The organism is Streptomyces tyrfis (assembly GCF_037034285.1).
In the GTDB taxonomy this organism is placed as follows: Bacteria; Actinomycetota; Actinomycetes; order Streptomycetales; family Streptomycetaceae; genus Streptomyces.
In genome coordinates, this window is record NZ_JBAGJZ010000026.1 from 1 (window position 1) to 56,954 (window position 56,954).

Here is a 56,954-nt window from a genome sequence, read left to right on the forward strand (position 1 = left end):
GCCGAAGGACACGGAAGCGCCCCGCCCCACACCTCACAGAACCCCGCGACGCCACTCCCGTACCAGCAGCAGACCGAGGTGCGCGCCCCCGACGGCCATCGTGTAGATGCCCACGGGCAGGTTGTCGAAGAGCGGCAGCTGCTGGGCGCACAGATCCGCGAGCACCAGCAGCAGCGTGCCGGTCAGCGCCGACAGCACCAGATGCGGGCCGGTGACCCTCGGCCCCGCCGGTTCCCGGCCGATGACCGCAGAGTCGGCGCCCTTGGTCTCCTTGAAGGTGTTCACCACCGGATCGACCTCGAGCCCCAGTGGGGAGACCGTCTTGACGCGCTGCTCGTCGGGCTTGAACACGCCGAGCGTGCCCGGGCCGGTGTTGTAGATGTACGAGAACGTGTGCCTCTTGTACTCGGGCCGGGTCGCCGCCGCGTCGGAGAGCTGCTTCTCGATCTTCGTGACGAGCCCCTCGGCGTCGGCCTCCTGCCCGGGGGCCTTGCCGATGATGTCGATCTGCTGGTCCCAGTCCGTGCTCCACGGCAGATCCGGATAGGCGACGGTGGGCGCGATGTCCTTGCGGTGCGCCCGGCCGTCCCCTCGTCGGAGTTCGTGGGTCCACCTCTGGTCCAGACCTCTTGACGAAAGGTCTGGACCAACCTACGTTGAGCGCACCGTGATGCGTGGAGCGTGCGGTCGACGTCCGTGCGTTGTCAGGATCATGACAGTCATCGTTCGATTCGTCCGGAAGGGAACGGAACATGATCGGTCGGACATCCCGCCTGCTGGGCCTCGGCCTGGCGGCGGCCACCGTCGTGCAGCTGCTGGTCGGGGCGACGCCCAGCGCCGCGCAGGAGGACACCTGCGCGGTGAAGCCCAAGCCCGCGGGCAAGGTGCTCCAGGGGTACTGGGAGAACTGGGACGGCGCGGCCAACGGCGTGCACCCGCCCCTCGGCTGGATTCCGCTCACCGACAGCCGCATCACGGCGCACGGCTACAACGTGGTCAACGCAGCCTTCCCCGTCATCCTCTCGGACGGCACCGCGCTGTGGGAGGACGGCATGGACTCGACGGTCAAGGTTCCGACCCCCGCCGAGATGTGCCGGGCGAAGGCGTCCGGGCTGACCACCCTGATGTCCATCGGCGGCGCGACCGCCGGCATCGACCTGAGCTCCAGCGCCGTGGCCGACCGGTTCGTCGACACGGTGGTGCCGATCCTGAAGAAGTACAACTTCGACGGCATCGACATCGACATCGAGACCGGCCTGTCGAGCGGCGGCAACATCAACACGCTGTCCCCGTCGCAGGCCAACCTCATCCGGATCATCGACGGCGTGCTCGACCGGATGCCCGCCGGCTTCGGCCTGACCATGGCGCCGGAGACCGCCTACGTCACCGGCGGGAGCATCGTCTACGGCTCGATCTGGGGCGCCTACCTGCCCGTCATCAAGAAGTACGCGGACAACGGCCGGCTGTGGTGGCTGAACATGCAGTACTACAACGGCAGCATGTACGGATGCTCGGGCGACTCGTACGGGGCGGGCACCGTCGAGGGGTTCACCGCCCAGACGGACTGTCTGAACAAGGGCCTCGTCGTCCAGGGCACCACCATCAAGGTCCCCTACGACAAGCAGGTGCCGGGACTCCCCGCCCAACCGGGCGCCGGGGGCGGCTACCTGTCCACCGGTCAGGTCTCGCAGGCCTGGAACCGCTACGGCAACGGCCTCAAGGGGCTGATGACCTGGTCGCTCAACTGGGACGGTTCGAAGGGGTGGACCTTCGGGGACAACGTCAAGGCGCTGCAGGGACGTTGATCCGGCGCGAGCCGCCCGGTTCCGCGCCGCGAGCCGGGCGGCTCCGCCGAGGCCAGCCGGGCCGCCCCCGCGCCGCCCCCGCGCCGGTCGGCGCCCACCGGCCGGTCGGCGCCCACCGGCCGGCCGGCGCGAGGGGGGCGTGCCGTCAGGGGCGGGGCTCGGAGACGTCCAGCATGACCTCCCGCTCCACCACCTTGATCCGCTCGCGCCCCTGCTCCGCGCCCAGCGCCTGCTCGTGCGCGTCCAGGCGGTGCCAGCCCTCGCGGGTCGTCCAGCGGACGCCGCGCTCCTCCAGGAAGGCGGTGACGGCCTCCGGCTCGGGCCGCGCCGGAGCGGGCAGCCGGCCCGCCGCGTGGTCCTCCAGCAGGCAGGCGACCGTCTCGTTGGCGTCGCCCTTGGTGTGGCCGATCAGGCCGACCGGGCCGCGCTTGACCCACCCCGTGACGTACACCGAGGTCATCGGGCCCCCGGCGTCGACGACGCGCCCCGCGACGTGCGGGACGGTGCCGGAGCCCACGTCGAACGGGAGCTTGGGCAGTTCCCGCGAGTAGTAGCCGACCGCGCGGTAGACGCTCTGCACGTCCCAGTCGGTGAAGCGGCCGGTGCCCCGGACGTTCCCGGTGCCGTCCAGCTCGGTCCGCTCGGTGCGCAGACCGACGACCCTGCCGTCCTCGCCGAGGATCTCCGCGGGGGACTCGAAGAAGTGCAGGAAGAGCTTGTGCGGGCGGTCGCCGACATCGCGGATGGCCCAGTTCTCCAGGGTGGAGGCCACCATGTCGGCCTGCTTGTTGCCGCGCCGGGTCGCGATCGACCCCTCGTCGTACTCGATGTCCTCGGGGTTGACGATGACCTCGATGTTCGGCGAGTGGTCCAGCTCCCGCAGCTCCATCGGGCTGAACTTGGCCTGCGCGGGTCCGCGCCGGCCGAAGACGTGCACCTCCAGCGCCTTGTTGGCCCCGAGGCCCTCGTGGACGTTCGCGGGTATCTCGGTGGGCAGCAGCTCGTCCGCCGTCTTGGCGAGGACGCGCGCCACGTCCAGCGCCACGTTCCCGACGCCGAGCACGGCGACCTTCTCCGCCGCCAGGGGCCAGGTGCGCGGCACGTCGGGGTGCCCGTCGTACCAGGAGACGAAGTCGGCCGCGCCGTGGGAGCCCTCCAGGGCGCTGCCCGGGATGTCGAGCGCGCGGTCCCGATCGGCGCCGGTGGAGAAGATCACCGCGTCGTAGAACGAGCGCAGCTCGTCCAGGCCGATGTCGGAGGGGTAGTCGACATTGCCGAACAGACGCAGCTGCGGCTTGTCGAGCACCCGGTGCAGCGCCTGCACGATGCCCTTGATCCGCGGGTGGTCGGGCGCCACTCCGTAGCGGATCAGCCCGAACGGGGCGGGCATCCGCTCGAAGAGGTCGATCGACACCCCCGGTTCCCCGGCGGCCTCGGATTTCAGCAGCGCGTCCGCCGCGTAGATCCCGGCGGGGCCGGCTCCGACTATGGCGACGCGGACGGGGGGGTCATGGAGTGCAGATCCTTAGAACGGCTGACGCGGGCAGTGCGGCGCAAGGTGGTAAGGCTGGGCTTACCGTGCTCCACGGAACACGGTAACCGCTTCTGACCTGCGGCCTTCGGTCGGGAGGCGCTCAGCCCGGCCCGGCGGTCCGTCAAACCGTGCCCGGCGGCGGTCCGGACGGCGTCCCGGCGGACGCGTGCCGGATTCACTCATGGGCGCGGGGATTCGCTCGAAGAATCAGACAAATGATGGCAGAGTGACCCACATGGATGATCGGGTCGCGGGTGCCCTGTCACTCCCGGAAGACTGGCCCGCCCACCCGGATCTCAGTCTCGCCCTGAACCGAATGGGCAGCTTCGACTGGGACCTCGACAGCGGCCTCATGCACATGGACCGGCCCGCGCTCGACGTGTTCGACCTGCGGGCCGAGGAGTACGACGGCCGGCCGGAGTCGCTCGGGGTGCGGGTGCCGACGGACGAGGGCGTGCGGCTGGACGCCATGGTCGCTCAGGCTCTCAAGAGCGGGCGGAGCACCTACGGCGCGTACTTCAGGATCGTGCGGCGCGACGGCGGGCTGCGCTGGACGCACACCCAGGGCTTCATCCGGCGCGACGGGACCGGCCGCCCGCGGCGGATCATCGGCATCGTCCGCGACGCGACCCAGGAACTGGCCGACTCCACCGCCCGCCAGGACATGGACCTGGGGCAGCGGAGACGCACCAGCCTGGTGGACGGCACCACGGCCGCCCTGGCCCACGCCCGTACGGTCCGCGACGTCATCGAGGTGCTGAAGAACTCGCAGGGGCTGGCGCATCTCGGGGCGACCAGTCTGGTCGTGGGGCTGATCGAGGCGGGGCGCATCCATCTGGTGGCGGACGGCCCGGAGGGCTCGTTCGTGCCCGGCACCCGCTACACCCGTACGGACGAGCCGTACCCGATGAGCGAGGTGGTGCGCACCCTCGCGCCCCGCTTCATCGAGTCCGCGGCGGACTTCGCCGTGTCCTACCCGATCCTGTGGCCCCACATCAGCCACCTCGGCATCACGTCCGCCGCCTATCTGCCGCTGATCGCCCAGGCCCGCCCCATCGGGGCGCTCGGGCTGCTCTACAGCGACAAGGACGGCTTCACCACCGACGAACGCAATCTGCTGGTCGCGCTCGGCAGCTCCATCGCCCAGAGCCTCCAGCGGGCCATGCTCTACGAGCAGGAGCACGACCTCGCCGAGGGGCTCCAGCAGGCCATGCTGCCGCGCCGGATCCCCGAGGTGCCGGGCGCGACGGTCGCCGTGCGCTACCGGTCGGCCCGGCTGGGTCGGGACATCGGGGGCGACTGGTACGACGTCATCCCGCTGCCCGGCGGCCGGGTCGGCGCCGTCATCGGGGACGTGCAGGGGCACGACACCCACGCCGCCGCCGTCATGGGACAGCTGCGGATCGTGCTGCGGGCCTACGCAGCCGAGGGTCACAGCCCGGCCACGGTGATGGCCCGCGCCTCCGTCTTCCTCCACGAGCTCGACACGGACCGCTTCGCGACCTGCACCTATGCCGAGGTGGACCTGACGACCGGGGTGGTGCAGCTGGTCCGGGCCGGCCATGTCGATCCGCTGGTGCGCGACAGCGACGGCGACTGCCGCAGGCTGCCCGCGGAGGGCGGGCTCCCGCTGGGGCTCTCCGCCGAGTTCGGGCGGCTCGAATACCCGGTCGGCACGGTGGAGCTGGACCCCGGGCAGACGCTGGTGCTCTTCACCGACGGCCTGGTGGAGCTGCCCGGCGCCGATCTCGACGAGGGCATGCAGCTGCTGACGTCCATGGTGCGCGACGGGCCGCGGGAGCTCCAGAAGCTGGCCGACCGGCTCTGCGAGGAGGTCGACGACCGGGGTGGCGAGGACGACGTGGCGGTCCTGCTGCTGGGCCGCAAGGCCGCGCACGCGCCCCAGCCGGGCGGCCGGCTCCAGCAGCACGTCGCCCAGGGGGACCCGGAGGCGCTGAGCGCCGCGCGGCACATGATCCGGGCCGCGGTGCGCGCCTGGGGCGCCGGGGCGCGGGCCGACGAGGTCGAGCTGGCCGCCGACGAGCTGATGACCAACGCCCTGATGCACACGGACGGCGGGGCGATCGTCACCATCCGGGTGCTGACGGGGCCCGAGCGGCGCCTGCGGATCGACGTCGAGGACCGCTCCAGCGCGCTGCCCCGGCGCCGGGACGCGGGGGAGACCGGGGTCTCCGGCCGGGGGCTGATGCTGGTGGACCGGCTCACCGATCTGTGGGGGGTGGAGTCGCGCGGCACCGGGAAGTGCGTGTGGTGCGAGTTCGTGATCCCGGAGCGCGACTGACGGGCGAGCGGCACTACCCGACAGCAACTGAACGTAATGAGTCGATGCTTGACCGTAACCGACTGAAAGGGGTTGGATTCGGTTTCATCGAGCTGCGCATCGCTCCCCGCGCGGAACGCGGCCGCTTCCTCCGCCTGCCCGTTCGTCCGCCCGGCCGTTTCCTCGTTCCGGCTCCGGCCCACCGGCCTGTTCGCCTGTCTGTCCTGTTCGCTTCGCCTTTCGATTCGATGACCTGGGGACGCGTTGGGTACTGAGCTGCTGGCACCTCTCGATCTGGCCTTCTGGCATCTCGAAACCGATGCCCATCCCATGCACCTCGGCGCGCTCGCCGTTTTCGATCCGCCGCCCGGCGGGCGACTCGCCGTCGACCCCGAGGGCGTCCAGGAGCTGCTGGGAGCCCGAGCCGAGGCGATCCCGCGACTGCGGATGCGGATCAGGGACGTGCTGCTGCCGGTCGGCGGCGCCGCCTGGTTCGTCGACAAGGACTTCGACGTACGCCGCCACGTCGAGCGGGCGTGCCCGGCCGGTCCCGGAACGGGGGGCGGGGACGACGGGTTCATGGCGGGCGCCACCCGGCTCGCCGGCGAGCTGATGGAGCGGCCGCTGGAACGCGGGCGGCCGCCGTGGCGGATGTATGTGATCGGGGGCGAGGACGGAGGCCCGTTCGCCGTCCTCGTCAAGCTGCACCACGCGCTCGCCGACGGCATGCGCGCGATCGCCATCGGCGCCGGGATCTTCGACGAGATCGCCCCCCTCGCCGGCCGTGCCCGGGGCGGCGCCTCGTCCGCCCGGTCGCGCCCGGTGCCGCCCCGGTCCTGGATGCCCGGCCCGCGCCAGGTGGCGGGTCTGGCGCTGGACCGGATCGAGGACCTCGGACGGGCGTTCGGGGTCGGCGCCTCGCTGGTGCGGGCCAGCCGCCTGGACCCGAGGGGCGCGCCCGCGCTCGTCGCCCGGTCCAGCGGCACCCGTCGGCTGGCCACCGCGGACCTGGACCTCGCCGCCATCCAGCGGATCCGCCGGGCCGCCGGGGGCACCGCCAACGACGTCCTGCTCGCGGTCGTCGCCGGGGCGCTCCGCCGCTGGATGCTGGAGCGCGGGGAGACGCTGCCCGCCGACGACCCCCGCGCGCTGGTGCCGGTGTCCCGCCGCAGGCCCGGCCAGCCCGCCGCGACCGGCAACAAGCTCTCCGCCTACCTGCTCGGGCTCCCCGTCCGCGAGCCCGACCCCTGGCAGCGGCTGCGCCGCGTCCGCGCGGACATGGACCGCAACAAGGCCGCGGGGCCGTTGCGCGGGGCCGGGGCGGTCGCCGTGCTCGCCGACCAACTGCCTTCGCTGGCCCATCGGTTCGGGGCGCCGATCGCCGGCGGCGCGGCCCGGATGCTCTTCGACGTCCTGGTCACCAGCGTCCCGCTGCCGCGCTCGGCCCTCTCGCTCGGCGGCTGCCCGCTGCGCGCCGTCTACCCGATGGCGCCGCTGGCCCGGGGCCAGGCCCTCGCCGTCGCGCTCTCCCCGTACGGCGGCCGGGTGCACGTCGGACTGGTGGCCGACGGCAAGGCGCTGCCCGACCTCGACCGGCTGGCGGGCTGCGCCGACGACGAGGTGGGGGAGCTGCTCGGCCTCCTGCGGGTCCCCTGACCCGCCGACCGCGCCCCCGCCCGCCGACAGGCGCCCCGGCGGAGTCTTCGGCAGTCTGGAACCATGCCCGAACTGCCGGAGGTCGAAGCACTGCGGATCTTCCTCGACGACCGTCTGGTCGGCCGGGAGATCGACCGCGTCCTGCCGCTCGCCGTCAGCGTCCTCAAGACGTACGACCCGCCCCTGACCGCGCTGCACGGCGCCGCGGTCACCGGCATCGCCCGGCACGGCAAGTTCCTGGACGTCGAGGCGGGACCGCTGCACCTGATCACCCACCTCGCCCGGGCCGGCCGGCTGCGATGGAAGGACCGCTTCCCCGCGACGCCGCCGCGCCCCGGCAAGGGATCGCCGGCGCTGCGCACCGTGCTCGTCGGCGGCGGCGGCTTCGACCTCACCGAGGCAGGCACGACCAAACGCCTCGCCGTCCACCTGGTGCGCGACCCGGCCCAGGTGCCCGGCATCGCCCGCCTCGGCCCCGACCCCCTCGACGACGCCTTCGACCGCGACACGTTCGCCGCGCTGATCACCCGGGAGAGCCGCCGGGTCAAGGGAGCTCTGCGCGACCAGTCGCTGATCGCCGGAATCGGCAACGCCTACAGCGACGAGATCCTGCACGCCGCGAAGACGTCCCCGTACAAGCTCACCACCGCCCTCACCGAGGACGAGATCACCCGCCTCCACACCACGCTGCGCACCACGCTCGGCGAAGCGGTCGCGCGCTCCCGCGGACTGGCGGCCGGAGCGCTCGGGGCCGCGAAGAAGAGCGGGCTGCGCGTCCACGGACGCACCGGCGAGGCCTGTCCCGTCTGCGGGGACACCATCCGTTCGGTGTCGTTCAGCGACTCCTCGCTCCAGTACTGCCCGACCTGCCAGACCGGCGGCAGGCTGCTCGCCGACCGCAGGCTCTCCCGGCTGCTCAAGTAGCCCGGGCCGTCTCTCCGAGGCGGGGCCCGCGTCCGCGCGCACGTTCTACACTCCGCCCATGCTGCGCGTACTCGCCGTCGACGACGAAGAACCCGCACTGGAGGAACTCCTCTACCTCCTGCGCGCCGATCCCCGCATCCGCAGCGCCGAAGGCGCCTCCGGGGCGACCGAGGCGCTGCGCCGCATCGGGAGCGCCGTCGACGCCGCCCCCGGCGACCCCGCCGCCCTCGACGTCGTCTTCCTCGACATCCACATGGCCGGCCTCACCGGTCTCGACGTCGCCCAGCTGCTGGGCGGGTTCGCCGCGCCCCCGCTCATCGTCTTCGTCACCGCCCACGAGGGCTTCGCCGTCCAGGCGTTCGACCTCAAGGCCGTCGACTACGTCCTCAAGCCCGTCCGGCGCGAACGCCTCGCCGAAGCCGTCCGCCGGGTGGCCGAACAGGCCGGCGGCCGTGCCGCGCCCGTGCTCGACACCGCGGGCGACCAGATCCCCGTGGAGCTCGGCGGAGTGATCCGGTTCGTCCCGATCGACGACATCGCCTACGCCGAGGCCCAGGGCGACTACGCCCGGCTGCACACCGCGACCGGCAGCCACCTCGTCCGCGTCCCCCTCACCACCCTGGAGGAACGCTGGCGCCCCCGCGGCTTCGTGCGCATCCACCGCCGCCATCTCGTGGCGCTCGGCCGGATCGACGAACTCCGCCTCGACGCGGGCAGCATGACCGTGCGCATCGGCGCCGCCGAACTCGCCGTCAGCCGCCGCCACAGCCGCGCCCTGCGCGACCTGCTGATGCGCCGGCCCGGCCGCTGACCAGGCCCGACCCGGCCGCGACCCCTTCCCACGGGCGTCCGGCGCTGCGTACACTCCGGGCCCATGTCCGCAGAGCCAACGCCCCGCCGCGAAGTGGTGACGGGGGAACCCCGGCGCGTGCGCCCGCTGCCGCGCTATCGCACCCAGTCGGAGATCGACGAGCAGACCGCGCTCGGCGCCGCGTACGTCCGCTCCCTGATGCGCGGTCAACTACGGGCCGGACTCGGCGTGTTCCTCGTCCTCGCCGTCGTCGTGGGGACGCTGCCGCTGGTCTTCGAGGCGCTGCGCGGGGACGCCGTGGTCTGGGGCGTGCTCGGATTCGCCGCCTACCCGCCGCTCACCCTGGCCGCCTGGTGGTACGTGCGCCGGGCCGAGCGCAACGAACGCGACTTCGCCCGGCTCGTGGAAGGCCGCCCCGCCCAGTGAGCCGCGCGTACGCGGTGACCGCCGTCGCCGTCGTCGTCGCCGCGACCGTGCTGGTCGGCGGCTTCGGGCTGCGCATCTCCCGCACCACCTCCGACTTCTACGTCGCCTCGCGCACCGTGCGGCCCCGGCTCAACGCCGCGGCGATCAGCGGCGAATACCTCTCCGCCGCCTCCTTCCTCGGCATCGCGGGCCTGGTGCTGGTGCACGGACCCGACATGCTCTGGTACCCGGTCGGCTACACCGCCGGCTATCTGGTCCTGCTCGTCTTCGTCGCCGCACCGCTGCGCCGCTCCGGCGCGTACACCCTGCCCGACTTCGCCGAGGGGCGGCTGGAGTCACGGCAGGTGCGCCGGCTGGTGAGCGTCTTCGTCGTCGCCGCGGGCTGGCTGTATCTGGTGCCGCAGCTCCAGGGCGCCGGCCTCACCCTCAAGATCCTCACCGGCGCGCCCGGCCGGCTCGGCGACGTGCTCGTGGCCGCGGTCGTCGTGATCGCCGTGGCCGCGGGCGGCATGCGGTCCATCACCTTCGTGCAGGTGTTCCAGTACTGGCTGAAGCTGACCGCGCTCCTCGTCCCCGCGATCTTCCTGGTCCTCGCCTGGCAGGGCGACGGCCGCCCCCGCGTCGACTTCGACGACCAGCTCTCCGTCCTCCGCGCCGACCACCCCCTGTACGCCACCTACGGGCTGATCGTCGCCACGTTCCTCGGCACCATGGGCCTGCCGCACGTCGTGGTCCGCTTCTACACCAGTCCCAACGGCCGGGACGCCCGCCGCACCACCGTCGCCGTCCTCGCGCTCATCGGCGCCTTCTACCTGCTGCCGCCGGTCTACGGGGCGCTCGGGAGGCTCTACGCCCCCGAACTCGTCCACGGCGGGGACGCCGACGCGGCCGTGCTGCTGCTGCCCGGGCGCCTCATCGGCGGGCTCGGCGGCGACCTGCTCGGGGCGCTCATCGCGGGCGGCGCCTTCGCCGCGTTCCTGTCGACCGCGTCCGGTCTCACCATGGCCGTCGCCGGGGTCATCACCCAGGACGTGCTCCCCTCCCGGGGCGTACGGTACTTCCGGCTGGCCACCGTCCTCGCCATGTGCGTGCCGCTCGCCGGATCGCTGCTGGTCAGCCGGGTGCCGGTGGCCGACTCGGTGGCCATGGCGTTCGCCGTCTCCGCGTCCTCCTTCTGCCCGCTGCTGGTCCTCGGCATCTGGTGGCGGCGGCTCACCCCGCCCGGCGCGATCGCCGGACTGCTGCTCGGCGGCGGCTCCGCCTTCCTGGCCGTCGCCATCACCGTCAGCGGCGCGGTGCGCCCGCCCGGCTGGCCGCACACCCTGCTCGCCTGGCCCGCCGTCTGGTCGGTGCCGGTCGGATTCCTCGCCATGGTCCTGGTGTCGCTGGCCACGCCCGGCCGGATTCCGCCCGGCACCAACGCCGCCATGACCCGCTTCCACCTGCCGGAGTCACTGACCTCGGGGAGACACCGATGACCGGCCCCGGGTACGCCGTCCTCGTCGTGCTCGCCCTCCTGCTGCCGGTCGCGGGATTCCTGCTCGGCCGCCGCGCGGCCCGCACCGTCCGTCCCAGCGACGTCGGGACGCCCGTCGAGCACGCCACCTTCGAGACCCTGCACACCGCCTCCCTCGCCGCGCCCCCGCTGCGCGGCGGCCTCACCGAGGAGAGCGCCCGCAAGGCCGCCCGCAGACTGCGCTCCCTGCTCGGCACCGAGGCGCTCTGCCTCACCGACCGCGACCGGGTGCTGGTCTGGGACGGCGACGGCGAGCACCACGGCCGGCACGTCATGGACCAGGTGCGGGGCCTGCTCGACAGCGGGCGCGGCACCGCCTTCCCCGTCCGGTGCGACGACCTCGACTGCCCGCTGCGCTGGGCCGTCGCCGTCCCCCTCACCGTCGACCACCGGGTCCTCGGCACCCTGGTCGCCTACGCCCCGCGCGAGTCCGCCGTGCTGGCGCGGGCGGCCGGCGAAGTGGCCCGCTGGATCTGCGTACAGCTCGAACTCGCCGAACTGGACCGCTCCCGCACCCGGCTCATCGAGGCCGAGATCAGGGCACTGCGCGCCCAGATCTCCCCGCATTTCATCTTCAACTCCCTCGCCGCCATCGCCTCGTTCGTCCGCACCGACCCCGAGAAGGCCCGCGAACTGCTCCTGGAGTTCGCGGACTTCACCCGCTACTCGTTCCGCAGCAACGGCGACTTCACCACCCTCGCCGACGAACTGCACTCCATCGACCAGTACCTCGCGCTGGTACGGGCCCGGTTCGGCGAACGGCTCTCGGTCACCCTCCAGGTCGCCCCCGAGGTGCTGCCGGTGGCGCTGCCGTTCCTCTGCCTCCAGCCCCTGGTCGAGAACGCCGTCAAGCACGGCCTCGAAGGAGCCCCGGCCCCCTCCCGGGCTCCCGGCCCCGGCCGGCCGGCAAAGGCCCCGACCCTCATCACCATCCGCGCGCTCGACGCCGGCTCCGAGGCCGAGGTCGTCATCGAGGACGACGGAGCCGGAATGGACCCGGAACGTCTGCGCCGCATCCTGCGCGGCGAGGGCGGCCGGTCCACGGGCATCGGGCTGCTGAACGTCGACGAACGGCTGCGCCAGGTGTACGGGGACGACTACGGCCTCGTCATCGAGACGGGCGTCGGCGCCGGGATGAAGATCACGGTGCGGCTGCCCAAGTACCGCGCGGGCGTGCACGGTTCCTGACCGCGGCGGACGGCGGCCCGGCCCCGGCCGGACGGCGACGGCCCTCGGACGGCTCCCGGACGGCCCCGGCGGCTCTCAGTGGAGGTGGATCGCCAGATGCCCCAGCGGCAGGCCCAGCCGCCAGGCGGGCGTCCACACCGGGGCCAGGTCCTCGTCGCCCTCCCCGGCGTCGGCCGGTTCGCGGGGGAGGGGGACGATCGCGTCCAGGTCGGCCGCGAGGAGCTCGGTCTCCTCCAGCCGGCGCCAGGCCGAGCGGGCGAGCGCCACGTCCGGATCCACGCCGCCGGAACCGGGACCCGGCGCCGCCTCCAGGGCGTCGAGCCGCTCCCGGACCCAGTCCCGCCAGGCCGCGGCGTGCGCCGTCAGCAACCGGAGCTCGTCCATCCGGTCGGCCGGGGCGGCGTCGTCCGCCCCGCCGTCGAAGAGGCGGACGTCGGGCCGGCCGACGCCGGAGAGGAAGACGGTGAGCGCGAGCGCGTCGCGGCCCGCCCGGTACTCCAGCGAGCCCGGCTCCGTCAGATCGCCGGTCCGCAGCAGCCCGCCGGCGACGCACTCGGCGTACAGCCAGGCCAGCGGGACCAGCAGCCCGCCCTCATCGGTTCCGTCCTGACGTTCCGGGCGCATCCCGTCTCGCCTCATTCCGTTCTCTGTACCGGGCTTCACGGAGCATTGAACCGGGGCGGCGCCGCCCGCGTGGGCAGAAGCACAGGATCCGTCACGAACAGACCCGGCCACGACGCGAGGACACGATGACCGCCGAACCCGACCCCCGCAGGAGTCCGCACGTGCGGCGGCTGCTCGGCGCCTACGTCCTCGGCGCGCTCACCGACGCCGAGACCGGGGCGGTCGCCCGTCACCTGTGGGCCTGCGGCTCCTGCGCCGCGCACCGCGCACGGCTCGCTCAGGCCGCCTCGCTGCTCTCGCTGCTGACCGAGGACGACCTGCTGGAGTAGCCCGGCAGGCTGCGGGAGAGCCGGCGCAGCGCGTAGTGCGACCGCGACTTGACCGTGCCCGGGGGGATGCCGAGGACCGCCGCGGTCTCGGCGACGCTCAGCCCGCGGAAGTACATCTGGACGAGGACCGCCCGGTGCTCCGGGCCGAGGGCGCGCACCGCCTCGCGCACGTCGAGCGCCGAGACCGCGGCCTCGGCCGTGTCCTCCTCACCCGCGGTCGCCACCAGCACCGCGTCGCTGACCTCGGCCGGGCGGGCCAGTCTCGACCGGCGCGCGTCGATCGCGAGTCGCCGGGCGACGGTGAAGAGCCAGGGACGCATCGACTCGTAGGGGGCGTCGAACGCTTCCGGATGCTGCCAGGCCCGCACCAGGGTCTCCTGCAGCAGGTCCTCGGCCCGCTGCCGGTCCCCGAGGGTCAGCCCGAGCAGAAAGCGGAACAGCGCGGGTCCGTGCTCCCGCTGGAGGTCCACGAGGTCCCGCTCGTCCGTCGTCATGGTGGTCATCGTGAACGTCCTTCCCCGCACCGGGCCCTGCCGCCTCGCTGCCGACGTGCCGTATCCGAACGCATCCGGACGCCCGGGACCAGGCGAGGAGCGGACTCGTGCGACGAGCGGTCGCACAGTGCGGCGAATGGTGCGGTGAGCGGTTCGGCGGTGCGCGGGACGGGCGACGGGCGGTCGCGGACGGACGGCCGTCGCCCGCGCGGGAGTGCGGCCGCCCGCCACGCGTCCCGCGAAGCGCTGTCCGGAGCCGGCCGGGCCGTGCCCGCCTCCGGCGCCCGGTCAGTCCGGCCGGCCCCCGCCCGGCTCCGGCGTCCGCGCCAGCTCCGACTTCCGGTACGAGTAGCCGAAATAGATCACCAGGCCCACCAGGAACCACACCACGAACCGCACCCAGGTCTGCCACTGGAGGAAGGTGATCAGCCAGACGGAGAAGACCACGCTGAGGGCGGGCACGAACGGCATGCCCGGGGTGCGGAACGTGCGCGGCAGCTCCGGCCGCTTGTAGCGCAGCGCGATCACCGCGACGCACACCACGACGAAGGCCAGCAGAATGCCGATGTTCGTCAGCTCGGCCGCCTCGCCGATCGGCAGGAACCCGGCGATCACGGCCGAGGCCGCGCCGACGATCCAGGTCACCCGGGTCGGCACGTGCCGGGTCGGGTGGGTCTTGGCGAACCACTTGGGCAGCAGCCCGTCGCGGCTCATCGAGAACCACACCCGGGTCACCCCGAGCATGAACGTGAACATCACCGTGAGGATGCCGATGATCGCGCCCACCGCGATCACGTCGGCCAGGCTGCTCAGCCCCACCGACTTGAACGCCGTGGAGAAGCCCGACTCCGGGTCGATGTCCTTGTAGCTCTGCATGCCCGTCAGCACCAGGCACGCCGCGACGTAGAGCACCATGGAGACGGCCAGCGAGTACAGGATCGCCTTCGGCATGTGCCGCTGGGCGTCCTTGGACTCCTCGGCGGCCGTCGACATGGCGTCGTAGCCGAACACGGCGAAGAAGACCGTGGCCGCCCCGGTGAAGACGCCGCTCACCCCGAACGGGAAGAACGGGTGGTAGTTCGCGGTGTCGACGTGGAAGACCCCGACGCCGATGACCAGCAGGACGACCAGGACCTTCAGGGCCACCACGACGGTCTCGAAGCGGGCCGCGTTCTTGATGCCCAGGGTCAGCAGATACGCCACGAGCAGGCAGAGCAGCGCGGCGAACAGGTCCACCCGGTGGCCGTCCCCGGTCCCCGGCGCGCCCAGCATCCACTTCGGCAGGTGGAGCCCCATCTCGCCGAGCAGGAAGCCGAAGTAGCCGGAGATGCCGATCGCGACCACCGAGACGATCGCCGTGTACTCCAGCAGCAGGTCCCAGCCGATGAACCAGCCGACCAGCTCACCGAGCACCGCGTAGCCGTAGGTGTAGGCGGATCCCGCCTTCGGGATCAGGCCCGCGAACTCCGCGTAGCTGAACGCCGCGGCGGCGCTCGCCACGCCGGCGATCAGGAAGGAGATCAGCACCGCGGGACCGGCGGTGCCGTTCGCGACCGTGCCGGCCAGGGTGAAGATGCCCGCGCCGATGATGCCGCCCACGCCGATCGCCGTGAGCTGCCACAGACCGAGCGTTCTGGTGAGCTGAGTGGTGACGTCCCCCGCCGGCTTCCGCTCGTCGATCTGCTCGATCGGCTTGCGGCGCAGTACGCCCTCGCCCATTCGAAGCCGGGCCATGAGTCACCTCTCCGCTGACGGATGTCGCTGACGGGCGCTCATGATGGCCCAGGCGCCGCCCGTCCGAAAGACGGCGTGCCGTCGCGGGGAAGTGAGGATTCCGCGACGGTCATGGGACCACTGTGACGGGCCAACGGCCCGCCTTCACCAGCCGGACCGCCACCGAGCCGATGAACCGGTGCCCGGCCGACTCCGAGGCGCCCACGACCACGGCGTCCGCCTTCAGTTCGTCCGCCGCCGTCACGAGGCCGTTGTACGGGTCACCGCGGAAGGTGTGGAACTCCCAGCGCACATCCCATATGTCCTTCATGCGCTCGGTCGCCTCCCGGATCTCGCTCACCAGGCCCTCGGCGACCTCCCCGGTCGTGTCGGCGACCGGAGCCCCCAGCGCGGCCCCGGCCGGGATCACCGGCTGCACGTAGACGAGGGCGAGCACGGCCCCCTGGCGGCGGGCCAGCCCCGCCGCGTACGCCGCGGCACGCATCGAGGAATCGGACCCGTCCAGCCCGGAAACGATCACCTTCGGTCCGTCTGTGCCACGTTCGAACGCATGGCGCTGCTGCTCTGTCACAGCAGTGAGGCTATCCGCTCACGCCGCCGGGACGAGGAGCGGGCGGGCCGCGGCGCGGAAGCGGTACCGGGCGGGGGAGGGGCGGGACGGGGAGGTGTGGCGAAGGAGTGTCGGACCGGGTGTGGATGTTCCCCCCATCAGGTGCAAAACATCCTGCGCCCGGTGTCGTTGACCGGCGCCGGAGTCCGGACGTGCGAGCAGTGGATCATGAAGAATGATCAGAGGCTGCCGGGACGCCGGGCCTTGCTGCGGCTGGCAGCCGGACTGGGCGCCGCCGGCGTCGTGCGCGTGATCGCCGCCGATCCGGCCGGATCGCCCGCCCGGGCGCCGATGCCGGTACGGGCGGCGGCCGGCCCCTCCTCCGCTCTCCGGGAGGCCCCCTCGGCCTACCGGCTGGAGCCCATGACCGCGGACGCCCCGCCACGCTTCCGCCCGGCGGCGCCCCCGGTCCGCACCCGGCCCTTCGAACGGGTGCCGGAGGTCGGTCACGCCGTGGTGCTCACCTTCGACGACGGCCCCGACCCGCACCACACCCCGCGCGTCCTCGCCACGCTCCGCGACCACGACGTCCGCGCGATGTTCTTCGTCTGCGGGGAGATGGCCACCGAGAACCGGGACCTGGTGCGGGCGATCGCCGACGACGGGCACACCGTCGGCAACCACTCCTGGACGCACCCCCTGGTCACCCGGCTGTCCCGGGCCGGGGTGCGCGGAGAACTCGGCCGTACCAGCGAGCTCATCGAGACGATCACCGGCGCCGCGCCGCTCTGGTACCGCGCGCCCTACGGGGCGTGGAACCGGGACTCCTTCGAGATCGGCGCCGAACTCGGCATGGAGCCGATGGCCTGGACCGTCGACACCCTGGACTGGACCCGGCCCGGCGCCGGGACCATCGTCCGCAGGGTCCGCGAGGGCGCGGCGCCGGGGGCCGTGGTGCTGTCGCACGACGCGGGCGGCGACCGCTCGCAGAGCGTGTCCGCGCTGCGCCGGTACCTGCCGGATCTGCTCGACGCGGGTTACCGGATCGCGGTGCCGCAACGCCGCTGACCGGCCCGGGCCCGGCGTTCGCCGCCGCCCCGGGTGCCGGTCGCGACGCCCGCCCGGGGCTGTCCCGTAACCCCTGGCGGGCACGGATCACGGGACAGCCCTCAGCCGCCCGCGGCCCGGGGGAACAGATCCAGGAACGGTTCCGCCGTGGCCGAGATGCCCCGGCCGAACGGCGTGTCGAAGTCCCAGATCAGAAAGAGCAGGAACGCGATCAGGATGCTGAAGAGACCGGCCAGCAGCAGTTCCCGGAAGGACCTGCGGATCTGCAGGGTGAAGATGAGCCCGACGGTCACCAGCGCACCGATGACCAGGCCGAACCAGACCACGCCCGGCATCGTCGCACCGGCGCTCTGACCGCGCGCGCTGCGCGCGTCGTCGGCCGCGGCGACCTGGTCGACCAGCGGCTGGTACGACTCGCCCTCGTGGTTGTCGCGCGGCCGGTAGTCGGTCACGTCGGCCCGCACCCGGGCGAGGAGCCGGGTCCCCTCGTCGTCGAGCGTCCCGTGCTCGGCCATCGTGCGCCACTCGTGGTGGACGACATGACGGACGTACGCGTCGACGTCGGACCGGATGCGCGTGCGGACCTCGGCGGGGTACACCGAGGAACGGGCGCTCACCTCGTGCAGCGCCTGGGCCTCCTGGCGTACGTACTCCTGGGCGGCGCTGCGGCCCTCCCAGACGCCGGCGATCGCCAGGCCCAGCACGATCGCGTAGACCACGCCGATCATCATCGTCATGTACTCGATGACGTCAGGGGTCTGGGACGGGTCGTCGTCCGCCTTGATCCGGCGGTTGTTGAGCATGGCGATGGTGAGCACCACGGCGCTGACCGCGACCATGGCGAGAGCGAGAACGAGCCATTCCGACATGGAAGTCTCCGGACGTCATCGGGAACGGGGGCGCAGCACGGCGACGGCGAACACCGCGGGCGCCGTGATGAGCAGGGTGAAGGTGACCGGGGAGAGGCTGCGCCGGGGCGCCTTGCGGGCCGGCGCGCGATAGTGCGGCAGTGCCACGGCCCGGGGCGGGGGCGGGGGCGGGGGCGGAGGCGGCGCCGGTCGCGCGGACGGCGCGGGTGGCGGCGGCGGTGGCGCCGGCTGGGCCGCGGGCCGCGGTGGCGCGGGCGACGGCGGTGGCGGCGACGGGGCGGCCGGTGGCACGGGCGCCGGGGGCACGAGGGGCGGCGGCGCGGGCGCCGGAGGCGAAGGGGACGGTGGCGGCGGCGTGGGCCGCGGAGTCGGCTCGGGCGGCGGGCTGGTGCGGCAGCGGCCGCCGCCCGCCACCGAGACCGCCGAACTCCCGCCGTCCTCCCCGATGGAGGCGTACGCGCAGCTGTCCGCCCCCGCGGGCGCCGGGGTGGACAACAGCCAGAGGAGTACGACGGCCGCGGTGAGCCGCGCTATGAGTGATCCGTACACGAGCCGCAGCATGTTCCGGCCGTTCGCATGACACGCCGCGGATGCCCCGGATTCCCCTGATGGTGGGACATGGGGGCAGAAGGCTTGCGGTGCGCGGGAATTCCCTGAACACGGTCGGATGCGCGATACTGGTCCGCCCCCTGCCGCCCGACGCCGGACACGGCCGGAGCCGCCCCCAACTGCCCCTCATAAAACGGTGGTTGGGATTCCCTCTGTGCCGGGACGCGGCCCCGGGGCCGCGTCGCGTTGCGATGGCGACCGAGTGAAGTGCGGGCCGGGGAATCCGGCGACGCCTTCCACGGACAGCGGTCCGCGCGCCCGTCCGCGCCGCCGGGCGGTCCGCGGCCGTGCGACGGGTCCGGCCCGCGGCCGGAGATCCGTTCGGCCCCGCGACCGCCGTACGGGGCTTTCCCGGGCGGCCCGAATCGCGAGGGCGCGTCGGCCGGGCGAGTGCGGCGTGACGGCTCATCGGATCGCGGAGATCGCCGTCCGCCGCCGCGGCCGTTCGGCATGCGGGCCCGACCGTGGTCGGTGAGTGCCCGTTGAGTAGTCTGGGATCGTCGCCCCGATGGCAATTGGGGAAGTGAAAGACCGCGGCGGTAAGGGATTTGCCGTCTTCATTCGTCCCGCCGGGAACGAACCGGAGTCCTACCCGCCGTTATTGGTCCGTACCTGTCCCCTGATGGCAGGTCTGTACCTTTTTCGACGATGTGAAGATGTAGTGATGCCGATGGGGCGAAGCCGGAAAGGGGGAAGTCGGTCGAGGGAGGCGTGGGACCCGTTCCCCGACGCGCCGTCGCCGGGCCAGGACCCGGCGAGGGGACGGGAGTTCGGAGGCGTGGAGGCGATCGGGAATGTCACCCGCAGCGACGGGCCGGTTGCACATGCCACTGGTGTGTGACCAATAACGGACGGCTAATTTCCGTTTCCGCTCGCTCTCTTGGCGGCCGATCAGTAGCCTCTGGTCCACACTGACCATGAACATGGCCGGATCGCCGTGGCGACTTGTTGGAGACATCGATGGAGCGTCCCGCCTGGGCACCGCAAGGCATAGACATTTCGGTGCCGAGCGTGTCCCGCATGTACGACTTCTATCTGGGCGGCTCGCACAATTTCGAAGTGGACCGGGAAGCGGCTCGCAAGGCCATGGAGTTCATGCCGGGGCTCCCCAAGATCACGCAGGCGAATCGCGCCTTTATGCGCAGGGCCGTGCGATACGCGGTGGGCGAGGGCGTCACCCAGTTCCTGGACATCGGTTCCGGAATACCGACTTTCGGCAATGTGCACGAAGTCGCCCAGGCCGTCGATCCCGAGGCCCGGGTGGCCTATGTCGATCACGATTCCGTTGCGGTTGCGCACGGCCGGACGGTGCTCGAGGGGAACGAACGCGCGGTGGCCGTCTCCGCCGACCTGCGCAGCCCGCGGGACATCGTGAAGCACCCGGACATCCGCCAACTGCTCGATCTGGAACGCCCGGTGGCCCTGCTGCTGGTCGCGGTGCTCCACTTCGTCGAGGACGCCGACGACCCGCGGGCCGCGGTCGCCGCACTGAGCGAGGCGCTCGCCCCGGGCAGCCTCCTCGTCCTCACCCACGCCTCCTACGAGGGGATCCCGCTCAGCCAGGAGAAGGCGGGCGGCGCCGTACGCGTCTACCAGGACATCCGCAGCCCCCTCGTCATGCGCTCCCGTGACGAGGTCGCCCGTTTCTTCGAGGGGTACGAGATGGTCGAGCCCGGACTCGTGTCGATGCCGCACTGGCGGCCCGACACCCCCACGGCGCCGGAGTCCGAGGATCCGTTCGCCTTCTCGGGCTTCGGCGGGGTGGGACGCAAGGCGTGAGCATCCCCGCCCAGTCGTCCGGGGCGTCCGAGGCGACGGCCGACGGCGCCGAGGACCGGCTCCGCAGATTCGCCACGATCTGGAGCCGGGCCATCTTCCCCTCGACGGCCACCTCCCTGACGCGCACGGAGTTCGAACAGCATCTGCTGCCGCTGGCCCGCAGGCTCAGCGACATCCTGCACGCGCGGCCCTTCGACGCCGCGCCCGCGAGCGGGGTCGGCGCGGCCCTCGTCGCCGCCCACTGCACGGAGCCGGACGCGCTCAGCGGCACGCTCGGCGTCATCGACGCGTATCTGGTGCTCTACTGCGGGGGCGCCGGCGGGGCCGTGCTGTCCACGGAGGACGGCCGCGCCCGCTGCGCCCGCATCCAGCACGCCGTCGCCGGCGGCTTCGCCCAGGCGCTGCGCGAGCGGACCCTGGCCGAGCAGGAGGCCATCGCCCGCTCGGCGCTCACCGCCCGCTCCCACGCCGAGCAGACCCTGCACGCCACCGAGGCGCGCTTCCGCGCCGTGTTCAAGGACGCCGCCGTCGGCATCGCGATCGCGGACCTGGACGGCAATCTGGTGGAGGTCAACGACACCCTCACCCGGATGTTCGGCGGACTCGAGCACCATGTGCGCAGCCGCCGCATCGACGAGTGGGTCCACCCGGAGGACTCGCCGCAGGTATGGAAGTACTACAACGAGCTGGTACGCGGCGAACGCGAGCACTACCAGGTGGAGAAGGCGTACTACCGCAACGACGGCACGGTGCTGTGGACCAATCTGACGGTGTCGCTGCTGCGCGACGCCGAGGGCCGGCCCGAGTACCAGCTGGCCCTGCTGGAGGACACCACGGAGCGCCGGCTGCTCAACCTGCGGCTGCGCTACGAGGCCACCCATGACGCGCTCACCGGGCTGCCCAACCGGACGCTGTTCTTCGAGCGGCTGGAGAAGGCGCTCTGCGCCGAGGACGGCAGCCGCTTCGGGCTCTGCTACCTCGACCTCGACGGCTTCAAGGCGATCAACGACAGCCTCGGGCACGCGGCGGGGGACCGGCTGCTGGTCGAGGTGGCGGACCGGCTGCAGAGCTGCGCGACCGCGCCCGGCGAGATGGTGGCGCGGCTCGGCGGCGACGAGTTCGTGGCGCTGACCACCGGCCCCGACACCGAGAAGGAGGTCGACGAACTCGCCTGCCGCATCCTGGGCGTGCTCGCCGCCCCGGTCCGGCTGGAGGGCCGCGAGCTGACCGTGCGCGGGTCCATCGGGGTCGTGGAGGGCCCGTCCGGGGAGCGCGGCGCCGCCGAGGTGCTGCGCAGCGCCGACATCACGATGTACCGGGCCAAGTCGGCGGGCGGCAACCGCTTCGAGTTCGCGGACGCCGAGGCGGACGCCCGCGCCATCACCCGGCACGGGCTGACCACCGCCCTGCCGGCGGCCCTGGAACGCGGCGAGTTCTTCATCGAGTACCAGCCGCTGGTGCATCTGGACGACGGCAGCGTGCACGGCGCCGAGGCCCTGGTGCGCTGGTGTCACCCGCAGCACGGGGTGCTCGGACCGGACCGGTTCATCCCGCTCGCCGAGCGCACCGGGCTGATCGTGCCGCTCGGCCGCTGGGTGCTGGAGGAGTCCGTGCGGCAGGCCAACGTCTGGCAGGAACGGCACAGCGACGGCGGGCCGCTGCGGATCAACGTCAATGTGTCGCCGACCCAGTTGCACCACCCGGGGCTGGTCGCCGAGACCGTCGACGTGCTGGAGCGGTCGGGTCTGGAACCCCGGGCGCTGTGCCTGGAGGTCACCGAGTCCGCGCTCATCGGGGCCGACGACGACCTCCTCAAGCCGCTGCGCCAGCTCGCGGACATGGGCGTGGACATAGCGCTCGACGACTTCGGCACCGGCTACTCGAACCTGGCGAACCTGCGCAGGCTCCCGGTGAGCGTGCTCAAGCTGGACCGTTCCTTCACGCAGGGGATACAGCGGCATCCGGCGGACCCGGTCGATCTGAAGATCGTCGAAGGGATCGTCTCGCTGGCCCACAGCCTGGACCTCGCGGTCACCGTGGAGGGCGTGGAGACCGGGGTCCAGGCCGAGCAACTGCGGAACCTGGGCTGCGACACCGCCCAGGGCTGGTACTACGCGCGGCCCGGCGCGCCGGACCGGATCCACTCGCTGCTGCTGGCCGACGCGGTGTGAACGGCGCGGCCGGGCGCCCGCGGCCGGCCGCGCCGGGGCCGCCCGGTCAGCCGACGGGCCGCGCCGGGGCGTCCGTCCGGCCGGCCAGCAGCACCTTCTGCAACTCGCGGGCCGCGCGCGGCGGGGCCACGTCGCTGCGGTGGGCGAGCGCGATGGTGCGCCGCAGCCCGGGGCGGGCCAGCGGCGTCGTCCGCAACCCGTGACCGGCCCGGCCGGCGACCATGCTCGGCACCACCGCGATCCCCAGCCCCGCCCGCACGAAGCCGAGCACCGCGTCCATCTCGCCGCCCTCCACCGTGAACGTCGGCTCGAAGCCCGCCGCCCGGCAGGCCGCGACCGTCAGTTCGCGCAGGTCGTAGCCGTGCCGGAACATCACCAGGGATTCGCCCTGGAGGTCGGCGATCGCCACGCTCCCGCCCCGGCCGGGGCGCGGGGCGTGCGCCGACGACACCACCACCAGGTCCTCCTGGAGCAGCTCGACCGTGGTGAGCGCGGGCGACGCGGCCGGCAGCGGCAGCACCACCAGCGCCAGGTCCAGCGCGCCCCGGGCCAGCTCCCGTACCAGGTCCAGCGAGCCGCCCTCCTCCAGCAGCAGGCTGATCCCGGGGTGCCGGTCGTGGAAGGCGCGCAGCATCTCGGGAAGCAGGCCCGTGCACAGACTGGGCGTCGCTCCCAGCCGGACCCGGCCCCGCCGCAGCTGGGCCAGCTCTTGCACCTCGTGGCGTGCCGTGTCGGCGTCCGCGAGGATGCGGCGGGCCAAGGGCAGCAGGGCCTCGCCCGCGTCGGTGAGGGCGATGTTGCCGCGGGCCCGGCTGAACAGCTCGGCCCCCAGCTCGGTCTCCAGCGCCCGGATCTGCTGCGAGAGCGAGGGCTGCGAGACATGCACCTGCTCGGCGGCGCGAGTGAAGTGGCGGGTCTCGGCGACCGCCACGAAATACGTCAGCTGCTGGAACTGCATGTCCGCTCCCCGGTCCGTCTCCTCGTGCCGCCGCCCGCCGCCGCCGGGCGGCGGACGGCCCGCCGCGTCGCCGGGGCCGTCCGTGGACAGGGCATCGGCACCCGGCCGTCCAGTCATGATAGCCAGAACCTATGAACATGAGCCGTATCATGTCTTGGACTGATGGGGCCGTCCGGCCCTAGCGTCGTGTCCATGGCATCGGCAACAGGGACGGACCGACGGCCGTCCGTGACGCGCACGCTCTGGGACTCCTCCGTCGGCAAGAAGACGATCATGGCCGTGAGCGGCCTGATCATGCTCCTCTACTTGGTCGCCCACATGGTCGGCAACCTGAAGATCTTCTTCGGGGCCGACGAGTTCAACCACTACGCGCACTGGCTGCGCACCATGGGCGAGCCCGTCCTGCACTACGAGTGGGCGCTGTGGCTGCTGCGCGTCGTGCTCGTCGCCGCCGTGGTGCTGCACGCCGTCTCCGCGTACCAGCTGAGCCGCCGCGACATCAGGGCCCGGCCCGTCGCGTACGTCCACCGGAAGCCGCGCGCGAGCTATGCCACCCGGACCATGCGCTGGGGCGGGATCATCCTCGGCCTCTTCATCGTCTGGCACATCCTCGACCTGACCACGGGCACCGTGCACCCGGGCGGTTTCCAGCCCGGGCACCCGTACCAGAACATCATCGACACCTTCTCCACCTGGTACGGCAACGTGATCTACATCGTCGCCGTGCTCGCCCTCGGGCTCCACGTCCGGCACGGCTTCTGGAGCGCCGCCCAGACCCTCGGCGCGGGCAACGCGGCCCGCGACCGCCTCCTCAAGACCCTTGCCGACATCCTCGCCCTGGCGCTGACGGTGGGCTTCGTCTCCGTACCCGTCGCCGTCATGACCGGAGCCGTGAGCTGACATGACCGACTACACGCATTACGAGACCGGCGCGCCGATCGCCGACACCAAGGCCCCCGACGGGCCGATCGCCGAGCGCTGGGACGCCCGCCGCTTCGGGGCCAGGCTGGTCAACCCGGCCAACCGCCGCAAGCACACCGTCATCGTCGTCGGCACCGGCCTCGCGGGCGGATCGGCCGGCGCGACCCTCGCCGAACAGGGCTACCACGTCGTCCAGTTCTGCTTCCAGGACTCGCCCCGCCGGGCCCACTCCGTCGCCGCCCAGGGCGGCATCAACGCCGCGAAGAACTACCGCAACGACGGCGACTCGATCCACCGGCTCTTCTACGACACGGTCAAGGGCGGCGACTTCCGCGCCCGCGAGTCCAACGTCCACCGGCTCGCCCAGATCTCCGTGGAGATCATCGACCAGTGCGTCGCCCAGGGCGTCCCCTTCGCCCGCGAGTACGGCGGGCTCCTCGACAACCGCTCCTTCGGCGGCGTCCAGGTCTCCCGCACCTTCTACGCCCGCGGCCAGACCGGGCAGCAGCTCCTGCTCGGCGCGTACCAGGCGCTGGCCCGGCAGATCGCCGCGGGCAACGTCGAGATGCACGCCCGCACCGAGATGCTCGACCTGATCGTCGTCGACGGCAGGGCCCGCGGCATCGTCGCCCGCGACCTCGTCACCGGGAAGATCGACACCTACTTCGCCGACGCGGTCGTGCTGGCCAGCGGCGGCTACGGCAACGTCTTCTACCTGTCGACGAACGCCATGAACTCCAACGCCACCGCCGTCTGGCGGGCCCACCGCCGGGGCGCCCTCTTCGCCAACCCCTGCTTCACCCAGATCCACCCCACCTGCATCCCGCGCACCGGCGACCACCAGTCCAAGCTGACGCTGATGAGCGAGTCGCTGCGCAACGACGGCCGGATCTGGGTGCCGAAGGCCAAGGGCGACGACCGGCCCGCGAACGAGATCCCCGAGGACGAGCGCGACTACTACCTGGAGCGCGTCTACCCCTCCTTCGGCAACCTGGTGCCCCGCGACATCGCCTCCCGCGCCGCCAAGAACGTCTGCGACGAGGGACGGGGCGTCGGCCCCGGCGGCCAGGGCGTCTACCTCGACTTCGCGGACGCCATCTCGCGGATGGGCCGGGCGAAGGTCGAGGAGAAGTACGGCAACCTCTTCGACATGTACGCGCGGATCACCGCGGAGAACCCGTACGAGACGCCGATGCGGATCTACCCGGCCGTGCACTACACGATGGGCGGACTCTGGGTCGACTACGACCTCCAGACCACCGTCCCCGGCCTCTTCGCCATCGGCGAGGCCAACTTCTCCGACCACGGCGCCAACCGCCTCGGCGCGTCCGCGCTGATGCAGGGCCTCGCCGACGGCTACTTCGTCCTGCCCTCCACCATCAACGACTATCTGGCCCGCAACCCGCACCACGACGAGATCGACGCCTCGCACCCCGCCGTCGAGGAGGCCGTCGCGGACACCGAGGACCGCCTGAACCTGCTGCTCTCCGTCCGCGGCGACCGCACCCCCGACTCCTTCCACCGCGAGATCGGCGAACTGATGTGGGAGTACTGCGGGATGGCCCGCACGGAACAGGGGCTGCGGACCGCGCTGGAGCGCATCCCGCTGATCCGGGAGGAGTTCTGGCGCCGCATCAAGGTGCCGGGCGCCGGCGACGAGTTCAACCAGTCCCTGGAGAAGGCCAACCGCGTCGTCGACTACCTGGAGCTCGCGGAGCTCATGTGCCTCGACGCCCTGCACCGCGCCGAGTCCTGCGGCGGCCACTTCCGCGAGGAGTCCCAGACCCCGGACGGCGAGGCCGCCCGCCGGGACGAGGAGTTCTCCTACGCCGCCGCCTGGGAGTTCACCGGCACCGGCGAGGCCCCGGTCCTGCACAAGGAAGACCTCGTCTTCGAGTACGTCCACCCCACTCAGCGGAGCTACGCATGAAGCTCACCCTGCGCGTCTGGCGCCAGAAGAACGCCGACGCCCCCGGCGCCATGTCCACCTACGAGGTCGACGGCATCTCGCAGGACATGTCGTTCCTCGAAATGCTCGACACCCTCAACGAGGAGCTCATCCTCGCCGGCGACGACCCCGTCGCCTTCGACCACGACTGCCGCGAGGGGATCTGCGGCGCGTGCAGCCTCGTCATCAACGGCGACGCCCACGGCCCCGAGCGCACCACCACCTGCCAGCTCCACATGCGGTCCTTCGAGGACGGCGACACGATCGACGTCGAACCGTGGCGCGCGTCCGCCTTCCCGGTCGTCAAGGACCTGGTGGTGGACCGCTCGGCCTTCGACCGGATCATCCAGGCCGGCGGTTACATCTCCGTCCCGACCGGGGCCGCGCCCGAGGCGCACGCCACGCCGGTGCCGAAGCCGGACGCCGACTTCGCCTTCGAGCACGCCGAGTGCATCGGCTGCGGCGCCTGTGTGGCCGCCTGCCCCAACGGCTCCGCGATGCTCTTCACCTCGGCGAAGATCAACCATCTCAACGTCCTGCCGCAGGGCGCCCCCGAGCGCGAGACCCGGGTCCTCGACATGGTCGCGCAGATGGACGACGAGGGCTTCGGCGGCTGCACCCTCACCGGTGAGTGCGCCACCGCCTGCCCGAAGGGCATCCCGCTGCCGTCGATCGCCGCCATGAACAAGGAGTGGCTGCGGGCGACCCGCAGGGCACGCCGCTGACCAACGGCCGGGTTCCTGGTCCCGGAGGCCGCCCACCCCCGGGACCAGGAAGTCAACGGACGCCCGGCGTCACGACGTCACGGCGACGTCGTCCGCGTAGACCGTTCCCTGCCCGTACCAGCCGTGCAGATAGACGGTCACCTTGCCGGTCGAGCCGGTGGTGAAGGCGACCGACTGCTTCGCGTAGCCGCTCGACGAACCCCAGACGCTCGCCGACGCGTCGCCCCGCACCCCGAGGTAGCCGTAGCTGCCCTGGAGCCAGCCGCTCAGCGTGTACGCGGTGTTGGGGGACAGGGTGAGCGTCTGCGTGCACTCGCCCGTCTGCGACGCGGTGGCCGCGACGGCGAGCGCATGGGAGCCGCCGTGCGTCGGCGAGGAGACCACCGCGCCGCCCGGCTCGCAGGTCCACGGGCTCAGCGACCCCGACTCGAAGTCGCCGTTCACCAGGGAGCCGCTGCCGCCGCCCGGGCCCGACACCGTGAGCGTGAACGTCGCCGCGTGGCTGAGCGTGCCCGACGTGCCGGTGACCGTGATCGGGTACGTGCCGGGCGCGGCGGACGCCGAGGCGGTCACCGTCAGCTTCGACGTGCCGCCCGCGGTCACCGAGGTGGGGCTGAGCGTCGCCGTGACGCCCGCGGGCGCGCCGCTCGCCGTCAGCGCCACGGTCTTCGCGGCGCCGGAGGTGACCGCGGTGTTCACGGTCGCCGAGACGGAGCCGCCGGGGGCCACGGCGGCGGAGCCGGGGGAGACGGCCACCGAGTAGTCGTCCGTCACCGGTCCGGAACCGCTGGTGAAGGGCGCGAAGGTGTGGGTGAAGTACCACGTGTCCTGCGCGATGCCGGAGCAGGTGTCGCTGCCGCCGGTGCCGGGGCAGCCCCCGTTGTCGCGCTGGAGCGCCCAGAACGACAGGGTGTTGACGCCCTTGGACACGGCCCAGTCGTAGACCACCGGAGCATTGGCCGTGGTGAACGTCTCGGCGGGGCCGTAGTCGTCGATCCCCGGCATCTCGATGATCCCGGTCATGCCCCACAGCTGCGCGTCGGTCTTCGACGGGTACAGCTTGGCCAGTTGGCCCTTGAGCCCGCTGATCGCCGTCTTGGTGTCCTCCGCCATGTCGTGCGAGGCGCCGTCGTAGTAGTCGAACGTCATCAGGTTCACGACGTCGACCCGGGTGCCGTTGGACACGGCGTTGCGCAGCACCGCCAGGCCGCTGTCGGCGAGACCGCGCGTGGTGGTGGGCAGGGTGTAGGAGATCTGCAGCGGGCGGCCGTTGGCGGCGGCCCAGTCCTGCACCTGCTTGATCGCCTTGTTGCGGCGGTCGATCCCGGCGCTGTTGTCCAGCGAGTTGTCCTCGATGTCCATGTCGAGGCGGGACACGTCGTAGGTCGTGATGACCTTCTCGTACGCCGCGGCGATCGAGTCGACGCTGGAACAGCTGTCGGCGATCTCGGTGCCGCCGTTGTCGGCCGTGTAGCCGCCGAACGACGGGATCACGTCGCCGCCGCGCGAGCGGATGGTGGTGAAGTCGGCGCCGAACTCCGACGCCGCGATGGGCTGGTCGCGGTCGCCGTTCCAGTACGGCGTGCACGAGCCGCGGGCCTCCGTCTGGATGAAGGCCATGGTGAGGTACTTCGCGCCGGACCGCTGCGCGAGCGCGGCCGGGCTGTCTCCGTTCCACGCCTCGAAGTACGGGGCGAAGACATGCGCGGGCATGGGGGTGGCGGCGGTCGCGGCGGCCTGCGCGCCGCCTCCCGATCCGAGGACCAGGCCGGCGGACGCGACGGTCGTCGCCAGAACACTCAGGAACGCACCGAATGTGCGTGGACGTCTCATGGGGTCTGCTCCCAGCGGGGTGAGACAACGGGCGGATCGCAAGGCTCTGCCGCGCCCCGTCGGGGGCGCGGCCCGTTCCTGTGAATCCCGGCCGGGGTCACATGCCGCACGGCGAGGAGCAGCCGCGGGGCATGCCCATGATTGGTCTGGACCAGGGTGCGGTCAATGTTCTTTGCCTTTTCATTTCCCATTGCTTGCCTGAAGCGGCAACTCGCCATGAGAAGACGGCAGTTCAAGAGCTCCCGGGCCCATGGCGGAGTCCCAGGGCGGCGGCGAGGTACGGCGCCGTGCGGCTGCCCTGCGCGCGGGCCACCTCGGCGGGCGTGCCCGTCGCCACGATCCGGCCGCCCCGGTCGCCGCCGCCCGGCCCGAGGTCGATCACATGGTCGGCGCCCGCCACCACCGTCATGTCGTGCTCCACGACCACCACCGTGTCGCCCGCGTCGACCAGCCCGTGCAACTGCCGCATCAGCACCTCGACATCGGCCGGATGCAGCCCCGTCGTCGGCTCGTCCAGCAGATACACGGTGTGCCCGCGGCGGGTGCGCTGGAGCTCGGCGGCGAGCTTGATCCGCTGCGCCTCCCCGCCTGACAGCTCGGTGGCGGGCTGCCCCAGCCGCAGATAGCCGAGACCGACGTCGAGCAGCGTCCGCAGGCTCCGCTCGGCGGCCGGTGTGCCGGCGAAGAACGCCGCCGCCGACTCCACCGTCAGATCCAGCACCTGCGCGATGTCGAGACCCCGCAGGGTGACCTCCAGGGTCTCCGGGTTGTACCGCGCGCCGCGGCAGTCCGGGCAGGGCGCGTACGTGCTGGGCAGGAACAGCAGCTCAACGGAGACGAACCCCTCGCCCTGGCAGGTCTCGCACCGCCCGCCCGCCACGTTGAAGGAGAAGCGCCCGGCCCGGTAGCCGCGCTCCCGTGCCGTGTCCGTCCCGGCGAACAGCTTGCGCACCACGTCGAAGAGCCCCGTGTACGTGGCCAGATTGGACCGGGGGGTGCGGCCGATCGGCCTCTGGTCGACCTGCACGAGCCGGTCGACCGCCGCCGCGCCCTCGGCCGAGGCGCACCCCGCCACCGGGAGCTCCGGGGGCCCGTCGGCCGGTCCGGCGGACCGCCGGTCGGCCAGCACCCCGGCCAGCACCTGGCCCACCAGCGTCGACTTGCCCGATCCCGAGACGCCGGTGACGGCCGTGAACACACCGAGCGGGAACGCCGCGTCCACGCCCCGCACGTTGTGCCGGTCGACCCCGTTCAGCCGCAGCCACCCCGACGGCCCGCGCGTCTCCCGCACCGGGGCGGGCGCCGCGCCGAAGAGGAAACGCCGCGTCGCCGACTCCGGCACGTCCGCCAGGCCCGCCGGAGGGCCGCTGTGCAGCACCCGGCCGCCGTGCTCGCCCGCCAGCGGCCCCACGTCCACGAGCCAGTCCGCCCGGCGCACCACGTCCATCTGGTGCTCCACGACGAACACCGAGTTCCCGGCCTCCTTCAGCCGGCCGAGGACGGTCAGCAACGACGCCGTGTCCGCCGGGTGCAGACCGGCCGACGGCTCGTCCAGCACATAGACGACGCCGAACAGACCGGACCTCAACTGCGTTGCCAGCCGCAGCCGTTGGAGCTCCCCGGACGACAGCGTCGGCGCGGTGCGGTCCAGGCTGAGATAGCCCAGGCCCAGCTCGGTGACCGTCTCGATCCGGGCCAGCAGATCTGCCGTCAGCACCCGGGCCGTGTCGTCGCCGCCCGCCGCGCGCAGCACGTCGGCCAGCGAACCGAGCGGCAGCCCGGCGAGTTCGGCGATCGTGCGGCCCGCGAACCTGACGGCCAGCGCCTCGGGCCGCAGCCGGCTGCCGTCGCACACCGGGCAGGGCGCGCTGGTGAGGAAGCGCTCGGCCTTGGCGCGCAGCGTGCGGCTCCTGGAGTCCGCGAAGGTGTGCATCACATAACGCCGTGCGCTCATGTACGTGCCCTGGTACGGGCGTTGGATGCGGCCCGGCTCGCGCACCGGATGGACCGTCACCACCGGCTGCTCGTCGGTGAACAGGATCCAGTTTTGGTCCCGCGCCTCCAGCTCGCGCCACGGGCGGTCGACGTCGTACCCGAGCGCGTCCAGCACATCGCGCAGGTTCTTGCCCTGCCAGGCCCCCGGCCAGGCGGCGATCGCGCCGTCCCGGATCGACAGCGAGGGGTCCGGCACCAGCAGTTCCTCGGAGGTCCGGTGGACACGGCCGAGACCGTGGCACTCCGGGCAGGCGCCGGCGGCGGTGTTCGGCGAGAACGCGTCGGAGTCCAGCCGCTCCGCACCGGCCGGATAGTCCCCGGCCCGGGAGAACAGCATGCGCAACGAGTTGGACAGCGTGGTCACCGTCCCCACGGAGGAACGGGCGCCGGGCGCCGAGCGGCGCTGCTCCAGCGAGACGGCGGGCGGCAGCCCGGTGACCTCGCCGACCGCGGGCGCGCCGACCTGGTGGATCAGCCGCCGGGCGTACGGCGCGACGGACTCGAAGTAGCGCCGCTGTGCCTCGGCGTAGAGCGTGCCGAACGCCAGGGAGGACTTCCCGGACCCCGACACGCCGGTGAACACGGTCAGGGTGTCGCGCGGGATGTCGACCGAGACGTCCTGGAGGTTGTGCTCACGGGCGCCGCGCACCCGGACGTACGGATCGTGGGGGGTGGACATGCGGGGGGATCTCCGTACGAATCGGATCAAAGCTGGTGGATGTGAACAAACACTCCGATTCTAGAGGGGTGAGCGAGTGATGCCGCAGCCCCGGTGTGCGACACGGCCGGGCCGTGCCGCACACCGGGGCTGTTTTCCGGGGCGTCGCGGGGGAGTGCGGGCGTCAGCGCGAGGCGCGCAGCGCGCGCTTGAGGGGGCGTCCGACCGCGCTGCGGGCCCGCTGGTAGGTGGAGCGCTGGGCGGGCACCGCGGTCTTCTTCGCCAGCTGCCGCTTGAGCTGGGCGTTCTGCGCGGCGAGCTCCTTCAGCTGCGACTGGAGCCAGTTGAGGCGGTCGCCCATCACGTCGGCGTCGGCGCCGGTCCACGGCCGGATGCCCGGGGGGAAGGCCAGGGCGCTCATCCGGGCCTCGAACGCGGCCCCGCCGTCGCCGTGCTCGAAGGTGTTCTCCAGGCCGTTCCTGTCCAGGAAGCCCATGAACCGGTCGAACCGCTCCCGGTGACCGCGCCTCAGCGGTCCGAAGTCCGCATCGGCGTGGAGCTGCGCCGGGTCGATGTCGGTGGGCACCTCCGCCAGCATCCGGTGCGGGATGTCGAAGTACCGGCACAGCTCCAGGGTCCGGGAGTCGCCGCAGAGCACGGTGGCGGGGGTGCCGGCGAGCAGCGCCGCGATGTTGCCGTGGATCCGGGAGCCGAACGAGAAGTCGAAGCCCCGCAGGTCGTCCATCCAGGTGGTCGGGTCGATATAGACCCGCACCTTGCCCTCCCGGTACATCGGGTGGTCGGGGTGGGTGGGGATGGCGGTCACGGAGGCGTTGGGGTGCGACAGGTCGCGCCAGTGCAGCTGACGCGCGTCGGAGAGGTTCTGGCCGATGAACCGCAGGTGCGGGTAGCGCGCGTGGGCGCGGTCGATGACGCGGCCCAGCTTCTGCTTGCGCACGGCCTCGTGCGAGCCGTTGACCGCGATCCGGGAATCGGGCCCCAGGGGCCGGCCGGACTCGCGGACGTCGAGTTCCGGGCCGTTGAGGAACATCGAGGGGCAGCCGATGACGTCCACGTCGCGGAAGCCCATGTCCCGCAGGTACCGCTCGGTGAACTCGCCGCGCACGCCGATGGAGGCGCTGTGGTCGAGCACCGCGGACACGAACGCGTAGACCGTGTCCTTCATCGGGCGCAGCCGCTCCGCCGAGTAGTCGACCCCGGTCTGGGCGCCCACGCCCGGCACGACGACCGGGATCCTCAGCTTCGTGATGAGCTGAGTGAGGCGCTCCAACTGCCGTTCGAAGGAAGGGCGGAAGGCGTTGGCGAGCGGGACGACGAACACGTCGTACTCGCTGTTGATGCGGTCGGCGTCGGCGACCCGGGTGGCGATGCCGTTGGACACCACCTCGGTGTGCGGCGTCTCCAGGATCTTGTGCGCGGCGTCGCTGAAGATCAGGTTGCCCGCGTTGGTGGCGAACACGTCCTCGTGCAGAGCCCGCTCGACGGGGACGACGTCGTAGGGGCTCTTCCCGGAACGCAGGAGTATTCGCTTCGCACTTTGAACGTTGGATGCCACAAAGCTGAATATAGCTTTACGAATGCGTCCAAATCCATGCGCATCCTGTACAACCTTTTTGCCATCCACGAGGAACGCAGAATGATGATCATACATCCGTGTGCGGGCGCGCGCCCAGTGGAATGAGGTGTGGGATGTGCCTCCCGCCGGTCGCGGGCCGCGGCGGCGGTGCCTCGACGGCCGCCCCGACACTCCTGGCGGCGACGCCGATCTGGTGTGATGGGGCGGTGAGAGGCGACCACCGGCCCCTGGCCGTATTCGACTTGGACGGCACGCTCGCGGACACCGGGCACCGGCAGCGTCATCTGGAGGGGCGCCGGCGCGACTGGGACGCCTTCTTCGCCGCCGCCGTCGACGACCCGCCGCTCCCCGAAGGCCTGCGGCTCGCGCTGAGCAGCGCCGAGGAGTGCGAGATCCGGTACCTCACCGGGAGGCCCGAGCGGTGCCGCCGGGACACCCTGGCCTGGCTGGCGCGGCACGGGCTGCCCGAAGGGCGCTTGTACATGCGCCGCGAGGACGACCGCAGGCCCGCACGACACACCAAGCTGGAGGTCCTGAGGCGACTGGGCCGGGAGCGCGAGGTGCGGATGCTCGTCGACGACGACGAACTCGTCTGCGTCGCGGCGGAAGAGGCCGGTTTCCGGGTGATACGGGCCCGTTGGGCCGTGGCCCCGGCCGCGCTGCGGGACGCGCAGGAACGGGAGGGCCGCACCTGAAAGCCGGCGCGCGGGGGTGTTGTGTTCGGATCCGGGTGTGTCGGGCAGCGCGGGTGCGCTGGAGGGGGCGCCCGCACCTCGGGCGGTTCGGCCGGCGTCTCGTCGGCGCCGCGCCGGGCCCGGCCGGTCAGCTCGTCTCGTCGAGCCGGAAACCCACTTTCAGTCCCACCTGATAGTGCTCGATCCGGCCATCTCTGATCTCGCCGCGGACCTCCGTGATCTCGAACCAGTCGAGATTGTGCAACGTTTCCGAAGCCCTCGCGATGCCCCTGCGGATGGCGTCGTCGACGCCCTCGTGGGAGGTTCCCACGATCTCGGTGACCCGATACGTGTAGTTTGACATGGGTTGTCTCCTCTCCCTTCTTCCAAGGTGCCCCACCCGGTCCGGGTGCGCGAGAGGTCGGTGTGCAGAATGTTCGGTGAACGGGGCCTTGACCGATTCAGTGGTCCATACCAAAATCCAGCCACGCCCGTGCGAGCACCGCCCGCAGTCCCCCCACACCGGGTTCTGGAATGTCGTTGTGCTGTTTCGCAGAAGGTGAACCTGGTGAAGAACCGCATGCTCGTCGGAGCCGTCGCGCTCGTTTCCACTTTCGCGCTGGGCGGCTGCGGAATCGTCTCGGGCTCCGGGACCTCCGGCCAGAAGAAGGTCACGGTCTGGCTGATGCGGGACAGTGTGTCGGCCGATTTCCTGAAGCGGTTCACGAAGGCGTACGAGGACGAGCACCCTTCCGTCAAGCTGGACTTCAAGATCCAGGAATGGGTCGGCATCGGCCCGAAGGTCATGGGGGCGCTCAAGGGCAAGGACACCCCGGACGTCATCGAGGTGGGAAACACCCAGGTATCGCAGTACGCGCAGAGCGGCGGGCTGCGCGACCTCACACTGGAGTCCGTGCGCGATCTCGGCGGCCAGGACTGGCTGCCCGGTCTCGCCGACCCGGGCAACATCGACGGCGTCCAGTACGGAATCCCCTGGTACGCGGCCAACCGGGTGGTCATCTACAACAAGGACCTCTTCGCGAAGGCCGGCATCAAGACCCTGCCCAAGACCCGGGACGAGTGGGTCTCGGTCAGTCAGCGACTCAACCGCAACAACAACCAGGGCATCTATCTCCCCGGCCAGTACTGGTACGTCCTCGCCGGATTCATCTGGGACGAGGGCGGCGAACTCGCCGAGGACAAGAGCGGTGAGTGGAAGGGAGCCCTGGACAGCCCCGAGGCGCTGCGCGGCATGGACTTCTACAAGCAGCTCCAGTCGCTCGGCAAAGGCCCGATGGGTTCGGACGAGGCCAAGCAGGCCGATGCCTTCGCCAAGGGCCATATCGCTCAGATCATCTCGGTGCCCGCCACCGGCGAGCTCATCGAGCGCACCAACCCGGAACTCAAGGGAAAGCTGGGCTACTTCCCGATCCCCGGCAAGACCGCGAAGACGCCCGGTTCGGTATTCACCGGCGGGTCCGACCTGATCGTCCCGCAGAAGGCGGAGCAGCGCACCGCGGGCATCGAGGTGGTCAAGGCACTGGCGAGCCGGGAGTGGCAGGAGGAGCTCGCCAAGGAGATGAGCTACGTCCCCAACAAGCCCGACCTCGCGCACGTCATCGAGGGACAGCCGGGCACGGCGGCGATGGCGCGCGGCGCGACGCAGGGACGCGCGACGCCCAACTCGCCGCAGTGGGCCGACGTCGAGGCCGACAACCCGATCAACGCGTACATGACGGCCGTCCTGAAGGGCAGCGACCCGGTGAAGGCGGCGAAGGCCGCCTCGGAGAAGATCTCCGAACTGCTCGCGGGCAGCTGACCGGCGCGCCGGCGGACACGCGGATCCGGCCGCACCCGGGATTCAGCCGTCGCACATCCCGGCTCTCCCGTCCGGTCATGTCGAATCCAGCCGGTCGCGGAAGAAGTAAGGGGCCGGGCCCTCGCAGCGGTGCGACGGCCCGGCGGCCGCCCTTGCCGATCCGTTCCCGGAGTCCGTCATGAACGCGCTGCCCCTCACCTCCCTCCCCACCGCCCCCGCCGTCCCCGTCGTTCCGGCACAGGCCGCCCCCGCGGGCGCGCCTCGCTACCGGGTGTCCCTCGCCGCCGACCAGGAGGAGGTGCGCGCGGCCCAGCGGCTGCGCCACCTGGTCTTCGCGGGCGAGCTCGGCGCCCGGCTGGACGGCGCCGAACCCGGTCTGGACAGCGACGCGTTCGACGCCTACTGCGACCATCTGCTGGTACGGGAGGAGACCACCGGCGACGTCGTCGCCACCTATCGGGTGCTGCCGCCCGACCGGGCGCGGATCGCCGGGCGGCTCTACGCGGAGAGCGAGTTCGACCTCGGCCGTCTCGCCCCGATCCGGGACGACCTGGTCGAGGTCGGCCGGTCCTGTGTCCACCCCGCCCACCGGGACGGCGCCGTCATCGCGCTGATCTGGGCCGGACTCGCCCGCTACATGCAGCGCACCGGCCACGACTGGCTGGCCGGCTGCTGCTCGATACCCCTCGCCGACGGCGGCGTCGCGGCGGCCGGGGCGTGGGAGACCGTACGGACGAAATACCTGGCGCCCCAGGACCGCTGGGTCACCCCGCACCGGCTCTGGCAGGCCGTCGCGACCGTCGCGGGCCGGGCGGACCTGCCCACCGGACTCGCCACCCTCCCGCCCCTGCTGCGCGGATACCTGCGGCTCGGCGCCCGGATCTGCGGAGCCCCCGCCCACGACCCCGACTTCGACGTCGCCGACCTCTACGTGCTGCTGTCGCTGAGCAGCACCGACCCGCGCTACCTGCGCCACTTCCTCTCGCTCGCCCCGCTGCGATGAACCCCTGGCTGCCCGCCGCGCCCTGCACCCCGCTCGGCTGCGCCGGACACGACGGCCCCGCCCGGCCGCGCCCGCTGGCCGCGGCCCTGCTGTGCGCCGGCTGCGCGCTCCTGCTGGCCGGGGCGCTCGTCGCCCCCATCGCGCCGCTGCTGGGCGCGGTCCGGCGCGAGCGGCTGATCCGCCGCTGGTCGCTGGGGGTGGTACGGGCCTTCGGCGTACGCGTACGGATCACCGGCGCCCCGCCGCCGCCCGCCGCGACGCCCGGGGAGACGGGCACGCTCGTCGTCGCCAACCATGTCTCCTGGCTGGACGTCCCCCTCGTCGCGGCCGTGCTTCCCGGCCGGATGCTCGCCAAGAGCGAGATAGCCGACTGGCCGCTGCTGGGCCCGCTCGCCGCCGCGGGCGGCACCCTCTTCGTGGAGCGCGACCGGCTGCGCGCCCTGCCGAGGACCGTGCGCGAGATCGCCGGGGCCCTCCGCGAAGGGGCCCGGGTGGTCGCCTTCCCGGAGGGCACGACCTGGTGCGGCCGCGGCGGCGGCCGGTTCGGGCCCGCCGTGTTCCAGGCCGCGATCGACACGAACGCCGAGGTCAGGCCCGTACGCATCCGGTACTGGGTCCGCCCGCCGCGCGGGACCGGGCACGACGGCCGGGCATCGGGACCGGGCGGCGGCGCACCGGCGGAGGACCACGCCCCCGCCGGCGCCGCCGCGTTCGTCGGCGACGACCCGCTCACCGCGTCGTTGTGGCGGGTGGTGACGGCCGCCGGACTGACCGCCGAGATCCAGGTGCTGCCGCCGGTCCCGGCCCAGGGCCGGGACCGGCGCTCCCTGGCCCGTCTCGTTCAGACCGCCGTCGCCAGCGACAGCGCGAACCGCTCGCCGGAATCCGTCCACCACTGATCCAGCCGCAGTCCGGCACCGGCGAGTTCGGCCCGGACCCCCTTCTCGCGGAACTTGGCCGACACCTCCGTACGCACCTCCTCGCCGGCCTCGAACGGCACCACCAGGTCCAGGCCGGGGATCTTCACCGTCAGCGCCTCACGGGCCCGCAGCCGCATCTCGATCCACTCCCGCTCCGGGTCCCACAGCGCCACGTGCTCGAAGTCCGCCGGGTCGAAGTCCGCCCCCAGCTCCCTGTTGATCACGCGCAGCACGTTCTTGTCGAACTCGGCCGTCACCCCCGCCGCGTCGTCGTACGCGGCGACCAGGACCTTCTCGTCCTTGACCAGGTCCGTGCCCAGCAGCAGCGCGTCCCCGGGGGAGAGCAGCGACCGCACCGAGCCCAGGAACGCCGACCGCTCGTCCGGCAGCAGATTGCCGATCGTCCCGCCGAGGAACGCGACCAGCCGCGGCCCCGGGGTCCCCGGCAGCGCCAGACCGCCCGTGAAATCGGCGACCAGCGCGTGCACGGAGAGCCCGGGCCGCTGCGCCAGCAGCGCGTCGGCCGCGCCGCGCAGGGCGCTCTCGCTCACGTCGACCGGCACATAACTGTGCAGTGCCGCAAGCGCGTCCAGCAGATGCCGGGTCTTGTCCGAGGACCCCGATCCCAGCTCCACCAGGGTCCGTGCCCCGGAGACGCGGGCGATCTCGTCGGCGCGGTCGATCAGGATCTCCCGCTCGGCACGGGTCGGGTAGTACTCGGGGAGCCGGGTGATCTCCTCGAACAGTTCGCTGCCGCGCGCGTCGTAGAACCACTTGGGCGGCAGGGTCTTCGGGCGCCGGGTCAGGCCGTGCAGGACGTCGGCGCGCAGCGCCGCGTCCGTCGCGTCCGCCGGCAGGGTGCGGGTCAGCAGGAAGGGACTCACTCGGGGGGCTCCTTGAGCGGGGTGAGCAGGACGTCGGCGCGGGTCGCCGTCAGCAGCGTCCGGTCGGGGACCTCGCGCCAGCGCGGGTCGTCGTCGTAGGGCTCCGAGGCCACGACCGTGCGCGGACCGGGCCCGGTGAGACACCACAGGGTGTCGCCCCAGGCCGTCGCCACGATCACGGCGCCGTCGGTGAGCAGCAGGTTCAGCCGCGCCCCGGGGGCCGCGGACGCCACGTCGAGCACGGTGTCGGACACCGCCTGCGGCAGTGTGTCGCCGTCGGCCAGACGGTGCCGCACCAGGGCCCAGACCAGGGCGGAGTCGCAGCGGGCAGCCAGGGACAGCAGTTCGGCCGGGCGCAGGGCCGCGGCGAGCCGCGCCAGGGAGCCGGGCCAGCCGGGCACCGCGCCGTTGTGACTGAACAGCAGTCCGTCGGCGGCGAACGGCGCGGCCGCGGCCTCGCCGTCGGCGCCCGGCTCGGTCGCGTCGCGCACCGCGGCGAGCAGCGCGGCGGTGCGCACCACCCGGGCCAGATCGGCGAACGTCTCGTCGCCCCAGACCGGCCCGGCGCGCCGGTACCGGCCCGGCACCGGGTCGCCGTCCGCGTACCAGCCGACGCCGAAGCCGTCGGCGTTGACCGTCCCGTGCCGCTGCCGCCGGGGCGCCCAGGACTGGCGCACCAGCCCGTGCGGCGGGCTCGTCAGCACCTCGCCCAGCGCCACCGGAGGCCCTAGATAAGCGATATGACGGCACATCAGGCATCCCTCGCGGTACGGAAGCCGGAGAAGATCTGACGCCGCACCGGCAGGTCCCAGTTGCGGAACGTCCCTCGGCACGCCACCGGGTCCACCGCGAACGAACCGCCGCGCAGCACCTTGTGGGCCGGGCCGAAGAACACCTCGGAGTACTCGCGGTACGGGAACGCCGAGAAACCCGGATACGGCAGGAAGTCGCTCGCCGTCCACTCCCACACGTCGCCGATCAACTGCCGTACGCCCAGCGGCGACCGGCCGGCCGCATAGGCCCCGGCCGGGGCCGGGCGCAGATGGCGCTGGCCCAGGTTGGCGCGCTCGGGCGACGGGTCCTCGTCGCCCCACGGGTAGCGCCGCGACCGCCCCGTCGCCGGGTCGTGGCGGGCCGCCTTCTCCCACTCGGCCTCCGAGGGGAGCCGGCGCCCCGCCCAGCGGGCGTACGCGTCCGCCTCGTACCAGCTGACGTGGAGCACCGGTTCGTGGTCGGGAACCGGCTCCGTCACCCCGAAGCGGCGGCGCAGCCACTGGCCGGCGTCCCGGCGCCAGAAGAGCGGCGCGGTCAGCCCGTGCTCGCGGACCATCGCCCAGCCCTCCGGTGCCCACCAGCGTCGTTCGGCGTAGCCGCCGTCCTCGACGAAGCGGCGGTACGCCCCGCAGGTGACCGGGGTGGTGTCGACGAAGAACGCCGGCACGTCGCGGACATGGGCGGGGCGCTCGTTGTCCAGCGCCCAGGGCTCGGTCGACGTGCCCATCGTGAACGGGCCGCCCTCGACGAGGACCTCGTCCGGCGGGGCGTCCGCTTCGGCGGGCGCGGGCGGTGGGGGAGCGGAGAGCACGGCCGGCCCCGACCGCAGCTGATGGGTGATCAGCATCGTCTCGTCGTGCTGCTGTTCGTGCTGGGCGATCATGCCGAAGGCGAACCCGGAGCGGAGCAGCGGCCGGTCGTCGCGCAGCGCCGCCCCGTCGAGGACGTCCAGCGCGCGGCCGCGCACCTGAGCGGCGTACGAGCGGGCCTCGGCGGGCGGCAGCAGCGGCAGCGAGGGGCGGCTCGCCCGGGGGTGCCGGAAGGCGTCGTACAGGCCGTCGATCTCCGGCCGCATCGCCTCCCGCCCCGCCACCGTGCGCAGCAGCCACAGCTCCTCCTGGTTGCCGATGTGCGCCAGGTCCCAGACCAGCGGGGACATCAACGGCGAGTGCTGTGCGGTCAGTTCGCGGTCGTCGACGCTGTCGGTCAGCAGCGCGGTGCGTTCCCGGGCGGCGAGCAGCGCGGCCAGGGCGCGGCGGCGGAGGGCCTCGGTGTCCACGGCGTCCGCGGTGTCCGCGGCGTCGCGTCCGGCCGGGGCGCCGGGGCCGGACGCGTCGGGTGCGGGTGAACGGGTCATGGGCGGTACCCCTCGGTGCGGCCGGCGCCGTCCGCCCGTTCGGGTGCGAGCAGCCCGGGAAGGTCGTCGGCGGGGCAGCGGCCCCGCGCGACGAATCGGTCATGGAACCCCGCGACCGTCTCCCGCACGGCCGCGGTCGCCCCCAGCCGGGGCAGCGCCTCCAGCGCCGCCTCGAAGCAGACGACGGCCGCCGCCCACAGCTCCGGATCGGTCAGCCCGTCGCGGGCGGCGCCCACCCACAGCGGATTGCGCGGCGCGGGTTCCGGCCCCGCCGTCTCGGCCAGCGGCTTGACGGCCCGGTAGACCGTCTCGGCGGCCTCCGGGTCGTCGAACAGGGCGGTGGCGACGGCGAGCGGCACCAGCCACCCGTTCTCGCCGGGCTGCGCGTCGATCATGCGCAGTTCGAGATGTCCGCGCGGACGCACGGGCGGGAAGAGGGTGCTGACGTGGTAGTCGAGATCGGCGCGCACCGGCGGTCGCGGGACCCCGGTGCGGATCCAGTCGCGGAAGCTCAGGCCGGCCGGGACGGTCCACGGCCCGGACTCGGTCCGGACGCACATCACCGGGGCGTCCAGGACGTGCGCCGCCCAGGCGTCGCGCGGCGGCAGACGACCCGCCGGGGCCAGCGACCGCGCCGGATCGAGGTCGGCCCAGAGCGACTGCCGGGCGGACCGCCAGGGGGTCCGGCGTCCGCAGCGCAGCGGCGAGTTGGCGAAGGCCGCCACCAGCACCGCGCCCAGCAGATGGGCCAGCTGCCAGCGCCGCCCGTAGCCGAGCGGGCCCGGTTCCTCCTCCCCGGCGTCCAGACAGACCTGGACGGACGCCGTGGTGCACATCATCGCGCGGCCGGCCGGTCCCGAACGGTCCAGCGAGATCTCCATGGCGTCGTAGCGGGGCTCGCGCAGCAGCCGGCGCGGCCGGTGCCAGGGGTCGACGCCGAGCCCCACCGGGGCCAGGTCCAGCCGGTCCAGGGCGTCGCGCACGGCGGCGAGATCGGCTGCCGTGGCGTCCACGCATGCCATGAGGGAGTCCGCGGGCCGCGAGCTGAGCTCCAGCTGGCCGCCGGGTTCGAAGGTGAGCGCCGCGTCCAGGGGCAGCCCCCGGAGGGCCGCGCGGGCGGCGTCGAGGCGGTCGTGCGAGACCGGGACGCGGGGCCGGTCCCGATGGTGGATGAGCCATTCGAGTTCGACACCGACGGTGCGGGGCGGCCCGGTCTTGAAACAGATGCAGCGCAGCAGATCCTCCGCCTCGCCCTCGTCGAGGGGCGGGGCCTGGGCGGGCGGACCATGGCCGCCGGATGCGTCGGATGACATGCCGGGCCTCCTTCTGCTCGGTTCGTCCGTACCACCCAAACCGCTGCCGGTGGATCGCACAAGAGTGCCCCTGGGCGCGGGAAAACCGGTTGTGTTCGTGCCGTCGGAGCGCCGATCCTGCCCCGTATGCACCACATGGGGGAGTATCGATGAGCGCGCGGCTGCGCGCCATCGCGCGAGAGACCGAGGACATCGTGGCGGCCGGCCGCTACCGGGCGCCGGGCGGGCACGAGGTGAGCATCGAACGGGCCCTCGCGGCCGCGCTCTCGGGCACCCGGCTGTACGGACCGGAGCCGGTCCCCGTCGCGGCACTCGACACCGGGCGCACCGCCGCCGTCGAGGTGACCGGCGAGAGCAGCCTGGCGGCGGCGCGCCGCCTGACCGGCGAGGGCCCCGGCAGGATCGCCGTCCTGAACTACGCCTCCGCCCGCAACCCGGGTGGCGGCTACCTCAACGGTGCACAGGCCCAGGAGGAGGCCCTGTGCCGGGCGTCGGCCCTCTACGCCACCCTGCTGCGCGCGCCCGAGTACTACGCCCGCCACCGGGCGGAGCGCGGCGCCTTCTACACCGACCGGGTGATCCACTCACCGGGCGTGCCGGTGTTCCGCGACGACCGGGGGCGGCTGCTCGACACCCCGTACACCGTCGGGTTCCTCACCTCCCCGGCGCCCAACGCCGGAGTCGTCCGCGCACGCGCCCCCGAGGAGGCGCACCGCGTCCCCGCCGCGCTCGCGTCCCGTGCCGAACGGGTGCTGGAGGTCGCGGCGGTGCGGGGCTACCGCAGACTGGTGCTGGGCGCCTGGGGCTGCGGTGTGTTCCGCAACGACCCGGAGCAGGTGGCCCGGGCGTTCCGGTCGCTGCTGCTGGACGGCGGCAGATTCGACGGCCACTTCGAGCAGATCGTCTTCGGCGTCCTCGACCGCGGCCGCGACGCCGCCACCCGCTCCGCCTTCGCCCGGGTGTTCGGCGGTCACGTCCAGCCGTAGCGCTCCCGCAGCCGCCCCACGACTCGGTCGAACCGCTCGCGGTCCAGGGCGCACGCCTCGCGCCGCATCCCGTCCTCGTGGACCCGCAGCACCCGGTCCAGATCGACCCAGGACGGGCGGCCCGAGCTGTCCCACGGCCCCGCCCCGAGCGCCACCCACTCCCGGTCCATGTCGTGCTGCTTGCTGGACAGCCGCACGGTGAGGAAGGTGCCGTCCGCCTCCCGGGCCACCACCAGCACGGGACGGTCCTTGCCCCGCCCGTCGTTCTCCTCGAACGGCACCCACGTCCAGACGATCTCGCCCGGGTCCGGGGCCCCGTCCCGGTCGGGGGCGTACGAGGTGTGGACCCGGCCCACGTCGCGCGGGTCGGCCTCACGGGTGGCGGAGGGTCCGGTGCGGCCGGGGAAGGAGGCCGCTTCTTCGATGCCGTCATCACGGTGGTGCGAGTACATCCCCACACCGTAGAACCCCGGCGGCCGCGCGCGGCGGGCGGGTCCGGCCCGACGCCCCGTGAACCGGCCCCGGAGGAAGGCCCTTCGGGGGCGCCGGCCGGGCCCGTCCCGGACGACGGGGCGGACTCCGAGAGACCGGACGGGCCGTCAGACCGGCTCGATCCGGACGCCGTTGTCACACCGGTCTGCAAGACTGCCCGACGCCATGAGCCAGTTACCGAATCAGCCCACCGAGGGCCCCGTCCCGACCAGCGCCGACGTGGCACGCCTCGCCGGGGTCTCCCGCGCCACCGTGTCGTACGTGCTGAACGGCAACACGTCCGTGCGGATCAGCGAACCCACCCGGCGCCGGGTGCGCGAGGCCGCCACCGAACTCGGCTACGTCCCGCACGCCGCGGCCCGCAGCCTGCGCGCCGGCCACAGCCGCATGGTGCTGCTGCCCACGGTGGACCTGCCGTCCGGCCCGCTCCACCACCGCTTCTTCCGCGAGCTGGAATCCGGGCTGCGCGCCCTCGACTACACCGTGGTCCAGTACGGCAGCACCGGACTGGGCGCCGACGAGGCCGCCCACGCCTGGGCCGAACTGCGCCCGGTCGCCGTCGTCGCCCCGGGCACCATCGCCCTCACCCCGCAGGGCATATCCATGCTCCGCCGCTCGGGGGCCAGGGCCGTGATCACCCTGGGCCCGCGCCCGGTGGCCGGCGCCCACGCGCTGGTCCTGGACCAGCGGGAGGTCGGCGTCCGCGCCGTCGGCCATCTGCTGGCGCGCGGCCGCCGCCGCATCGGCGTGATCATGCCCGAGGAACACGGCCTCGCCCCGTTCGCCGAACCCCGGCTGGCCGGCGCCCGGCTCGCCGCCCACGGCGCCCGGGCCCGGGTGGAACCGCTGCGGCTGCGGTACGAGGAGGACGCGGCCGCCCGGCTCGCGGCCCGCTGGCGCGAACTGGGCCTCGACGCCGTGTTCGCGTACGACGACGCGTACGCGATGCTGCTGATGCGGGCGCTCCAGGACGCCGGCGTCGAGGTGCCCCGCGAGACGGCCGTCGTCGGCGCCGACGACCTGATGCTGGGCAGGCTGCTGCGCCCCCGGCTCAGCACCGTGCGCATGGAACCGGCCACCACCGCCCAGCCCCTCGCGGACCTCGTCGACCGGCTGGTGCGGCATCCCGGCGGGGCCGCGGAGCACCACGAGCTGTTGAACGCCGGGGTGGTCCACCGCGAATCCAGCTGAGCCCGCGTACGTCCGGGCCGCGTGCCCTCTCCCGGCCCCGGCGCACCGCCGCCGACGCCGCGTGCCGATCCACCGGGGACGACGGGACAGCGCTTAGCGTCGGGAGCATGAGCCATCCGCAGAGTTACGAGATCCTGCTCGTCCCCGGATTCGTCGAGGAGACCCCCGACGACTCCGGGACCGGCACGGCCGGGACCGGCTCCGGAACCGGCTCCGGGACGGACGCCGCCGAAACCGGCGCCGATGCCGCCGGGACCGGCGCGGCGCGGAGCGCCGCCCCGCCGGAGGACACCGCCATCCGTTCGGCGGTCGTGGAGGCGACCGGCGAGACGGGGGCATCGGGCTACCCCCGGTACGCGGGCGAGGGCGTCGTGGCGGACATCGACCCGGCGACGCACGCGGTGGAGGCGGTGCTCGTCGACGGGGCCGAGCTGGACTACGGGCTCTCCGTGCGGATCAGGGAGCAGCCCCGGACCCCGGCCGGGCCCGGCGAGCCGGGCCGTCCGTCCGGGGCGGGCACCGACGACGGGCCCCGGGGCGCCACCGGCGACTGAGCGGCCGGGTCCGCCCCGCACGGGCCGCGTCGGGGCGAGCCGCCCGTGGCGCGCGTGCCAGGCGCCGCACGGCAGGCGGAAGTTTGAAGACAGGTCCTGGCCGCGCCGGGCGCACCTGACCGGCCGTACGGACCGCGCCGAACTCGCGCCGATCCCCACCGGACCGCGCGAGCACGGTTGGCCGGAACGCGAAACGAACGCGACCCGGCCCGGCCGGAACGCGCCCGGCCGGGCCGATCACCCGCTCGCGCGGGCGGGGGTCGTCACCCCTGCTGTTCCTTCCGCTCGGCCTCGATGGACCTGCGGACCTCGTCCATGTCCAGCTTCCTGGCCTGGCCGATGACGTTCTCCAGCGCCGTCTCCGGCAGCGCGCCGGGCTGCGCGAAGACCGCGACGTTCTCCCGGACGATCATCAGCGTGGGAATGGAACGGATGTCGAAGGCCGCGGCCAGCTCCTGCTGCGCCTCCGTGTCGACCTTCGCGAAGACCAGGTCCTCGTGGCGTTCCGAGGCCGCGTCGTAGACCGGCGCGAACTGGCGGCACGGGCCGCACCAGGAAGCCCAGAAGTCGATCAGTACGAAATCGTTGTCGCTGACGACCTGATCGAAGTTCTCCTTGGTGAGCTCGACGGTGCTCATGTTCAGCTCCTTCTTCCTGCTTCCGGTGGCGGCTCGGACTCGCCCCGGACAACCGTGCCGGCGCCCGCGCTATTCCGCGTGCCCGTGTGGCCGCTCCCCACACCCGCCGCCAGACTGTCCCCATGACTGATCCCTCCCTGAACGCCGAGAACGCAGAGAGCGCCGAGTACGACGTCGTGGTGATCGGAGCCGGGCCGGTGGGCGAGAACGTCGCCGACCGGACCCGCGCGGCCGGGCTGAGCACGGCGGTCGTCGAGTCGGAGCTCGTCGGCGGCGAGTGCTCGTACTGGGCCTGCATGCCCAGCAAGGCCCTGCTGCGCCCCGTCATCGCCCGCGCCGACGCCCGTCACGTCCCCGGGCTCGCCGGGGCCGTCCAGGGGCCGCTCGACACCGCCGCGGTCCTCGCCCACCGGGACGACTACACCTCGCACTGGAAGGACGACGGGCAGGCCGCCTGGCTGAAGGGCATCGGGGCGGACCTCTTCCGCGGCCGCGGCCGTCTCACCGGCGAGCGGACCGTCTCCGTCACCGCCCCCGACGGCGCCGAACGCCGCCTCACGGCCCGGCACGCCGTGGCCGTCTGCACCGGCAGCCGCGCCGTCGTGCCCGACCTGCCCGGCGTCGCGGAGGCCCGCCCCTGGACCAGCCGGGAGGCGACCAGCGCCAAGGAGGTGCCCGGCCGCCTGGTGATCGTCGGAGGGGGCGTGGTCGGCACGGAGATGGCCACCGTCTGGCAGGCTCTCGGCGCCCAGGTGACCCTGCTCATCCGGGGCCGGGGACTGCTGCCGAGGATGGAGCCCTTCGCGGGCGAACTGGTCGCGCGGGCGCTGACGGAGGCCGGCGCCGACATCCGTACCGGAACCTCGGCGACCGCCGTGCGCCGGCCCGCGCCCGACGCCCCGGTCACCGTGGAACTGGACTCCGGGGAGCGCGTCGAGGCCGACGAGATCCTCTTCGCCACCGGCCGCGCCCCGCGCACCGACGACCTCGGGCTCGACACGGTCGGTCTGATCCCCGGCTCCTGGCTCTCCGTCGACGACAGCTGTCGCGTCGAGGGCGCAGAGTGGCTGTACGCCGTCGGGGACGTCAACCACCGTGCGCTCCTCACCCACCAAGGCAAGTACCAGGCGCGGATCGCGGGGGAGGTGATCGCCGCCCGGGCCCTGGGCGCCGCGACGGACACCGGCCGGTGGGGCGCCCACGCCGCCACCGCCGACCACGCGGCCGTCCCCCAGGTCGTCTTCACCGACCCGGAGGTCGCCGCCGTCGGCCTCTCCCTCGCCGAGGCCGAGGCAACCGGCCGCCGCGTGCGCGCCGTCGACTACGACATCGCCTCGGTGGCGGGCGCCGGACTCTACGCGGACGACTACCGGGGCCGGGCCCGCGCGATCGTCGACCTGGACCGCGAGATCCTGCTCGGGGTCACCTTCGTCGGGCCCGGCGTCGGGGAACTGCTCCACTCCGCGACGATCGCCGTCGCCGGCGAGGTCCCCGTCGACCGGCTGTGGCACGCCGTCCCCTCCTACCCGACGATCAGCGAGGTCTGGCTGCGCCTGCTGGAGACGTACCGGGGGTGAGCACGGAGGGCGGGGAACGCGGAACGCGGGGGGCCTCCCGCGTGATCGTCCGCCGACGCGTCCGAGCCTCGTGCCGGCTCCTCCGCCGCCTACGCGTTGAGGGCCGGACGGAAGACCGCGATACTGGCGGCGGCCCACGGTGGATCAAGGGAGGACTCATGAGCCAGGTCGTCACCGGAACCATGGTGCGCGTCGAGGACGTCCACAAGTCGTACGGCCGGGGAGCCGCCGCCGTCCATGCCCTGCGCGGCGTCTCCTTCGACATCCCCCGCGGCGAACTCGTCGCGCTCAAGGGGCGCTCGGGCTCCGGGAAGACCACCCTGCTGAACGTCGTCGGAGGGCTCGACGCACCGGACCGGGGCCGGGTCGCCGTCGACGGCCTGGAACTGTCCGAGCTCGGCGAGGACGGACTGCTGGCGCTGCGCAGGGACCGGATCGGCTTCGTCTTCCAGTCCTTCGGCCTCATCCCGATCCTGACGGCCGCGGAGAACGTGGGCGTGCCGATGCGCATGCGCCGGGCCGACGTGCGGGAGCGTGAGGAGCGAGTCGAACTGCTGCTGTCCCTGGTGGGCCTCGCCGACCACGCGGCCCAGCGGCCCGGCGAGCTCTCCGGCGGCCAGCAGCAGCGGGTCGCCATCGCCCGCGCCCTGGCCAACAAGCCCTCGTTGCTGATCGCCGACGAGCCCACCGGGCAACTGGACGCGGAGACCGGCCATGCCGTGATGGAGCTGCTGCGGGCGGTCGTGCGCAGCGAACAGGTGACCGCGCTGGTGGCCACGCACGACGCGACGCTGCTCGGCCTGGCCGACCGGGTGCTGGAACTGCGCGACGGGGAGATCAGGGACGGCGCGGGGGAGTAGGCCGAGCCGGCCGGGGCGGAGAGGGGGACGCGCCGGCCGGGACCTGCGGGTCACCGCCGGCCCGGCCGCCGGAGCGCGTCGACGCGGCGGGCGGCCCGCGCACCCGCTGTCCGCCCAGGGCCGGCGATCAGCCGTGCGCGCTGTCGTCCGGCCACACGGTGATGTGGTCCTCCTCCAGGTCCAGCGCCACCCGGTCGCGCATGCCGAGCGCCCTCGTGTACTCGGCGGGCAGCTGGAGGCGGCCGGCCCGGTCGAGCATCGCGTACTCGCGGGCCACCAGCGTCTCGTCGCCGGTGGTCTCGTCGACCTCGCTGCGGCGCAGGACCTCCGTGGCGGTGCGGCCGTCGCGGATGGCGACCGTGCGGCGGACCTCGGTGGCGACGGCGCGGTCATGGGTGACGATGACGATGGTGGTGCCCAGCTCCTCGTTCGCCGTGCGGAAGGCGGCGAAGATCTGCTGGGCGGTGTGCGAGTCGAGCTCGCCGGTGGGTTCGTCGGCGAACAGCACCGCCGGGTCGCAGGCGAGGGCCACGGCTATCGCGACCCGCTGCTGCTGGCCGCCGGACATCTCATGCGGGCGGCGGTCCCGGCAGTCGGCGACCTGGAGCAACTCCATGAGCTCCAGGGCGCGTTCGGTGCGGGCCCGGGAGCGGCCCCGGCCGCCCGCCAGTTGGAGGGGCAGGACGACGTTCTGGGCCGCGGTGAGATACGGCAGCAGATTGCGGGAGGTCTGCTGCCAGATGAAGCCGACCACCTTGCGCCGGTAGTGCAGGCGGTCCTTCGCGGTCATGGCCAGCAGGTTGTGGCCGGCCACCTGGGCCGCCCCGGCGGTCGGGGCGTCCAGGCCGGCCAGGATGTTCATCAGGGTGGACTTGCCGCTGCCCGAGGCGCCCACCAGGGCCATGAGTTCGCCCTCGCGGACGAGCAGGTCGAGGCCCTGGAGGGCCTGAACCTCCACGCCGTCCGCCGAGAAGACGCGGACCAGGCGGTCGCAGGTGATGAGGGCGTCGTGGCCGTAGGCGGGCCGGTCGCGGGTGGCGGTCGCCCTGTCGGCCAGTTCGGCGAGGGTGGGGTTCGTCGTCATCGGGCTCCTTGGTCGATGGGGGGCCGCGTCCGGCCGGACGCGCGCCGGGGCCGCCGCGCGCGGGCGGGGCCGCCGGGACGGAGGCAGGGGCCGCGGAGTTCCCCGAGGTCCGGGACCGGGGCCGCCGGGACCGGGGGCCGGAGCCGCAGGAGCCCGCCGGGGCCGTGGGGGACGGGGCGCGCCGCCCCGCTCACTTCGCGTCACCCGCTCTCAACTCCCGCACCGCTCCTCTCCTCCCCGCCCACCACGCCTGTACGCCGGCGATTCCCACCGTCACCGCCACCACGGCCAGCGCCGGCGCCGTCAGCGACCAGACGTCGGCGCGCAGCGGGGTCTGCTCCGGGGGAGCGGCCGAGAGCGGCAGGGCCACAGCGGTCAGGTTCATGCCGGGGGAGAGCAGGCGGATCGCGGCCCAGCCGGTCAGGACGCCGCCCGCCGCGGCGAGCACGGCCTGGGGCAGGGACTCCAGGACGAGCAGGCGGCGGCCCTGCGGACGGGTGAGGCCCATGGTGCGGAGGCGGGCGAGCAGCGCGATGCGCTCGGGAGCGGCGCGCAGGAGCGACAGGAGCAGCGCGAGCACGGCGTAGCCGGCGCCTGTCGCCACCGCCGCCGCGTAGAGCCGCTCCACGCCGGACTGGAGGGGGGAGTCGACGTACCGGGCTCGCTCGTCGGCGCGGAGGTGGACCGACGCCGCTTTCCCGGCCGCCTCGCGCAGGGCACGGCCGTCCGCTTCCGGGCCCGTCACCAGCAGCGTCGTCGGCTCGGCCGCCGCGGCGCCGAGACCGGCGCGGTCCACCACCAGGAAGTCGGCGCCCGTCACGGCCGGAGTGATGTCCCGGACGAGGACGATGCGGACGGTGACGCTGCTGCCGTCCTCCATGCTGACGGGGAACGGAGCCGAGCCGTGGGCGTCCGCCACGCCCGGGGAGGCCACGGCGGGCAGGGCGCCGCCCGCCCCCGGACCGCCCCGTCCCTTCTTCAACACGCCTTCGGAGAAGGCGCCGAGCCCCGTCCGCCTCGTCAGCTCCGCGTAGCCGCCGGGATCCACGCCCACCACCGACACGGGCTGACGCCCGTCGTCGGGCCTCGACCGGTACGCGATGCTCAGCGCCGTCACTCCCCGCACGCCCGAGACCCGGCGCACCCGGTCGGCCAGCCCCGGAGGCAGGGAGTCCACCGGCGACCTCAGCCGGGCGTCGGCCCCGACGGCGAGGAGCGCCGCGTGGTCCCGGGCCTCGCCGATGCCCGCCAGGACCGAGCCGCCGAACGAGGCCGTGGTGAGAGCGGTGAGCAGGGCGAGGAGCGGCAGCACCGCGGACGCGGAACCGCGGCCGGCCCGGGCCAGCGACAGATGGGTCACCACACCGCGCAGCCGCCCGGCCGGACCGGCCAGGCCACGCAGGGGGAGGGGGTGGAGGCGCACCAGCAACAGCGCGGCGATCACCCCCACCAGCACGGGCGCCGCCGCGATCAGCTGGTCGCCGGGCCCGCCGGACGTGCCCTGCCGGCGCAGGGCCACCACCGCGGCGGCGGCCACGGTCACCAGCGTCAGCTCCGCGACCGTACGTCGCCGGGACGGTCGTACGGACGTCACGTCCTGGCGGAGCGCGGTGATGCGGACGAACCGGTGGGCAGCCGCCGCGCGCAGGGGGAGGGCGGCGCAGGCGACGACCGTGACCGCGAGGGCGGCCAGCACGGCGGGCAGGGTCCGGGCGCCGGGGAGGGCCCACACCGCCACGGCCAGGCCGAGCGCCCCGGCCGGGACGGCGACCACCGCCGTCTCCGCGAGCAGGCGGGCGGTGAGACCCGGCAAGGAGGCGCCGCGGGCGCGCAGCAGGGCCAGTTCGGTGCGGCGGCGGTCGGCGGCCAGGCCGCCCGCCATCACCAGGACGACGACGGCGACCGTGCCGCCGCCGGACGCCGCGATCGAGATCAGCGTGGAGAGGCCGGAGCGCAGGCGGGAGTGGGAGGCGAGCACGTCGTCGAGGTCGGTGGAGGACTGCATGCTGAGGTCGGCGGCCTCACGCACCCGCTGGAGTGCGGGGCCCGACTCCAGGGAGGCGACCGCGGATTCGAGCGCGCCCAGGTCACGGTGGTGCAGGGTGTCCGGATCGGGGGCCAGCCGCCAGTAGCGGTAGGGCAGCTCCTCGACGCGCAGGAGCACGGGGGCGGCCTCGGGCGCCAGCAGCAGGGCGCCGAGCCAGTACCGGGGCGAGTTCGGGTCGGCGGGCACCACCCGCGTCAGCGCGGGAGTGCGCAGCAGGGTGTCCGCCGACCAGTAGGCGCCGTCCCGGTCGCGCGGGGCGACGATGCCGGTGATCCGGACGGCGAGCGTGCCCTGGCTCGCGTCGGGGACGTGCAGGACCGACCCGACCTCGATGCGCAGGCTCCTGGCGGTCTCCGCGCTGACCGCCGCCTCCACCTCGGGCGTCGACGCGGTGACCGTGCCGGACGCGCGCGGCAGACGGCCCTCGTGCAGCCGGGCGTGGTCGGCCAGGCCCGCCTGCGCGACGAGGGAGACCCGGGCGGGCTGCCCGCTCGGCCGGGGCAGCCAGGGGTCGGGCACCTCGTGGTTCACGGAGGTGGCCACGCCGTACGACGACTGGCCGAGGTCGGGGACGAAGGGGCGCCGGACCGTGCCGAGGATGCTGTCGTAGTCGCCCTTCACGGTGGCGGGGCGCATGAGCTGCTCGCGCTGGTCCTGCGCCATCTCCACCGTCAGGGGCGCCGGGGCGGACAGATGGACGACCCTCTGGAAGGCGGGCGTCCGCTCGACGGAGCGGCGCAGGCCGGCGTCCTCGTACCGCTCCACCGCGCGCGGGAACCCGGCGGCCAGACAGGCGGTCAGCGCCACCAGCAGCGCGAGGGCGAGAGCGGCGCCGGGGGCCGACCGCAGCCGGGTGCGGACCCAGGGGACGGCGGCGCGTTCCGCACGCCTGAACGGGATCACCATGTCACTCCCCCTCCCGCAGCACCCGCACCGGATCGACCCGGCGCACCGCCAGCAGCGCCACGACGACGACCGGGACGGCGGCGACGGCCGCCAGCAGGGCGGCCACCCGCAGCGGCGGCAGTTCCACCAGCAGATCCGGCACCGGGCGGGCGGCCTCGCCGGTCAGGACGATGAGCGGCAGCACCGCGCGGGTCAGGGCGACGCCCAGGCCCGTGCCCACGGCCAGCGCCAGCGCGACCAGGACGCCCTGCTCGGCCGCGACGGCACGGGCCAGCCGGCGGCGCGGGGCGCCCAGCGCACGCAGGATCGCGAACTCGGCGTTCCGTTCCCGCAGCGCCCCCGCCGCGCTCACCGCGAACCCGAGCGCGGCCAGAACCGCCGCCGTCCCGGCCGCCGCGGCGAACGCGGCCTCCGGGCCCGCCCCGAACGGGTCGTCGCGCAGCTCGGCGGCCATCTCGTCGCGCACGACGATCTGCCCGGGGTCGAGGTCGGGCCGGGCGCGCAGGGCGGCGGCGATGCCCGCGCCGGCCGAGGGCGAGTCCGGCCGCAGCCACCACTCGGTGGGCGCGAGGGCGGACCCGTAGCGCGCCTGGAGGACCCGGTTCACGGCGCGCAGGTCGAGGAGCACGGCGCCGCCGTCGTCGTCCTCCCCGCCCCCGGTCGTCGGCAGCTGCCGTACGGCGCGCACGATCCGCACGGGCACGTTCTGCCCGTCGAGGGCGATGTCCATCGTCTGACCGGGGCGGGCGCCCGCGGAGTCGAGGAAGCGGTCGGTGACGAGGGCGGCCACCGCGGTGGTCCCGGGCTGCGTCACCTGCATGCGCACCGTCAGCGACGGGCTGAGCCAGGGCTGGTCGGACGGGACGTAGCCCGTGCCGAACACCGCGGTCGGGTGCGCGCCGGAGCGCACGCGCGGGCGGGTGGGCGAGGCCTCGGAGCCGGTCGGGCCCCGCCCGTCGGTGCCGGAGGCCGCCGTCCAGGACGCCGGCAGGGGCACTCGCCGCGCGGTGCCGGCGGCGGTCGTCGCGGTCAGGGCGTCGAGCGTCAGGGTGTGCCGTTCGGCGTGGAAGGGCGGCAGGGGCAGCGCGAGCTGTACCCCGATGAGCCTCAACGGTCCGTGGACGCGCGGCAGTTCGACGGACAGCGGGTGCGGGCGCCCGTCGGCGGGAAGGTCGCCGGACGCCAATGGGTGGGGGACGCCGTGGTCGTCCTCCAGCGTCAGGGTCACGGCCGCCGTGGTCTTCGTGTCCCGCACCGAACTGACCAGAGTCGCCGTCAGCGTCAGCCGAGTCGCCCCGGCGGGCACGCGCGCGCCCGCCGACTCGCCCGACGGCCCCAGGTCCGCGGCCAGCCGCTCCGACGGGGCGGACGCCAGGTCGGGGCGCAGCAGGACGGTGTCCGCCGCGCGCGCGGTGTCCATCGTCAGCACCGTCGCCGTGCGATGCCCGGACAGCGGCAGGGCCGTCCGCACGGCGGGGACGGCCTCGCGCACGTGGGGCACGGCCGCGTAGTCCTGCGTGCGGCCGAGTTCGGCGCCGCCGGTGCCCAGGATGCGGACCGCCGCGCCCGCCGCGAAGTCGGCCCGGTCGTCCTGCGAGCGTTCCCAGGAGGAGCCCTGGCCGATCGCCAGGATGCCGAGCGCGACGGCCAGGACGAGCAGCAGCACCGGTCCGGCGGCGCGCCCCGGGCGGCGGCTGAGCTGCCAGCCCGCCAGCGCCGCGGCCAGCCCCCGCCCGCCCGTCGCCCGGCGCTCGGCGAACCGGGCGGCCAACGGCAGCAGACGCAGCGTCAGGACCGCTCCGGCCAGCAGCGCGAGGGCGGGCGCGGCGACCAGCAGCGGGTCGATGCCCAGGGCGCCGGCCGTGTCCGCGCTCACCGCGCCCGAGGTGCGGCGGGCCAGCTGCCAGTAGGCGACCCCGGCCACCGCCACCAGCCCCAGGTCCGCCCCGGCCCGCAGTGGAGCGGGCAGGGCACGGGCGCGGGACGTGCGGAACCCGGTGGACGCGACCGCCGGCAGGGTCACCGCCAGCGCGCATCCCAGCGCCACGCCGGCCGCCGTCAGCCACACCCCGAGCCGCCCGGCGGCCGGCGTCTCCAGCTCCAGCCCGAGCCGGGCCAGTGCCCCCCGCCCGGCCATCAGCCGGATCAGCGGGCCCGCCAGCAGCGGGGCGATCAGCGCCGCGGGCCCCGCCAGCAGCAGCGCCTCCCGGGCGGCGAGGCCGGCGAGGGCGGGTCGGGAGGCGCCGCGGGCGCGCAGCAGCCGGGTCTCGCCGGTGCGTTCGGCGGCGAGCAGCCGGGCCACGAGCAGCAGTGCGCAGGCCGCGAGCAGGACGAGCTGGAGGGCGACGATCAGCAGGGTGGAGCGGGAGACGAGCAGGGAGCGCTCGACCCGGTCGAGGACCTCGGGGAGGGCGGTGCTCGCGGTCGTCCCGCCGACCGTGCCGCCCTTGTCGGGGTCCCCGGTGGGCAGCTCGAACAGGGTGGCCGGCCCGGTGCGCGCGGAGGCGCGCAGGGCGTCGACGCGGTCGGCGGTGAGGTGGGCGAAGTCGGCGGAGGCCAGCCACGCCGACCCTCCGGCGCTCACCCGGCCGCCGGCGACGACGGAGGGCGTCGTCAGCAGGGGGCCGTAGGTGGTGAAGGCGGCCGTCCGCACGCCCCGGCCGCCCAGTTCGTCCAGCAGCCAGTAGGGGGAGGCCGGCTCGGCGGGGCGGTACACGCCGGTGACGAGGATCCGCACGGGCGGTCCGTCGAGCCGGTCGGTGAGGGTGAGGCGGGCGCCCGGCGCCAGCCGCAGCCGTCGCGCGGCGGCGTCGGGCATCGCCACCTCGACGTCCGGCGCGCCCGCGCGCGGCAGGCGCCCCTCGCTGATCCGCACCTGCGTGGAGTCGAGCGCCGCGAAGTGCGTGAGGTCGGGCTTGTCGTCGGGCCCGGTGGCCGGGGTCCGGGTGGTCGCGGGCAGGGCGTACGGGCCGGAACGCACCAGCGTCCGCACGGTCACCGGCAGCCCGTCGAAGACCCGGTGCGCCCCGTCGCGTACGACGGCGTCGGCGGTCCGGCGGTGACCGGCCGCCACCTCGGCCTTGACGACCAGCGCGGCATCGGCGGCGTTGCGCGGCGCGGCCAGCGAGTGGCGCAGGGCCGCGTCGCCGATCGCGGTCGAGTAGGCGGCCAGTGCCGCCAGCACGGACGTGGTCAGCAGGACGGTGACGAGCGCGGCGGCGACCAGCGGGCGGTGCGCCCGTGCCCTCGCCGAAACGAGCGCGGCATACCCCGAACGCCCTGCGAAACGCCCCCCGTGCGTCGTCACCCGGCTTCCCCCACGCCCCTGTTGACACCGTCGCCTCAGACCTTCCGGTGATGTTGTCAGACCGGACGCGGTGGGGTAAGGGACGGCGAAGCGGGCTTGATCAGATTGTGACCGGAAGTCGGTGCTTTATGAACGGATTTCGGGCACCGGCGCGTGGACTCGGCGCGTCGGTCGACGCCGCCGCGTACTGTCAGGCGGTTCCGGGCGGCGACGCCCGCGGCCCGCTTCCGGGCGCCGCCCCGGCGGGGACGGGCCCGGACGGCAGCGTGAGGGCCGCCGCCAGCAACGACCGCGTGTACGGGTGCCGGGGCGCGGCGAACACCTCCGCCACCGGGCCCGCCTCCACCACCTCCGCGTCCTTCATCACCAGCACCCGGTCGCCGATCCGCCGCACCGCCGACAGGTCGTGCGAGATGAACAGCAGGGCGGTGCCCAGACGTTCTCGGACCTCGTCCAGCAGATCCAGGATCTGCCCCCGCACCGACGCGTCCAGCGCCGACACCGGCTCGTCGCACACCAGCACGGCCGGGGACGGGGCGAGGGCCCGGGCGATGGCCACGCGCTGGCGCTGTCCGCCGGAGAGCGCGGCCGGGCGGCGGCGCAGATGCTCCGGTCCCAGGCCGACCAGCCCCAGCAGTTCGCGGGTGCGCGCGGCCCGGTCCTCGTGACGCGGGACCCCCTCGGCGACGATCCGGGAGACCGTGAAACGCGGATCGAACGCGCTGTACGGGTCCTGCTGGATCAGCTGGACCCGGCCGCGGCGCGGGCGCCGCAGGCGTTCCGGCAGCTCCGACCAGGGCTCGCCGTCGAGCCGCACGGAGCCGGAGTCCGGCCGTGACAGACCGGTCACCAGCCGGGCCACGCTGCTCTTGCCCGACCCCGACCCGCCCACCAGGGCGACCGTCTCGCCCGCGTGCAGCGTGAACGACACCTCCCGCACCGCCGTCCGGGGCCCGTACGACAGGGACGCCGACGCCACGTCCAGCACCGGGTCCGAACGCCTCCGGACGCGCGAGGGCGCGCGCTGCGCGGACGCGGCCAGCAGCTCCCGGGTGTACGGGTGCCGAGGGCGCGTCAGGACCGCCCGGGCCGGTCCCGTCTCCACCACGGAACCGTTCCGCAGCACCGCCGTCCGGTCCGCGATCCGGGCCACCACGCCGAGGTCGTGCGTGATCAGCAGCAGCCCCGTCCCGTCGTCCTTCGCCGCGGCAAGCAGGTCCAGGATCTGGGCCTGCACCGTCACGTCGAGCGCGGTGGTCGGCTCGTCCGCGATCAGCAGCGCGGGGCCCGCCGCCAGGGCCGACGCGATCAGCGCCCGCTGCCGCAGCCCGCCGGAGAGCTGGTGCGGATACTGGGCGGCCCGCGCCTCAGGGTCCGGGACGCCCACCCGGCGCAGCGATTCGAGGACCCGCGCGCCGATCTCGGACCGGCCGACCGTGCGGTGCAGCCGCATCGGTTCCGCGATCTCGGCCCCGATCCGGCGCAACGGGTCCAGCGACACCAGCGCGTCCTGGGCGACCAGGCCGACGGTGCGGCCCCGCACCGCGCGCCAGTCGCGCTCCCGG

Annotated in this window: 47 protein-coding genes and 1 pseudogene (1 of these 48 running past the window's edge); 25 read left to right on the forward strand and 23 right to left on the reverse strand. The window is 73.6% G+C overall.

Annotation, left to right across the window (positions count from 1 at the left end; genetic code table 11):
- Positions 1-33: 33 nt before the first annotated feature.
- Positions 34-570: pseudogene (locus tag WA762_RS20515) on the reverse strand (TroA family protein); the annotation flags it as partial.
- A gap of 182 nt (positions 571-752) precedes the next feature.
- Between WA762_RS20515 and WA762_RS20520 the strand changes: the two are divergent.
- Positions 753-1,805, forward strand: a complete 1,053-nt coding sequence (locus tag WA762_RS20520) for a chitinase (protein ID WP_335937379.1) — start codon at positions 753-755, stop codon at positions 1,803-1,805.
- 145 nt (positions 1,806-1,950) lie between these two features.
- On the opposite strand, the gene WA762_RS20525 is transcribed toward WA762_RS20520, so the two are convergent.
- Complete coding sequence (locus WA762_RS20525; RefSeq protein WP_335937468.1) at positions 1,951-3,294, reverse strand: ferredoxin--NADP reductase domain-containing protein; 1,344 nt, start codon at positions 3,292-3,294, stop codon at positions 1,951-1,953.
- A gap of 280 nt (positions 3,295-3,574) precedes the next feature.
- On the opposite strand from WA762_RS20525, the gene WA762_RS20530 reads away from it, so the two are divergent.
- The 7 genes from WA762_RS20530 to WA762_RS20560 all read left to right on the forward strand — a co-directional run bounded on the left by WA762_RS20530 (position 3,575) and on the right by WA762_RS20560 (position 12,141).
- A complete protein-coding gene (locus WA762_RS20530; protein ID WP_335937380.1) occupies positions 3,575-5,641 on the forward strand; it encodes a SpoIIE family protein phosphatase in 2,067 nt (688 codons plus the stop codon).
- Positions 5,642-5,884: 243 nt separating this feature from the next.
- On the forward strand, positions 5,885-7,276 hold the full coding sequence (locus WA762_RS20535; RefSeq protein ID WP_335937381.1) for a wax ester/triacylglycerol synthase family O-acyltransferase: 1,392 nt from the start codon (positions 5,885-5,887) through the stop codon (positions 7,274-7,276).
- A gap of 63 nt (positions 7,277-7,339) precedes the next feature.
- Positions 7,340-8,200, forward strand: coding sequence for an Fpg/Nei family DNA glycosylase (locus WA762_RS20540; RefSeq protein ID WP_335937382.1), 861 nt, complete (start codon positions 7,340-7,342; stop codon positions 8,198-8,200).
- A gap of 58 nt (positions 8,201-8,258) precedes the next feature.
- On the forward strand, positions 8,259-9,011 hold the full coding sequence (locus WA762_RS20545) for a LytR/AlgR family response regulator transcription factor (protein ID WP_335937383.1): 753 nt from the start codon (positions 8,259-8,261) through the stop codon (positions 9,009-9,011).
- 63 nt (positions 9,012-9,074) lie between these two features.
- Positions 9,075-9,437 carry a hypothetical protein gene (locus tag WA762_RS20550; RefSeq protein ID WP_335937384.1) on the forward strand — a complete coding sequence of 121 codons (363 nt, stop codon included), beginning with the start codon at positions 9,075-9,077 and terminating at the stop codon, positions 9,435-9,437.
- The gene (locus WA762_RS20555) at positions 9,434-10,915 is read left to right on the forward strand and encodes a sodium/solute symporter (protein WP_335937385.1); all 1,482 of its coding nucleotides are present in this window, start codon (positions 9,434-9,436) and stop codon (positions 10,913-10,915) included. Before WA762_RS20550 ends, WA762_RS20555 begins: the two co-directional genes overlap by 4 nt.
- Positions 10,912-12,141, forward strand: a complete 1,230-nt coding sequence (locus WA762_RS20560; RefSeq protein ID WP_335937386.1) for a histidine kinase — start codon at positions 10,912-10,914, stop codon at positions 12,139-12,141. The genes WA762_RS20555 and WA762_RS20560 overlap by 4 nt, the downstream gene beginning before the upstream one ends.
- A gap of 75 nt (positions 12,142-12,216) precedes the next feature.
- Here the strand turns inward: WA762_RS20560 and WA762_RS20565 are convergent, their stop codons facing one another.
- Positions 12,217-12,765, reverse strand: coding sequence for a hypothetical protein (locus tag WA762_RS20565; RefSeq protein ID WP_335937387.1), 549 nt, complete (start codon positions 12,763-12,765; stop codon positions 12,217-12,219).
- A gap of 125 nt (positions 12,766-12,890) precedes the next feature.
- Here WA762_RS20565 and WA762_RS20570 point away from each other — a divergent pair, with 125 nt between their 5' ends.
- Positions 12,891-13,094: a zf-HC2 domain-containing protein gene (locus WA762_RS20570; protein ID WP_335937388.1), complete on the forward strand. Its 204-nt coding sequence runs from the start codon at positions 12,891-12,893 to the stop codon at positions 13,092-13,094.
- Here the strand turns inward: WA762_RS20570 and WA762_RS20575 are convergent.
- From WA762_RS20575 to WA762_RS20585, 3 genes are all read right to left on the reverse strand, one after another.
- Positions 13,043-13,597: a sigma-70 family RNA polymerase sigma factor gene (locus WA762_RS20575; protein ID WP_335937389.1), complete on the reverse strand. Its 555-nt coding sequence runs from the start codon at positions 13,595-13,597 to the stop codon at positions 13,043-13,045. The two genes, WA762_RS20570 and WA762_RS20575, sit on opposite strands and share 52 nt — an antisense overlap.
- A 279-nt stretch (positions 13,598-13,876) precedes the next feature.
- On the reverse strand, positions 13,877-15,322 hold the full coding sequence (locus WA762_RS20580) for an amino acid permease (protein WP_335937390.1): 1,446 nt from the start codon (positions 15,320-15,322) through the stop codon (positions 13,877-13,879).
- Between the two features lie 109 nt (positions 15,323-15,431).
- The gene (locus tag WA762_RS20585; protein WP_335937391.1) at positions 15,432-15,893 is read right to left on the reverse strand and encodes a universal stress protein; all 462 of its coding nucleotides are present in this window, start codon (positions 15,891-15,893) and stop codon (positions 15,432-15,434) included.
- A gap of 207 nt (positions 15,894-16,100) precedes the next feature.
- Here WA762_RS20585 and WA762_RS20590 point away from each other — a divergent pair, with 207 nt between their 5' ends.
- Entirely contained in the window at positions 16,101-16,940 is an 840-nt protein-coding gene (locus WA762_RS20590; RefSeq protein ID WP_335937392.1) for a polysaccharide deacetylase family protein, read from the forward strand.
- A 101-nt stretch (positions 16,941-17,041) separates the two neighbouring features.
- Here the strand turns inward: WA762_RS20590 and WA762_RS20595 are convergent, their stop codons facing one another.
- A complete protein-coding gene (locus tag WA762_RS20595) occupies positions 17,042-17,809 on the reverse strand; it encodes a bestrophin-like domain (protein ID WP_335937393.1) in 768 nt (255 codons plus the stop codon).
- Between the two features lie 15 nt (positions 17,810-17,824).
- Positions 17,825-17,956 carry a hypothetical protein gene (locus tag WA762_RS20600; protein WP_335937394.1) on the reverse strand — a complete coding sequence of 44 codons (132 nt, stop codon included), beginning with the start codon at positions 17,954-17,956 and terminating at the stop codon, positions 17,825-17,827.
- A 208-nt stretch (positions 17,957-18,164) separates the two neighbouring features.
- Between WA762_RS20600 and WA762_RS20605 the strand changes: the two genes are divergently transcribed.
- From WA762_RS20605 to WA762_RS20615, 3 genes are all read left to right on the forward strand, one after another.
- On the forward strand, positions 18,165-18,389 hold the full coding sequence (locus WA762_RS20605) for a hypothetical protein (RefSeq protein WP_335937395.1): 225 nt from the start codon (positions 18,165-18,167) through the stop codon (positions 18,387-18,389).
- A gap of 989 nt (positions 18,390-19,378) precedes the next feature.
- Positions 19,379-20,197 (forward strand): SAM-dependent methyltransferase, encoded by an 819-nt coding sequence (locus tag WA762_RS20610; RefSeq protein ID WP_335937396.1) that lies wholly within the window; start codon positions 19,379-19,381, stop codon positions 20,195-20,197.
- The gene (locus WA762_RS20615) at positions 20,194-22,368 is read left to right on the forward strand and encodes a putative bifunctional diguanylate cyclase/phosphodiesterase (protein ID WP_335937397.1); all 2,175 of its coding nucleotides are present in this window, start codon (positions 20,194-20,196) and stop codon (positions 22,366-22,368) included. The genes WA762_RS20610 and WA762_RS20615 overlap by 4 nt, the downstream gene beginning before the upstream one ends.
- 46 nt (positions 22,369-22,414) lie before the next feature.
- Here WA762_RS20615 and WA762_RS20620 read toward each other — a convergent pair whose 3' ends face one another.
- Entirely contained in the window at positions 22,415-23,326 is a 912-nt protein-coding gene (locus tag WA762_RS20620; RefSeq protein ID WP_335937469.1) for a LysR family transcriptional regulator, read from the reverse strand.
- Between the two features lie 192 nt (positions 23,327-23,518).
- Between WA762_RS20620 and WA762_RS20625 the strand changes: the two genes are divergently transcribed.
- From WA762_RS20625 to WA762_RS20635, 3 genes are read left to right on the forward strand one after another with little or no spacing between them, the layout of a single operon-like run.
- The gene (locus tag WA762_RS20625; RefSeq protein WP_335937398.1) at positions 23,519-24,226 is read left to right on the forward strand and encodes a succinate dehydrogenase; all 708 of its coding nucleotides are present in this window, start codon (positions 23,519-23,521) and stop codon (positions 24,224-24,226) included.
- Between the two features lies 1 nt (position 24,227).
- Complete coding sequence (locus WA762_RS20630; RefSeq protein ID WP_335937399.1) at positions 24,228-26,177, forward strand: fumarate reductase/succinate dehydrogenase flavoprotein subunit; 1,950 nt, start codon at positions 24,228-24,230, stop codon at positions 26,175-26,177.
- Positions 26,174-26,920 carry a succinate dehydrogenase/fumarate reductase iron-sulfur subunit gene (locus tag WA762_RS20635; RefSeq protein ID WP_335937400.1) on the forward strand — a complete coding sequence of 249 codons (747 nt, stop codon included), beginning with the start codon at positions 26,174-26,176 and terminating at the stop codon, positions 26,918-26,920. Before WA762_RS20630 ends, WA762_RS20635 begins: the two co-directional genes overlap by 4 nt.
- 69 nt (positions 26,921-26,989) lie before the next feature.
- Here the strand turns inward: WA762_RS20635 and WA762_RS20640 are convergent, their stop codons facing one another.
- The 3 genes from WA762_RS20640 to WA762_RS20650 form a co-directional block, all read right to left on the reverse strand.
- Positions 26,990-28,753 (reverse strand): glycosyl hydrolase family 18 protein, encoded by a 1,764-nt coding sequence (locus tag WA762_RS20640; RefSeq protein ID WP_335937401.1) that lies wholly within the window; start codon positions 28,751-28,753, stop codon positions 26,990-26,992.
- A 232-nt stretch (positions 28,754-28,985) separates the two neighbouring features.
- The gene (locus WA762_RS20645) at positions 28,986-31,427 is read right to left on the reverse strand and encodes an excinuclease ABC subunit UvrA (protein ID WP_335937402.1); all 2,442 of its coding nucleotides are present in this window, start codon (positions 31,425-31,427) and stop codon (positions 28,986-28,988) included.
- Between the two features lie 163 nt (positions 31,428-31,590).
- Positions 31,591-32,982 (reverse strand): polysaccharide pyruvyl transferase family protein, encoded by a 1,392-nt coding sequence (locus tag WA762_RS20650; RefSeq protein ID WP_335937403.1) that lies wholly within the window; start codon positions 32,980-32,982, stop codon positions 31,591-31,593.
- A gap of 227 nt (positions 32,983-33,209) precedes the next feature.
- On the opposite strand from WA762_RS20650, the gene WA762_RS20655 reads away from it, so the two are divergent.
- Complete coding sequence (locus WA762_RS20655; protein ID WP_335937404.1) at positions 33,210-33,698, forward strand: phosphatase domain-containing protein; 489 nt, start codon at positions 33,210-33,212, stop codon at positions 33,696-33,698.
- A gap of 127 nt (positions 33,699-33,825) precedes the next feature.
- Here WA762_RS20655 and WA762_RS20660 read toward each other — a convergent pair whose 3' ends face one another.
- The gene (locus WA762_RS20660) at positions 33,826-34,041 is read right to left on the reverse strand and encodes a dodecin (protein WP_335937405.1); all 216 of its coding nucleotides are present in this window, start codon (positions 34,039-34,041) and stop codon (positions 33,826-33,828) included.
- A gap of 204 nt (positions 34,042-34,245) precedes the next feature.
- Between WA762_RS20660 and WA762_RS20665 the strand changes: the two genes are divergently transcribed.
- The 3 genes from WA762_RS20665 to WA762_RS20675 all read left to right on the forward strand — a co-directional run bounded on the left by WA762_RS20665 (position 34,246) and on the right by WA762_RS20675 (position 37,398).
- The gene (locus tag WA762_RS20665) at positions 34,246-35,496 is read left to right on the forward strand and encodes an extracellular solute-binding protein (RefSeq protein ID WP_335937406.1); all 1,251 of its coding nucleotides are present in this window, start codon (positions 34,246-34,248) and stop codon (positions 35,494-35,496) included.
- A gap of 178 nt (positions 35,497-35,674) precedes the next feature.
- On the forward strand, positions 35,675-36,499 hold the full coding sequence (locus WA762_RS20670) for a GNAT family N-acetyltransferase (RefSeq protein WP_335937407.1): 825 nt from the start codon (positions 35,675-35,677) through the stop codon (positions 36,497-36,499).
- On the forward strand, positions 36,496-37,398 hold the full coding sequence (locus WA762_RS20675; protein ID WP_335937408.1) for a lysophospholipid acyltransferase family protein: 903 nt from the start codon (positions 36,496-36,498) through the stop codon (positions 37,396-37,398). The genes WA762_RS20670 and WA762_RS20675 overlap by 4 nt, the downstream gene beginning before the upstream one ends.
- Here WA762_RS20675 and egtD read toward each other — a convergent pair.
- From egtD to egtA, 4 genes are read right to left on the reverse strand one after another with little or no spacing between them, the layout of a single operon-like run.
- On the reverse strand, positions 37,341-38,303 hold the full coding sequence (egtD, locus tag WA762_RS20680; protein ID WP_335937409.1) for an L-histidine N(alpha)-methyltransferase: 963 nt from the start codon (positions 38,301-38,303) through the stop codon (positions 37,341-37,343). The two genes, WA762_RS20675 and egtD, sit on opposite strands and share 58 nt — an antisense overlap.
- Positions 38,300-39,055, reverse strand: a complete 756-nt coding sequence (egtC, locus tag WA762_RS20685) for an ergothioneine biosynthesis protein EgtC (RefSeq protein WP_335937410.1) — start codon at positions 39,053-39,055, stop codon at positions 38,300-38,302. Before egtC ends, egtD begins: the two co-directional genes overlap by 4 nt.
- Positions 39,055-40,434, reverse strand: a complete 1,380-nt coding sequence (gene egtB, locus WA762_RS20690; RefSeq protein WP_335937411.1) for an ergothioneine biosynthesis protein EgtB — start codon at positions 40,432-40,434, stop codon at positions 39,055-39,057. The genes egtC and egtB overlap by 1 nt, the downstream gene beginning before the upstream one ends.
- Positions 40,431-41,747, reverse strand: coding sequence for an ergothioneine biosynthesis glutamate--cysteine ligase EgtA (egtA, locus tag WA762_RS20695; protein WP_335937412.1), 1,317 nt, complete (start codon positions 41,745-41,747; stop codon positions 40,431-40,433). The genes egtB and egtA overlap by 4 nt, the downstream gene beginning before the upstream one ends.
- A gap of 149 nt (positions 41,748-41,896) precedes the next feature.
- On the opposite strand from egtA, the gene WA762_RS20700 reads away from it, so the two are divergent.
- A complete protein-coding gene (locus WA762_RS20700) occupies positions 41,897-42,733 on the forward strand; it encodes a TIGR02452 family protein (protein WP_335937413.1) in 837 nt (278 codons plus the stop codon).
- Here WA762_RS20700 and WA762_RS20705 read toward each other — a convergent pair.
- On the reverse strand, positions 42,718-43,185 hold the full coding sequence (locus tag WA762_RS20705; protein WP_335937414.1) for a type II toxin-antitoxin system PemK/MazF family toxin: 468 nt from the start codon (positions 43,183-43,185) through the stop codon (positions 42,718-42,720). The two genes, WA762_RS20700 and WA762_RS20705, sit on opposite strands and share 16 nt — an antisense overlap.
- Before the next feature lie 205 nt (positions 43,186-43,390).
- Here WA762_RS20705 and WA762_RS20710 point away from each other — a divergent pair, with 205 nt between their 5' ends.
- Positions 43,391-44,416, forward strand: coding sequence for a LacI family DNA-binding transcriptional regulator (locus WA762_RS20710; protein WP_335937415.1), 1,026 nt, complete (start codon positions 43,391-43,393; stop codon positions 44,414-44,416).
- Positions 44,417-44,523: 107 nt separating this feature from the next.
- Entirely contained in the window at positions 44,524-44,970 is a 447-nt protein-coding gene (locus WA762_RS20715) for a hypothetical protein (protein ID WP_335937416.1), read from the forward strand.
- 263 nt (positions 44,971-45,233) lie between these two features.
- On the opposite strand, the gene trxA is transcribed toward WA762_RS20715, so the two are convergent.
- The gene (gene trxA / locus WA762_RS20720) at positions 45,234-45,608 is read right to left on the reverse strand and encodes a thioredoxin (RefSeq protein ID WP_335937417.1); all 375 of its coding nucleotides are present in this window, start codon (positions 45,606-45,608) and stop codon (positions 45,234-45,236) included.
- A gap of 122 nt (positions 45,609-45,730) precedes the next feature.
- On the opposite strand from trxA, the gene WA762_RS20725 reads away from it, so the two are divergent.
- Entirely contained in the window at positions 45,731-47,185 is a 1,455-nt protein-coding gene (locus WA762_RS20725) for a dihydrolipoyl dehydrogenase family protein (protein ID WP_335937418.1), read from the forward strand.
- 158 nt (positions 47,186-47,343) lie between these two features.
- Positions 47,344-48,045, forward strand: a complete 702-nt coding sequence (locus WA762_RS20730; protein WP_335937419.1) for an ABC transporter ATP-binding protein — start codon at positions 47,344-47,346, stop codon at positions 48,043-48,045.
- A gap of 127 nt (positions 48,046-48,172) precedes the next feature.
- Here WA762_RS20730 and WA762_RS20735 read toward each other — a convergent pair whose 3' ends face one another.
- The 4 genes from WA762_RS20735 to WA762_RS20750 all read right to left on the reverse strand — a co-directional run.
- On the reverse strand, positions 48,173-49,129 hold the full coding sequence (locus tag WA762_RS20735) for an ABC transporter ATP-binding protein (protein WP_335937420.1): 957 nt from the start codon (positions 49,127-49,129) through the stop codon (positions 48,173-48,175).
- 190 nt (positions 49,130-49,319) lie between these two features.
- Complete coding sequence (locus WA762_RS20740; RefSeq protein ID WP_335937421.1) at positions 49,320-52,082, reverse strand: FtsX-like permease family protein; 2,763 nt, start codon at positions 52,080-52,082, stop codon at positions 49,320-49,322.
- A 1-nt stretch (position 52,083) separates the two neighbouring features.
- A complete protein-coding gene (locus WA762_RS20745) occupies positions 52,084-55,389 on the reverse strand; it encodes an FtsX-like permease family protein (RefSeq protein ID WP_335937422.1) in 3,306 nt (1,101 codons plus the stop codon).
- Positions 55,390-55,579: 190 nt separating this feature from the next.
- Positions 55,580-56,954: the 3' portion of an ABC transporter ATP-binding protein gene (locus tag WA762_RS20750; RefSeq protein ID WP_335937423.1), read on the reverse strand. It continues 254 nt past the right edge of the window; 1,375 of the gene's 1,629 nt are visible here — the last part of the coding sequence; its start codon lies off the right edge, out of view; it ends in the stop codon at positions 55,580-55,582.

What these genes read in the sequence shown, in the direction of transcription:
- WA762_RS20730 (WP_335937419.1), top strand. Translation starts at nt 47,344, where the DNA reads ATGAGCCAGGTCGTCACCGGAACCATGGTGCGCGTCGAGGACGTCCAC.
- WA762_RS20530 (WP_335937380.1), top strand. Translation starts at nt 3,575, where the DNA reads ATGGATGATCGGGTCGCGGGTGCCCTGTCACTCCCGGAAGACTGGCCC.
- WA762_RS20670 (WP_335937407.1), top strand. Translation starts at nt 35,675, where the DNA reads ATGAACGCGCTGCCCCTCACCTCCCTCCCCACCGCCCCCGCCGTCCCC.
- WA762_RS20660 (WP_335937405.1), bottom strand. Translation starts at nt 34,041, where the DNA reads ATGTCAAACTACACGTATCGGGTCACCGAGATCGTGGGAACCTCCCAC.
- WA762_RS20620 (WP_335937469.1), bottom strand. Translation starts at nt 23,326, where the DNA reads ATGCAGTTCCAGCAGCTGACGTATTTCGTGGCGGTCGCCGAGACCCGC.
- trxA (WP_335937417.1), bottom strand. Translation starts at nt 45,608, where the DNA reads ATGAGCACCGTCGAGCTCACCAAGGAGAACTTCGATCAGGTCGTCAGC.
- WA762_RS20575 (WP_335937389.1), bottom strand. Translation starts at nt 13,597, where the DNA reads ATGACCACCATGACGACGGACGAGCGGGACCTCGTGGACCTCCAGCGG.
- egtB (WP_335937411.1), bottom strand. Translation starts at nt 40,434, where the DNA reads ATGACCCGTTCACCCGCACCCGACGCGTCCGGCCCCGGCGCCCCGGCC.
- WA762_RS20645 (WP_335937402.1), bottom strand. Translation starts at nt 31,427, where the DNA reads ATGTCCACCCCCCACGATCCGTACGTCCGGGTGCGCGGCGCCCGTGAG.
- WA762_RS20580 (WP_335937390.1), bottom strand. Translation starts at nt 15,322, where the DNA reads ATGGCCCGGCTTCGAATGGGCGAGGGCGTACTGCGCCGCAAGCCGATC.
- WA762_RS20705 (WP_335937414.1), bottom strand. Translation starts at nt 43,185, where the DNA reads ATGTACTCGCACCACCGTGATGACGGCATCGAAGAAGCGGCCTCCTTC.
- egtA (WP_335937412.1), bottom strand. Translation starts at nt 41,747, where the DNA reads ATGTCATCCGACGCATCCGGCGGCCATGGTCCGCCCGCCCAGGCCCCG.
- WA762_RS20520 (WP_335937379.1), top strand. Translation starts at nt 753, where the DNA reads ATGATCGGTCGGACATCCCGCCTGCTGGGCCTCGGCCTGGCGGCGGCC.
- WA762_RS20635 (WP_335937400.1), top strand. Translation starts at nt 26,174, where the DNA reads ATGAAGCTCACCCTGCGCGTCTGGCGCCAGAAGAACGCCGACGCCCCC.
- WA762_RS20640 (WP_335937401.1), bottom strand. Translation starts at nt 28,753, where the DNA reads ATGAGACGTCCACGCACATTCGGTGCGTTCCTGAGTGTTCTGGCGACG.
- WA762_RS20625 (WP_335937398.1), top strand. Translation starts at nt 23,519, where the DNA reads ATGGCATCGGCAACAGGGACGGACCGACGGCCGTCCGTGACGCGCACG.
- WA762_RS20570 (WP_335937388.1), top strand. Translation starts at nt 12,891, where the DNA reads ATGACCGCCGAACCCGACCCCCGCAGGAGTCCGCACGTGCGGCGGCTG.
- WA762_RS20740 (WP_335937421.1), bottom strand. Translation starts at nt 52,082, where the DNA reads ATGGTGATCCCGTTCAGGCGTGCGGAACGCGCCGCCGTCCCCTGGGTC.
- WA762_RS20715 (WP_335937416.1), top strand. Translation starts at nt 44,524, where the DNA reads ATGAGCCATCCGCAGAGTTACGAGATCCTGCTCGTCCCCGGATTCGTC.
- WA762_RS20630 (WP_335937399.1), top strand. Translation starts at nt 24,228, where the DNA reads ATGACCGACTACACGCATTACGAGACCGGCGCGCCGATCGCCGACACC.
- WA762_RS20710 (WP_335937415.1), top strand. Translation starts at nt 43,391, where the DNA reads ATGAGCCAGTTACCGAATCAGCCCACCGAGGGCCCCGTCCCGACCAGC.
- WA762_RS20545 (WP_335937383.1), top strand. Translation starts at nt 8,259, where the DNA reads ATGCTGCGCGTACTCGCCGTCGACGACGAAGAACCCGCACTGGAGGAA.
- WA762_RS20735 (WP_335937420.1), bottom strand. Translation starts at nt 49,129, where the DNA reads ATGACGACGAACCCCACCCTCGCCGAACTGGCCGACAGGGCGACCGCC.
- WA762_RS20675 (WP_335937408.1), top strand. Translation starts at nt 36,496, where the DNA reads ATGAACCCCTGGCTGCCCGCCGCGCCCTGCACCCCGCTCGGCTGCGCC.
- WA762_RS20590 (WP_335937392.1), top strand. Translation starts at nt 16,101, where the DNA reads ATGAAGAATGATCAGAGGCTGCCGGGACGCCGGGCCTTGCTGCGGCTG.
- egtC (WP_335937410.1), bottom strand. Translation starts at nt 39,055, where the DNA reads ATGTGCCGTCATATCGCTTATCTAGGGCCTCCGGTGGCGCTGGGCGAG.
- WA762_RS20565 (WP_335937387.1), bottom strand. Translation starts at nt 12,765, where the DNA reads ATGCGCCCGGAACGTCAGGACGGAACCGATGAGGGCGGGCTGCTGGTC.
- WA762_RS20560 (WP_335937386.1), top strand. Translation starts at nt 10,912, where the DNA reads ATGACCGGCCCCGGGTACGCCGTCCTCGTCGTGCTCGCCCTCCTGCTG.
- WA762_RS20610 (WP_335937396.1), top strand. Translation starts at nt 19,379, where the DNA reads ATGGAGCGTCCCGCCTGGGCACCGCAAGGCATAGACATTTCGGTGCCG.
- WA762_RS20540 (WP_335937382.1), top strand. Translation starts at nt 7,340, where the DNA reads ATGCCCGAACTGCCGGAGGTCGAAGCACTGCGGATCTTCCTCGACGAC.
- WA762_RS20550 (WP_335937384.1), top strand. Translation starts at nt 9,075, where the DNA reads ATGTCCGCAGAGCCAACGCCCCGCCGCGAAGTGGTGACGGGGGAACCC.
- WA762_RS20700 (WP_335937413.1), top strand. Translation starts at nt 41,897, where the DNA reads ATGAGCGCGCGGCTGCGCGCCATCGCGCGAGAGACCGAGGACATCGTG.
- WA762_RS20725 (WP_335937418.1), top strand. Translation starts at nt 45,731, where the DNA reads ATGACTGATCCCTCCCTGAACGCCGAGAACGCAGAGAGCGCCGAGTAC.
- WA762_RS20595 (WP_335937393.1), bottom strand. Translation starts at nt 17,809, where the DNA reads ATGTCGGAATGGCTCGTTCTCGCTCTCGCCATGGTCGCGGTCAGCGCC.